This is a genomic window from Streptomyces sp. WAC05374, assembly GCF_004353505.1.
Lineage (GTDB): Bacteria > Actinomycetota > Actinomycetes > Streptomycetales > Streptomycetaceae > Streptomyces.
The window spans coordinates 115,344-171,979 of record NZ_SMNQ01000012.1 but is presented as its reverse complement, the minus strand read 5'-3'; the positions used below and the strand labels follow the sequence as shown (position 1 = coordinate 171,979).

50 protein-coding genes and 1 pseudogene (2 of these 51 cut by a window edge) are annotated in these 56,636 nt (G+C 73.3%); 23 read left to right on the top strand and 28 right to left on the bottom strand.

The features are described from left to right. Positions 1-2,017 carry the 5' portion of a malto-oligosyltrehalose synthase gene (gene treY, locus E2B92_RS22450; protein WP_126884191.1) on the bottom strand. 320 nt of this gene lie to the left of the window's left edge, so 2,017 of the gene's 2,337 nt are visible here — the first part of the coding sequence; its start codon is at positions 2,015-2,017; the stop codon falls past the left edge of the window. A gap of 147 nt (positions 2,018-2,164) precedes the next feature. After that, the gene (gene glgX, locus E2B92_RS22445; protein ID WP_126884190.1) at positions 2,165-4,288 is read right to left on the bottom strand and encodes a glycogen debranching protein GlgX; all 2,124 of its coding nucleotides are present in this window, start codon (positions 4,286-4,288) and stop codon (positions 2,165-2,167) included. Positions 4,289-4,767: 479 nt separating this feature from the next. Here glgX and E2B92_RS22440 point away from each other — a divergent pair, with 479 nt between their 5' ends. Continuing rightward, complete coding sequence (locus E2B92_RS22440; protein ID WP_126884189.1) at positions 4,768-6,009, top strand: SAV2148 family HEPN domain-containing protein; 1,242 nt, start codon at positions 4,768-4,770, stop codon at positions 6,007-6,009. Between the two features lie 101 nt (positions 6,010-6,110). After that, on the top strand, positions 6,111-6,947 hold the full coding sequence (locus E2B92_RS22435; RefSeq protein ID WP_126884188.1) for a 3'-5' exonuclease: 837 nt from the start codon (positions 6,111-6,113) through the stop codon (positions 6,945-6,947). A gap of 23 nt (positions 6,948-6,970) precedes the next feature. Here the strand turns inward: E2B92_RS22435 and E2B92_RS22430 are convergent, their stop codons facing one another. Together E2B92_RS22430 and E2B92_RS22425 are read right to left on the bottom strand one after the other, a co-directional pair. Beyond that, positions 6,971-7,825, bottom strand: coding sequence for an alpha/beta fold hydrolase (locus E2B92_RS22430; protein ID WP_126884187.1), 855 nt, complete (start codon positions 7,823-7,825; stop codon positions 6,971-6,973). A gap of 40 nt (positions 7,826-7,865) precedes the next feature. After that, the gene (locus E2B92_RS22425; protein WP_399431120.1) at positions 7,866-8,819 is read right to left on the bottom strand and encodes a phosphotransferase enzyme family protein; all 954 of its coding nucleotides are present in this window, start codon (positions 8,817-8,819) and stop codon (positions 7,866-7,868) included. A 173-nt stretch (positions 8,820-8,992) separates the two neighbouring features. Between E2B92_RS22425 and E2B92_RS22420 the strand changes: the two genes are divergently transcribed. From E2B92_RS22420 to E2B92_RS22395, 6 genes and pseudogenes are all read left to right on the top strand, one after another. After that, complete coding sequence (locus tag E2B92_RS22420; RefSeq protein WP_399431118.1) at positions 8,993-9,961, top strand: carbohydrate ABC transporter permease; 969 nt, start codon at positions 8,993-8,995, stop codon at positions 9,959-9,961. Next, positions 9,958-10,800: a carbohydrate ABC transporter permease gene (locus tag E2B92_RS22415; protein ID WP_126884186.1), complete on the top strand. Its 843-nt coding sequence runs from the start codon at positions 9,958-9,960 to the stop codon at positions 10,798-10,800. Before E2B92_RS22420 ends, E2B92_RS22415 begins: the two co-directional genes overlap by 4 nt. Beyond that, complete coding sequence (locus E2B92_RS22410) at positions 10,800-12,095, top strand: ABC transporter substrate-binding protein (protein ID WP_126884185.1); 1,296 nt, start codon at positions 10,800-10,802, stop codon at positions 12,093-12,095. The genes E2B92_RS22415 and E2B92_RS22410 overlap by 1 nt, the downstream gene beginning before the upstream one ends. Before the next feature lie 20 nt (positions 12,096-12,115). Next, positions 12,116-13,358: pseudogene (gene mgt / locus E2B92_RS22405) on the top strand (macrolide-inactivating glycosyltransferase). A 237-nt stretch (positions 13,359-13,595) separates the two neighbouring features. Continuing rightward, entirely contained in the window at positions 13,596-14,795 is a 1,200-nt protein-coding gene (locus E2B92_RS22400) for a S8 family peptidase (protein ID WP_126884183.1), read from the top strand. 73 nt (positions 14,796-14,868) lie between these two features. After that, complete coding sequence (locus tag E2B92_RS22395) at positions 14,869-15,420, top strand: DUF1697 domain-containing protein (protein WP_126884182.1); 552 nt, start codon at positions 14,869-14,871, stop codon at positions 15,418-15,420. A 21-nt stretch (positions 15,421-15,441) separates the two neighbouring features. Here E2B92_RS22395 and E2B92_RS22390 read toward each other — a convergent pair whose 3' ends face one another. The 14 genes from E2B92_RS22390 to E2B92_RS22330 all read right to left on the bottom strand — a co-directional run bounded on the left by E2B92_RS22390 (position 15,442) and on the right by E2B92_RS22330 (position 29,013). Next, positions 15,442-16,179, bottom strand: a complete 738-nt coding sequence (locus tag E2B92_RS22390; protein ID WP_126884181.1) for a sirohydrochlorin chelatase — start codon at positions 16,177-16,179, stop codon at positions 15,442-15,444. 9 nt (positions 16,180-16,188) lie between these two features. Beyond that, a complete protein-coding gene (locus E2B92_RS22385) occupies positions 16,189-17,079 on the bottom strand; it encodes an ABC transporter permease (protein ID WP_133087664.1) in 891 nt (296 codons plus the stop codon). Further along, positions 17,066-17,857 carry an ABC transporter ATP-binding protein gene (locus tag E2B92_RS22380; RefSeq protein ID WP_126889645.1) on the bottom strand — a complete coding sequence of 264 codons (792 nt, stop codon included), beginning with the start codon at positions 17,855-17,857 and terminating at the stop codon, positions 17,066-17,068. The genes E2B92_RS22385 and E2B92_RS22380 overlap by 14 nt, the downstream gene beginning before the upstream one ends. 44 nt (positions 17,858-17,901) lie before the next feature. Beyond that, positions 17,902-19,011, bottom strand: coding sequence for an aliphatic sulfonate ABC transporter substrate-binding protein (locus E2B92_RS22375; protein WP_126888961.1), 1,110 nt, complete (start codon positions 19,009-19,011; stop codon positions 17,902-17,904). A gap of 213 nt (positions 19,012-19,224) precedes the next feature. After that, the gene (locus tag E2B92_RS22370) at positions 19,225-20,565 is read right to left on the bottom strand and encodes a sulfate adenylyltransferase subunit 1 (protein ID WP_126888960.1); all 1,341 of its coding nucleotides are present in this window, start codon (positions 20,563-20,565) and stop codon (positions 19,225-19,227) included. Positions 20,566-20,567: 2 nt separating this feature from the next. Continuing rightward, the gene (gene cysD, locus E2B92_RS22365) at positions 20,568-21,503 is read right to left on the bottom strand and encodes a sulfate adenylyltransferase subunit CysD (protein WP_126888959.1); all 936 of its coding nucleotides are present in this window, start codon (positions 21,501-21,503) and stop codon (positions 20,568-20,570) included. Then, positions 21,500-22,057: an adenylyl-sulfate kinase gene (gene cysC / locus E2B92_RS22360; RefSeq protein WP_126888958.1), complete on the bottom strand. Its 558-nt coding sequence runs from the start codon at positions 22,055-22,057 to the stop codon at positions 21,500-21,502. The genes cysD and cysC overlap by 4 nt, the downstream gene beginning before the upstream one ends. After that, a complete protein-coding gene (locus E2B92_RS22355) occupies positions 22,057-22,758 on the bottom strand; it encodes a phosphoadenylyl-sulfate reductase (protein WP_126888957.1) in 702 nt (233 codons plus the stop codon). Before E2B92_RS22355 ends, cysC begins: the two co-directional genes overlap by 1 nt. Beyond that, positions 22,755-22,934, bottom strand: coding sequence for a hypothetical protein (locus E2B92_RS22350; RefSeq protein ID WP_126888956.1), 180 nt, complete (start codon positions 22,932-22,934; stop codon positions 22,755-22,757). Before E2B92_RS22350 ends, E2B92_RS22355 begins: the two co-directional genes overlap by 4 nt. Before the next feature lie 31 nt (positions 22,935-22,965). After that, positions 22,966-24,663 carry a nitrite/sulfite reductase gene (locus E2B92_RS22345; protein WP_126888955.1) on the bottom strand — a complete coding sequence of 566 codons (1,698 nt, stop codon included), beginning with the start codon at positions 24,661-24,663 and terminating at the stop codon, positions 22,966-22,968. Between the two features lie 126 nt (positions 24,664-24,789). Next, positions 24,790-24,873 (bottom strand): putative leader peptide, encoded by an 84-nt coding sequence (locus tag E2B92_RS33995; protein ID WP_312846103.1) that lies wholly within the window; start codon positions 24,871-24,873, stop codon positions 24,790-24,792. A 157-nt stretch (positions 24,874-25,030) separates the two neighbouring features. Further along, positions 25,031-25,600, bottom strand: a complete 570-nt coding sequence (locus E2B92_RS22340; RefSeq protein WP_126888954.1) for a GNAT family N-acetyltransferase — start codon at positions 25,598-25,600, stop codon at positions 25,031-25,033. 41 nt (positions 25,601-25,641) lie between these two features. After that, complete coding sequence (locus tag E2B92_RS22335) at positions 25,642-26,925, bottom strand: helix-turn-helix domain-containing protein (RefSeq protein ID WP_200836955.1); 1,284 nt, start codon at positions 26,923-26,925, stop codon at positions 25,642-25,644. A gap of 450 nt (positions 26,926-27,375) precedes the next feature. Continuing rightward, positions 27,376-29,013: an acyl-CoA dehydrogenase family protein gene (locus tag E2B92_RS22330; protein WP_126886701.1), complete on the bottom strand. Its 1,638-nt coding sequence runs from the start codon at positions 29,011-29,013 to the stop codon at positions 27,376-27,378. Between the two features lie 17 nt (positions 29,014-29,030). On the opposite strand from E2B92_RS22330, the gene E2B92_RS22325 reads away from it, so the two are divergent. Together E2B92_RS22325 and E2B92_RS22320 are read left to right on the top strand one after the other, a co-directional pair. Continuing rightward, the gene (locus tag E2B92_RS22325; protein ID WP_126886700.1) at positions 29,031-30,206 is read left to right on the top strand and encodes a YihY/virulence factor BrkB family protein; all 1,176 of its coding nucleotides are present in this window, start codon (positions 29,031-29,033) and stop codon (positions 30,204-30,206) included. Positions 30,207-30,215: 9 nt separating this feature from the next. Beyond that, positions 30,216-30,944, top strand: a complete 729-nt coding sequence (locus E2B92_RS22320) for a DUF6597 domain-containing transcriptional factor (RefSeq protein WP_126886698.1) — start codon at positions 30,216-30,218, stop codon at positions 30,942-30,944. On the opposite strand, the gene E2B92_RS22315 is transcribed toward E2B92_RS22320, so the two are convergent. Continuing rightward, positions 30,884-31,282 (bottom strand): VOC family protein, encoded by a 399-nt coding sequence (locus tag E2B92_RS22315; protein WP_126886697.1) that lies wholly within the window; start codon positions 31,280-31,282, stop codon positions 30,884-30,886. The two genes, E2B92_RS22320 and E2B92_RS22315, sit on opposite strands and share 61 nt — an antisense overlap. Before the next feature lie 115 nt (positions 31,283-31,397). Between E2B92_RS22315 and E2B92_RS22310 the strand changes: the two genes are divergently transcribed. The 5 genes from E2B92_RS22310 (at position 31,398) to E2B92_RS22290 (ending at position 36,681) form a co-directional block, all read left to right on the top strand. Then, complete coding sequence (locus E2B92_RS22310; RefSeq protein ID WP_126886695.1) at positions 31,398-32,099, top strand: response regulator transcription factor; 702 nt, start codon at positions 31,398-31,400, stop codon at positions 32,097-32,099. Further along, a complete protein-coding gene (locus tag E2B92_RS22305; protein ID WP_126886693.1) occupies positions 32,092-33,201 on the top strand; it encodes a sensor histidine kinase in 1,110 nt (369 codons plus the stop codon). Before E2B92_RS22310 ends, E2B92_RS22305 begins: the two co-directional genes overlap by 8 nt. 133 nt (positions 33,202-33,334) lie before the next feature. Then, on the top strand, positions 33,335-33,883 hold the full coding sequence (locus E2B92_RS22300; protein WP_133087666.1) for a DM13 domain-containing protein: 549 nt from the start codon (positions 33,335-33,337) through the stop codon (positions 33,881-33,883). 233 nt (positions 33,884-34,116) lie between these two features. After that, positions 34,117-35,220, top strand: coding sequence for a ribosome small subunit-dependent GTPase A (gene rsgA / locus E2B92_RS22295; protein WP_126886691.1), 1,104 nt, complete (start codon positions 34,117-34,119; stop codon positions 35,218-35,220). 72 nt (positions 35,221-35,292) lie between these two features. Next, positions 35,293-36,681, top strand: a complete 1,389-nt coding sequence (locus E2B92_RS22290) for a bifunctional transcriptional activator/DNA repair enzyme AdaA (RefSeq protein WP_126886689.1) — start codon at positions 35,293-35,295, stop codon at positions 36,679-36,681. Here the strand turns inward: E2B92_RS22290 and E2B92_RS22285 are convergent. Both E2B92_RS22285 and E2B92_RS22280 read right to left on the bottom strand, forming a co-directional pair. Further along, positions 36,587-37,072: a DUF456 domain-containing protein gene (locus tag E2B92_RS22285; RefSeq protein WP_126886687.1), complete on the bottom strand. Its 486-nt coding sequence runs from the start codon at positions 37,070-37,072 to the stop codon at positions 36,587-36,589. The genes E2B92_RS22290 and E2B92_RS22285 overlap by 95 nt on opposite strands. Positions 37,073-37,130: 58 nt before the next feature. Further along, positions 37,131-38,081 carry a helix-turn-helix transcriptional regulator gene (locus E2B92_RS22280; protein WP_126886685.1) on the bottom strand — a complete coding sequence of 317 codons (951 nt, stop codon included), beginning with the start codon at positions 38,079-38,081 and terminating at the stop codon, positions 37,131-37,133. A 196-nt stretch (positions 38,082-38,277) separates the two neighbouring features. Between E2B92_RS22280 and E2B92_RS22275 the strand changes: the two genes are divergently transcribed. Next, positions 38,278-39,444 (top strand): protein phosphatase 2C domain-containing protein, encoded by a 1,167-nt coding sequence (locus E2B92_RS22275; RefSeq protein ID WP_126886683.1) that lies wholly within the window; start codon positions 38,278-38,280, stop codon positions 39,442-39,444. A gap of 27 nt (positions 39,445-39,471) precedes the next feature. Continuing rightward, entirely contained in the window at positions 39,472-41,214 is a 1,743-nt protein-coding gene (locus tag E2B92_RS22270; RefSeq protein ID WP_126886681.1) for a pyruvate dehydrogenase, read from the top strand. Here E2B92_RS22270 and E2B92_RS22265 read toward each other — a convergent pair. Then, positions 41,204-44,239: an alpha-mannosidase gene (locus E2B92_RS22265; RefSeq protein ID WP_126886679.1), complete on the bottom strand. Its 3,036-nt coding sequence runs from the start codon at positions 44,237-44,239 to the stop codon at positions 41,204-41,206. The two genes, E2B92_RS22270 and E2B92_RS22265, sit on opposite strands and share 11 nt — an antisense overlap. A gap of 189 nt (positions 44,240-44,428) precedes the next feature. On the opposite strand from E2B92_RS22265, the gene E2B92_RS22260 reads away from it, so the two are divergent. Beyond that, positions 44,429-44,887 carry an ATP-binding protein gene (locus E2B92_RS22260; RefSeq protein ID WP_399431842.1) on the top strand — a complete coding sequence of 153 codons (459 nt, stop codon included), beginning with the start codon at positions 44,429-44,431 and terminating at the stop codon, positions 44,885-44,887. A 28-nt stretch (positions 44,888-44,915) separates the two neighbouring features. Here E2B92_RS22260 and E2B92_RS22255 read toward each other — a convergent pair whose 3' ends face one another. Both E2B92_RS22255 and E2B92_RS22250 read right to left on the bottom strand, forming a co-directional pair. Further along, positions 44,916-46,013, bottom strand: coding sequence for a DUF2637 domain-containing protein (locus E2B92_RS22255; protein WP_126886675.1), 1,098 nt, complete (start codon positions 46,011-46,013; stop codon positions 44,916-44,918). Between the two features lie 208 nt (positions 46,014-46,221). Then, complete coding sequence (locus E2B92_RS22250) at positions 46,222-47,073, bottom strand: (2Fe-2S)-binding protein (protein WP_126886673.1); 852 nt, start codon at positions 47,071-47,073, stop codon at positions 46,222-46,224. Between the two features lie 152 nt (positions 47,074-47,225). Here E2B92_RS22250 and E2B92_RS22245 point away from each other — a divergent pair, with 152 nt between their 5' ends. Together E2B92_RS22245 and E2B92_RS22240 are read left to right on the top strand one after the other, a co-directional pair. Further along, complete coding sequence (locus E2B92_RS22245; RefSeq protein WP_126886671.1) at positions 47,226-47,984, top strand: GntR family transcriptional regulator; 759 nt, start codon at positions 47,226-47,228, stop codon at positions 47,982-47,984. Between the two features lie 2 nt (positions 47,985-47,986). Beyond that, the gene (locus E2B92_RS22240; protein WP_133087663.1) at positions 47,987-49,213 is read left to right on the top strand and encodes a hypothetical protein; all 1,227 of its coding nucleotides are present in this window, start codon (positions 47,987-47,989) and stop codon (positions 49,211-49,213) included. Positions 49,214-49,225: 12 nt separating this feature from the next. On the opposite strand, the gene E2B92_RS22235 is transcribed toward E2B92_RS22240, so the two are convergent. Continuing rightward, a complete protein-coding gene (locus E2B92_RS22235) occupies positions 49,226-50,668 on the bottom strand; it encodes a hypothetical protein (protein ID WP_126886668.1) in 1,443 nt (480 codons plus the stop codon). A gap of 47 nt (positions 50,669-50,715) precedes the next feature. Next, entirely contained in the window at positions 50,716-51,477 is a 762-nt protein-coding gene (locus E2B92_RS22230; protein WP_185923631.1) for a hypothetical protein, read from the bottom strand. Between the two features lie 575 nt (positions 51,478-52,052). On the opposite strand from E2B92_RS22230, the gene E2B92_RS22225 reads away from it, so the two are divergent. Next, positions 52,053-52,163: a keywimysin-related RiPP gene (locus E2B92_RS22225; RefSeq protein ID WP_107473153.1), complete on the top strand. Its 111-nt coding sequence runs from the start codon at positions 52,053-52,055 to the stop codon at positions 52,161-52,163. Positions 52,164-52,383: 220 nt separating this feature from the next. On the opposite strand, the gene E2B92_RS22220 is transcribed toward E2B92_RS22225, so the two are convergent. Then, the gene (locus E2B92_RS22220; protein ID WP_133087662.1) at positions 52,384-53,373 is read right to left on the bottom strand and encodes a pentapeptide repeat-containing protein; all 990 of its coding nucleotides are present in this window, start codon (positions 53,371-53,373) and stop codon (positions 52,384-52,386) included. Between the two features lie 41 nt (positions 53,374-53,414). Beyond that, the gene (locus E2B92_RS22215; RefSeq protein ID WP_126889201.1) at positions 53,415-55,127 is read right to left on the bottom strand and encodes a PucR family transcriptional regulator; all 1,713 of its coding nucleotides are present in this window, start codon (positions 55,125-55,127) and stop codon (positions 53,415-53,417) included. A gap of 356 nt (positions 55,128-55,483) precedes the next feature. Here E2B92_RS22215 and E2B92_RS22205 point away from each other — a divergent pair, with 356 nt between their 5' ends. Both E2B92_RS22205 and E2B92_RS22200 read left to right on the top strand, forming a co-directional pair. Next, the gene (locus E2B92_RS22205) at positions 55,484-56,374 is read left to right on the top strand and encodes an FAD binding domain-containing protein (protein ID WP_126889202.1); all 891 of its coding nucleotides are present in this window, start codon (positions 55,484-55,486) and stop codon (positions 56,372-56,374) included. Between the two features lie 2 nt (positions 56,375-56,376). Beyond that, positions 56,377-56,636, top strand: the beginning of a protein-coding gene (locus E2B92_RS22200; protein ID WP_126889203.1) for a (2Fe-2S)-binding protein. 346 nt of this gene lie beyond the right edge of the window; only the first 260 of its 606 coding nucleotides appear in the window; it begins with the start codon at positions 56,377-56,379; the stop codon falls past the right edge of the window.

Here is a 56,636-nt window from a genome sequence, read left to right as displayed (position 1 = left end):
GCCGCAGCCACAGCGCCGCGCGCGTGACGGCCGTTTTCTCGTCCGGTGGCCCCTCGCGGAACGGCCGCCGGTTGTCCGGGTCGACCAGCGCCAGGTACACCCGTTCCGTCTCCTGGTACAGGTCCGGTACGCCCGGCATGGTCAGGTGCAGCAGCGCCGCGCCCAGCGTGTTCGCCCGTGCGTACGGCTCCAGCTCCCGGGCCAGGAGGGAGACCGTGTACAGGCCCGGGCCGGCCGGTCCCGCGTCCACGAAGTCCAGCACCGCCTGCTCGTACGCCGGGTCCGGCTCCGTCCAGCTCGTGTGCAGCCCGGCCTCCCGCACCGACTTCAGCAGCGCCGGCGCCAGCCGGTCCCCGTACGGGTAGCCGAAGCCCAGCGCCGTCTGCCAGGCCGTCCACGCCACCTGCCCGTCGGGCGCCGGCGTCCGCGCCACGTCGTCCAGCAGCTTGGCCCACCGCTGCGGGCACTCCGACAGGACCGCGATCCGGGCCCGCACGTCGGCGCTGCGCTTGGTGTCGTGCGTGGACAGCACCGTGCCGGTGGCCGGCCAGTCACGGGCCAGCCGCTCACAGTAGGCGTGGAACTCCGCCGGGCCCACGGCCGGCCTGCCCGGCTCCCCGCCCACCTCGTTCGCCGACACCAGCGGCGTGTACCGGTAGAACGCCGTGTCCTCGACCGACTTCGCGCGCAGCGCCGACGAGGTCTGCGCGAACCGCGTCCGGAACGCCCGGTGCTCCGGCCCGTCCCCGAGCCGGCCCAGAGCGAGGTCCCGGACGACGTCCACGGCCGCCGCCTCCTCCGGCACCGTGAACGTCGCCCTGGCCTCCTCCGCCGCCTCGGCGGTCAGCACGTCCTCCGCCCCGGTGCCGTACGGGCGGTAGACCGGGACCCGGATCAGCAGCTCCCGCACCGCCGCGCGCAGCGCCCACGGGGCGTGGTCGCGCCGGTCGGGGCCGGCGGCGCAGACGGCCGCCGCCGTCCGGGTCAGGAACGCGACCTCCGAGGCCAGCTCGTGCGTCACCACCTTGTACGCGGCCCGGCGCGCCGTCGCCGCCCAGTGACCGCCCCGGTCCCCGGCGGGGGCCGCGAACCGCCGGTAGTGCTCCGCCAGTTCCGCCGCGCCCGCCTCGTCCACGAACAGCCCGTCCACCCTGCGCAGGGCGTCGTAGCCGGTCGTGCCGGCGACCGGCCACGTCCCGGGCAGCGGTTCCTCGCCGGTGAGGATCTTCTCGACGACGATCCAGCAGTCCCCGCCGGTCGCCCGCTCCAGCTCCCGCAGGTAGCCCTCGGGGTCGGCGAGCCCGTCCGGGTGGTCGATCCGCAGGCCCTCGACCACCCCGTCCCGCACCAGCTCGACGATTTTGGCATGGGTCGCCCTGAACACCTCGGGGTCCTCCACCCGCACCCCGATCAGGTCCGAAATGGTGAAGAACCGCCGGTAGTTCAGCTCGGTGCGGGCCAGCCGCCACCAGCTCAGCCGGTACCACTGGGCGTCCAGCAGCTCCGGCAGCGCCATCCCCTCCGTACCGGGCCGCAGCGGGAAGCGCTGCTCGCCGTAGTGCAGCGCCCCGCCCTCCACCCGCATCCGCGCCAGCTCCTCGCCGATCCGGTCCGCCAGCACCGGCAGCAGCACCTTCCCGCCGCCCGCCGCCCAGTCGATGTCGAACCAGCGGGCGTACGGCGAGGAGGGGCCGTCCCGCAGCACCTCCCACAGCGCCCGGTTGTGGCGCGGGGACGCCGCCATGTGGTTGGGCACGAGGTCCACCACCAGGCCGAGGCCGTGCGCCCGGGCGGTGCGCGCGAGGGCCCGCAGACCGGCCTCGCCGCCCAGCTCCTCGCGCACGCGCGCGTGGTCGGTGACGTCGTACCCGTGCGTGGAGCCGGGGACCGCCTCCAGGACCGGCGACAGATGCAGGTGCGAGACCCCGAGCGAGGCGAGGTACGGCACCGCTTCCCCGGCCGCCGGGAAGGGGAAGTCCGGCTGGATCTGGAGCCGATAGGTCGAGTTGGGCGTCATGCGAACGTACGTACCCGCTTGGGCGGCTTCTGTGTCCTCGGTTCATGCGATTTACGCCCGACGCCACGTTCCTCCCGGGTTCACGGCCCGTCCCGGACGGGCCGTGAACCCCGCCCCGCACCCGGCGCCCGCCCGTCCGGCGGTCTCCTAGGCGGGGCGCCGGAGCACCGTCAGACTGCGGCCGATCAGGGTGAGCCGGTCACCCGCGGCGACCTTCGCGCCCTGCCCCGGCTCGACGCCCTCGGGGACGGCCGTGTCCACCACCACCTGCCACTGGCGGCCGTGATTGACCGGCACCACGAATTCGAGGTCCTCGGCGCTCGCGTTGAACATCAGCAGGAAGGAGTCGTCCGCGATCCGCTCACCCCGCGGCCCCGGCTCGGAGATCGCACTGCCGTTCAGGAACACCGACAGGGCCTTCGCGTGGGCCGCCTGCCAGTCCCGTGCCGTCATCTCATCACCCTCAGGGGTGAACCAGTTGATGTCCGAGAGCTCGTCGTGCGTGCCCTCGACCGGCCGCCCGTGGAAGAAGCGCCGCCGCCGGAAGACCGGGTGGTCCCGCCGCAGCCACACCATCGAACGGGTGAACTCCAGCAGCGACCTGGCCTCCTCGGAGCCCTCCTCCGGCCAGTGCACCCAGGCGAGCTCGTTGTCCTGGCAGTAGGCGTTGTTGTTGCCGTTCTGCGTCCGCCCGAACTCGTCGCCGTGGCTCAGCATCGGCACGCCCTGGGACAGCATCAGCGTGGCGATGAAGTTGCGCATCTGCCGCAGCCGCAGCTCGTTGATCCGCTCGTCCTCGGACTCGCCCTCGGCGCCGCAGTTCCAGGAGCGGTTGTGGCTCTCGCCGTCGCGGTTGCCCTCGCCGTTCGCGTCGTTGTGCTTCTCGTTGTACGAGACCAGGTCGCGCAGCGTGAAGCCGTCGTGGCAGGTGACGAAGTTGACCGAGGCGAGCGGGCGCCGCCCGTCGTCCTGGTAGAGGTCCGAGGAGCCGGTCAGCCGGGAGGCGAACTCGGCGAGCGTGCGCGGCTCGCCCCGCCACAGGTCCCGCACGGTGTCGCGGTACTTGCCGTTCCACTCGGTCCACAGCGGCGGGAAGTTGCCCACCTGGTAGCCGCCCTCGCCCACGTCCCACGGCTCGGCGATCAGCTTCACCTGGCTGACCACCGGGTCCTGCTGGACCAGGTCGAAGAACGACGACAGCCGGTCCACCTCGTGGAACTGGCGCGCCAGCGTCGCCGCCAGGTCGAAGCGGAACCCGTCGACGTGCATCTCCGTCACCCAGTACCGCAACGAGTCCATGATGAGCTGGAGCACGTGCGGCGACCGCATCAGCAGCGAGTTCCCGGTACCGGTGGTGTCCATGTAGTACCGCGGGTTGTTCTCGACGAGCCGGTAGTACGAGGTGTTGTCCAGGCCCCGGAAGGAGAGCGTCGGGCCCAGGTGGTTGCCCTCCGCCGTGTGGTTGTAGACCACGTCCAGGATGACCTCGATGCCCGCCTGGTGCAGGGCGCGCACCGCCGACTTGAACTCCAGGACCTGCTGGCCCCGGTCGCCCCAGGAGGCGTACGCGTTGTGCGGGGCGAAGAACCCGATGGTGTTGTAGCCCCAGTAGTTGGCCATCCCCGCGTCGACGAGCCGGTGGTCGTTGACGAACTGGTGCACCGGCATCAATTCGAGCGCTGTCACCCCCAGTTCGGTCAGGTGCTCGATCACGGCCGGGTGGGCCAGTCCCGCGTACGTGCCGCGCAGCTCGTCCGGCAGGGCCGGGTGGAGCATCGTCAGGCCCTTCACATGGGCTTCGTAGATCACCGTCCGGTGGTAGTCGGTACGCGGCGGGCGGTCGTCGCCCCAGTCGAAGTACGGGTTCACGACGACGGACGTCATCGTGTGCGGCGCCGAGTCGAGGTCGTTGCGGGAGTCCGGCCTGCCGAAGTGGTAGCCGTACACCGCCTCGCCCCAGTCGATGGCGCCGGCGACCGCCCGCGCGTACGGATCGAGCAGCAGTTTCGCGGAGTTGCAGCGCTGTCCGCGCTCCGGCGCGTACGGTCCGTGGACCCGGAACCCGTACCGCTGGCCCGGCATCACGCCGGGCAGGTACGCGTGCCGTACGAACGCGTCGGTCTCGCGCAGCTCCACCGCGGTCTCCGAGCCGTCGTCGTGGAGCAGACACAGCTCGATTCGGTCGGCGGCCTCCGAGAAGACCGCGAAGTTGGTTCCGGCGCCGTCGTACGTGGCACCGAGGGGATACGCCTGTCCCGGCCAGACCTGCATAGATAAGACTCTTCCACTTCTGATCCGGCTGATGGGGGTTACTTGAGCCAGAATCCTCCCCGAAAGTGGTGCCTCCTCCTAGGACTTCGGCCGGTCCTACCGGGTGACCACGCGCCTGGAGGCCCGTAGTGGCCGGAAATCACCCTCTGGACCGGATTCATCCGATCAGCACACCGCCGGTGGCGGACGGTGGCCGTCCGGTTGCCCGGGTCAACCTGGCGTTCCGGGGTGTCGCCCGCGCCGGTGCGGGCGTGCCGGGCCGCCGGCCGGGGGCCCGCCGGAGGGCGGCCGGGCGGCGGCCGGTGGGCCGACCATTATGAATCCGCTCACTCCCGGTGGTCCCCGGCGTCCGGAACGGGCGGAAGAATCATGGCGGTTGGCAAAGGAGCCCGTCCATCGGGCTGCACCGCCTCCCGGTCCCGGAGTACCCTTCCTTGATCGTTGGAGACGGGCGTCCAGGAGCAGAAGGCGGTGCGCGGGTGAGCTCGGGAGGGCTGGAGCTGCCCCCAGGTGACTCAGGTCATGAGGGGGACTCCACTGACCCCGCTGATGTCCCGCCCGGCGCGGTCTCACTCGCCCGGCCGATGGAGATCGGTGCGGAACTGGACTGGGGCGCGGAGGCGTGGAGCGAGGTGCGGACCCGCGCCCAGCGCGCCGGACGCGCCTATATCTGGCTGAATCTGGTCGAGCAGCGGCTGCGTGCCGTGGTGGCCGCCGTCCTGCGGCCCGTGTACGAGCCCGTACACGGCGACGACTGGGTGGTCGCTGCCGCCGGGCCCGCCGGTCAGGAGTGGGTGCAGCGGGCCGTCGCCGTGCGCGAGGTGTCCCGCCGCAAGGGCTACCTCCTGGACCCCGCCGACGACAACGTCCTCAGCTTCCTCACGCTGCCGCAACTGCGCGAGCTGATGGTCCAGCACTGGCCCTGCTTCGAGCCCTACTTCGACGACCGGCGCGAGGTGGAGCTGGCCCTCGACGAGCTGGAGGTCACCCGGAACGTGGTCTCCCGCAACCGTGCCCTGTCGCGCACCGTGCTCGACCAGTCCGAGCGCGCCTCCGCCCGGCTGCTGGAGATCCTCGGCGGCGGGGCGGGCGTCCCGTCCGCGCACCGGCTGCCGGTCGACGCGGTGGAGGACCTCGTCGGCGACCGGTACGCGGACGTCGTCTCCGTCCACCCCGACCGGGTGCGCCTCCAGCGGCAGCTTCCCGCCGAGGACCTCTTCGGCGGGGCGCGGCGCCTCGACGCGATCGGCATAGGCCTGAACCTCCTGGTGCAGAACTTCTCCGGGCGGCGGCTGGTGCGGCTCGCCGAGTCCGGCTGCCGGATACGTCTGCTGTTCCTCAACCCGGCGAGCAGCGCCGTAAAACGGCGTGAAAGGGAACTTGGGATCAAAAAGGGCGAATTGAGCCGCTCGGTGGAGATGAACATCCTCCACATGCGGCGGGTGCGCTCCCGGCTGCGCGACCCGGGCGCCTTCGAGATCCAGGTCTTCGACGAGACGCCGCGCTTCACCGCGTACCTCGTCGACGGCGACGGGCCGGACGGGGTCGGCGTGGTGCAGTCCTACCTGCGCCGGGCCCGGGGCATGGAGGCGCCGGTGCTGGTCCTGCGCGGCGCGCGGCGGCCGGTCGTCACGGCCGCCACGGAGAGCGACCACGGCCTGTTCGCGACCTACCGCGAGGAATTCGAGTCGGTCTGGGCCGACTCCCGTCCGGTCTCCTGAGCATCGCGAGGCCCATTGTCAGTGGTGCGTGCGAGGGTGAAGACCCACAGGGGGAGTGCACCGCACGGGGGGCGCACCACAGCATCGCGAGGAGGAGCAGCATGGGCTGGCACGGGGAGACGCTCGTCGGCTTCGATCTGGAGACGACGGGGACGGAGCCGCTCGAGGCACGCATCGTGACGGCCGCGGTCGTGGAGGTACGGGGCGGGGACGTGCTGGACCGGCGCGACTGGCTGGCCGACCCGGGCATCCGGATTCCCGCCCAGGCGTCGGCGATCCACGGCATCAGCAATGAGCGGGCCACGGCCGAGGGCCGCCCGGTGCGGGAGGTCGCCGACGAGCTCGCCGACACCCTGGTCGGCCACTGGGCGCGCGGCGTGCCCGTCGTGGCGTACAACGCGAGCTTCGATCTCACCCTCCTGACCGCCGAGTTGCGGCGGCACGGACTGCCCGGGCTGAGCGAGCGGCTGGGCGGCGCGCCGATAGGCCCGGTCGTCGACCCCTACACCATCGACCGGGCCGTCGACCCCTACCGCCGGGGGAAGCGGAACCTGGAGGCGGTCTGCGCCGAGTACGGCGTGGTGCTCGACGGCGCCCACCAGGCGGCCGCCGACGCCCTGGCGGCGGTCCTGGTGGCGTGCGCGATAGCCGAGCGGCACGCCTCGGTGGCGGCGCTGACCCCGGGGGAGCTGCACGAGCGGCAGGTGGGGTGGTACGCGCGGTGGGCGGCCGACTTCCAGGGCTTCCTGCGCCGCAAGGGCACCCCGGACGCGGTCATCGACCCGGCCTGGCCCCTGCGCGGGCACGTGCCCGCGGGCACGGCGGGTGCGGCCCCCGCGGGCACGGCACCGGTGGGCGCCGCGGCGGGGGGCGGCGCGGCCCCGGCGGCCGCGATACCGGGCGCGCCGGAGCCGGCCGTCACGCCGGCGGGCGGCTGAGGCCCACGGAGACCCGCGGGTGGTCAGGGCCGTGGCGGGCGGCCGTGCTCGGCGAAGAAGTCGAGCAGCAGCTCGCTCACCCGGTCCGGGGCGTCGAGCTGGAGCCAGTGACCGGCGCCCTCGACCCGCTCGTAACGCCACGAGCCGTCCACGTACTTCTCCGTGCCGGTCATCGACCGCTCGGTGAGGAACCGGTCGCCGGTGCTCCACACGCCCAGCACCGGGCCCCGCAGTGACGGCAGCGGCGGCAGCGGGCCGAACATCGCCTCGGGCGACAGCCCCGCCCGGTACACCGCCAGCGCGGCCGTGAGCGCGCCCGGCTCGCGCAGCCGCTCCACCGCCTCCTCCCGGTCCGGGTGCTCGGCCAGCATCTCGCGGAGGTTGGCGAAGTCGTCCCGGGACAGCCAGTCCTCGGCCAGCCCGTCCATCTGGAACAACTGCATGTACCAGGACGCCTGACGTTGCTCCCAGCCCGCCGCCAGCAGCGAGCCGAGGTTGCCCACGGACAGCAGGGAGAGGGTCGCCACGCGGCCCGGGGCGGCGAGGGAGAGGGCCTGGGCGATGCCCGACCCCCAGTCGTGCCCCACCAGGTGCACGCAGCCGATGTCCAGATGGTCCAGCAGCTCCAGCAGATCGGCCACCGACCGGGCCGGGTCGTACGCCTCGGTGCCCTCCGGCCGGCTGGAGGCGCCGAAGCCGCGCAGGTCGGGCGCGATCGTGCGGTACCCGGCCGCGTTCAGCGCCCGCACCTGGTGGCGCCAGAGGTCATGGGTGTCCGGGAAGCCGTGCACCAGCAGGACGGGGTCCCGGCCGGTCCGGCTGTCCTGGACCGCCAGGGTCACCTCGTTGAGTTCCACCCGGCTGAGTTCCACCCGCATCCCCATGCAATCCTCCCGTCGGACAACGGAGTTCATGATGTCAGAAGGGGTACCAGCGGACCTCGGGGTTTTCCTCCCGCAGCGACGCCACCCTCCGGCGGAACTCGGCGAGCGCCTTCGGGTTCGACGGTGCGTGCTGGGCCACCCAGGCGCAGCTCGCCGTCTCACGGGCCCCGCGCAGCACCGCGCAGCCCTCCCACGCGCGCACGTCCCAGCCGTACGCCTCGGTGAACGCGTCATGGGCCGCCGGGTCGAGCCCGTAGCGGTCCCGGGCGAGCGCGAGGACCACCAGGTCGTGCTCGCGCAGATCCGCCGAGAACGTCTCCAGGTCGACCAGGACCGGGCCGTCCGGCCCGATGTGCACGTTGCGCGGCAGCGCGTCGCCGTGGACGGGGCCGGGGGCGAGGTGCGGGGTGAGCGCGGCCGCCGCCGCGGCGAACCCGTCGCGGCGCTCGCGCAGGTACGCGGCGTCCGCCGGGTCGATCGCGTCGCCCGCGAGCCGCAGCCAGCGCTCCACCCCGCCCAGCAGGTCACGCGGCGGCAGCGCGAACGGCGGCTCCGGGAGCGCGTGGACGCGCCGCAGCAGCGGGGCGAGGTCCCGGGGTTCGGGCGGACGGACGGCCTCGGGCAGCCGGTGCCAGACCGTCACGGGGTGCCCCTCCACCAGGCGGGGCTTGGGCTCGGCGGCCCGTACGGCGGGGACGTCGCACTCCGCCAGCCAGGACGCGACGGCGACCTCGCGCTCGGCGCGCTCCAGCAGCTCCGCGTCCCGGCCGACCTTCACCACCAGGTCCCCGACCGCGAAGACGGCGTTCTCGCCCAGCGCCAGCAGCTCCGCGCCGGGCACCGGACCGCGAGCACTTCCGGACGCCGCGGCACGGGCGGAACCCGCCATCGCCCCGCCGGCCGCCCCTTGCGCCGTCCCGGGCGCGCTGCCGGGGGACGGCGTCACCCCGGCGGCGGCCAGGATCTCCCGTGCCCGCACCTCGTCCATCGCGTCCGTTCCTCCCGTCCCTGTGCGCCCGGCGGCGACGACGCACGCGCCACCCCGGCCGCGGTACCACCACGCCGGCCAAAGTCTCGCATCCGTGCGGACACGCTTGACGAACCGACGACCCGTCAGGACGATGACGCCAGGCCGGCCCGACCTCACAAAGGGGACTGACCGTGACATTGGTGACGGCGCCGGAGCGGCCCGGCGGGGGAAGCGGGAAAGGCGGGAAAGGCGGGCGACCCGCACGGCAGGCGCCCCGGCCGGCGCGGCGGCCGGTGGAGTACGGGGCCTGGTTCCTCGTCCTGCCCGCGCTGCTCCCGATCCTCGTGCTCAGCGTCGGCCCGCTGCTCTACGGCATCGCCCTGGCCTTCACCGACGCCCAGTCCGGGCGCACCCGCGCCACCCAGTGGGTCGGCACCCTGAACTTCCAGGACCTGCTGCACGACACCCTGTTCTGGGAGTCGTTCCGGATCGGTCTGCTCTGGGCGGTCGGGGTCACCGTTCCCCAGTTCCTGCTGGCGCTCGGACTGGCCCTGCTCCTCAGCCAGAACCTCCGCCTGCGCTGGCTCGCGCGCGCCCTGGCGATCATCCCGTGGGCGATGCCCGAGGTGGTCGTCGGCATCATGTGGCGGCTCGTCTACCACCCCGACGCGGGCGTCCTCAACGAGACCGTCCGGGACCTGGGGCTGGGTGACGGGCGGGACTGGCTGACGGGGCCGGCCACCGCCCTGCCCGCCGTGGTCCTCGTCGGCATCTGGGCCGGCATGCCCCAGACCACGGTCGCCCTGCTCGCCGGGCTCCAGAACACGCCGCAGGAGCTCCACGAGGCGGCGGCCCTGGACGGTGCCGGGGCGTGGCGCCGGTTCCGTACCGTCACCTGGCCGGCCCTCAAGCCGGTCGCGCTGGCCATCACGGCGCTCAACCTCATCTGGAACTTCAACGCGTTCGCCCTGGTCTACGTGCTCACCAGCGGCGGACCGGGCGGCCGTACCCGCCTGCCGATGCTCTTCGCCTACGAGGAGGCGTTCCGGTACGGGCAGTTCGGCTACGCGGCGGCCATGGGCTGTGTGATGGTCGCCGTCGTCTCCGTGCTCCTCGCCCTCCACCTCGTGGCCCGGCTGAAGGGAGGCGAGGACCGGTGAGCGGCCTTCGCACCGGGGCCCCCGCGCGGGCCTGCCAGTACCTCGCACTCGTCGCCTACCTGGCGTTCCTCGCCCTGCCCTTCCTGTGGCTGGTCTCCACCGCCTTCAAACCGGCCCGTGAGCTGGGCTCCCTGCACCCCACCTGGATTCCCGAGGACCCCACCCTGGGCAACTTCCGGCAGGCGTTCGCCGAGCAGCCGCTGCTCCGGGCCGCCGCCAACAGCCTGGCCGCCGCCCTCGGCGCCGCCCTGACGGCCGTCGCCGTCGCCACCCCCATGGCCTATGTGATGGCCCGTCACCGGGGCAGGCTGCGGGCCGCCGCGACCGGCTGGGTGGTGGTCAGCCAGGCGTTCCCGTTCGTCCTGGTGATCATCCCGCTCTTCCTCGTCCTGAAGAACCTGCACCTGATCAACAGTCTTTCCGGCCTGGTCCTGGTGTACCTCGTGTGGTCGCTGCCGTTCGCGCTGTGGATGCTCACCGGTTACGTACGGGCCGTGCCGGCCGAGCTGGAGGAGGCCGCCGCCGTGGACGGCGCGGGCCGGCTGCGTACGCTCGTCTCGGTGACGGCGCCGCTGCTCGCGCCCGGCATCGTGGCCACCGCGCTGTTCGCGTTCATCACGGCGTGGAACGAGTTCTTCTTCGCGCTCGTCCTGCTCAAGACCCCCGAGAAGCAGACCCTGCCGGTCGTCCTCACCCACTTCCTGGGCGCGGAGGGCGCCGCGGACCTCGGGCCGCTCGCCGCGGCGGCGTTCCTCGCCACCCTCCCCTCCCTGGTCGTCTTCGCGGTCATCCAGAAGCGGATCACGGGCGGCATGGTCGCCGGGGCGGTGAAGTCCTGATGCGTACGCGCCCGTTCCGTGCGCTGCTCCTCGTCCTCGCCCTGCTGCTGGCCGGGTGCACCGGTGACGGCGGTGGGCGGGACACCGGGAAGGTCGTGCTCCGGTTCCAGTCCCTGGCGTGGCAGAAGGAGTCGGTGGACGCCACCAAGGAGCTGGTCGCGGAGTGGAACGCCGCGCACCCGGACGTCCGGGTCGACTACGTCCAGGGAAGCTGGGACAGCGTCCACGACCAGCTCCTCACCTCCTTCGAGGGCGGTGAGGCGCCGGACGTCATCCATGACGCCTCGGACGACCTCGCCGACTTCGCGTACGGCGGCTACCTCGCCGACCTGCGCCCGCTGCTGCCCGCCCGGCTCAAGGCCGGCATCCCGGCGGAGAGCTGGCGGACGACGACCTTCGGCGACGGCGTGTACGGCGTGCCGTTCCTCCAGGAACCGCGCGTGATCATCGCGAACAAGAAGATCCTGGAGGCGTCGCGGGTACGCGTCCCGACCCCCGAACGGCCCTGGACATGGCCGGAGTTCCGGCAGGTGGCGCGCGAGCTGACGGCGACGATGGGGGAGGGGCGGTACGCCGTCGCCTGGCCGTTGAAGGAGCCGGTCTCCGTCTCGCTCAACCTCGGCCTCTCGGCCGGGGGGCGGCTCTTCCACCGCGGCGGCGACGACAGGGTCGAGGTCCGGTTCACCGGCGGCGACGCCGTGATGCCCGCGACCGTCCGCGCCCAGGTCACCACCGACCGCACCGCGCCGCGCACCACGCTGGGCATGGGCGGTTCCGACACGCTCCCCGGGTTCTTCGGCGGCAAGTACGCGATGGTCCCGCTCGGCTTCTCCTACCGCCAGCAGATCGCGCAGCAGGCTCCGGAGGGGTTCGCGTGGACGGTGCTGCCCGCGCCCGCGGGGGACGGCGGCCTGGCGCAGGGCGTGAGCCCGCAGACGCTGTCGATCGCCCAGGACAGCCCGCACAAGGAGGAGGCCGCCCGGTTCATCGACTTCCTGCTCCGGCCGCCCAACATGGTGCGCCTCGCACGCGGCGACTGGATGCTCCCGACCGGCACGGAGGCGCTGAAGGACCCCTCGCTGCGCACCGCGAAGGACGGCTGGGCGACAGGCGTCGCGCTGGCCGGGCACCTCCGCCCGGCCCCGGCCCAGTCGGTGCGCGGGTACCCGGAGTGGAAGGACAAGGTCGCCACGCCCGCCTTCCAGGAGTACTACAGCGGCGCCATCGACACCGCCGAGCTGGAAAGACGCCTCGTCGGCGACGGGAACCTGGTGCTGGCGAGGTATCAGCGCTGATCGCCCGGACGCCCTTGTAGTTGCACGAGACGTCTCGTCTCGTTTAGTCTCATGTGCATGACCTCACCGAAGCGTGCCCACATCGCCATGTTCTCCATCGCCGCTCACGGGCACGTCAATCCGAGCATCGAGGTGATCCGTGAGCTCGTCGCCCGCGGGCACCGCGTCAGCTACGCGATACCCGCCTCCTTCGCGGACAAGGTCGCCGCCACCGGCGCGGAGCCCGTGATCTACACCTCGACCCTCCCGACCGACGAGGACCCGGAGGCGTGGGGGACCGAGCTGATCGACAACATCGAACCGTTCCTCGACGACGCCATCCAGGCACTGCCGCAGCTCGCCGCGGCCTTCGAGGGCGACGAGCCGGACCTCGTCCTGCACGACATCACCGCCTACCCGGCCCCCGTGCTCGCCCACCGGTGGGGCGCACCCGCCGTCTCCCTGTGGCCCAACCTCGTGCCCTGGGAGGGGTACGAGGAGGAGGTCGCCGAGCCGATGTTCGCCGACCTCAAGGCGTCCGAGCGCGGCAGGGCGTACTACGCCCGCTTCGAGGCATGGCTCGCCGAGCACGGCGTCGACACCCACCCCGACCGGCTGATCGCGCGTCCCCGCAAGGCCGTCGTGCTGATCCCCCGGGCCCTCCAGCCGAACGCCGACCGGGTCGACGAGTCCGTCTACGCCTTCGTCGGCGCCTGCCACGGAGACCGGAGCGACCAGGGGGAGTGGCGGCGGCCGGTCGGGGCGGAGAAGGTCCTGCTGGTCTCGCTGGGCTCGGCGTTCACCAAGCAGCCGGAGTTCTACCGGGCCTGCGTCGATGCCTTCGGCGACCTGCCCGGCTGGCACATGGTGCTCCAGATCGGCGCGCACGTCGATCCCGCCGAGCTCGGCGATCTGCCCGCCAACGTCGAAGTGCACGCATGGGTGCCGCAGTTGGCGATCCTCCGCGAGGCGGACGCGTTCATCACGCACGCCGGTGCGGGCGGCAGCCAGGAGGGCCTCGCCACCGCCACGCCGATGGTCGCCGTGCCCCAGGCCGTCGACCAGTTCGGCAACGCCGACATGCTGGCCTCGCTCGGTGTCGCCCGCCACCTCCCCATGGCCGACGCCACGGCCGGCGCCCTCCGCGCGGCCGTGCTCGAACTGGCCGGCGACCCGGAGGTGGCCCGGCGGGCGCAGGAGATCCGGCGGAGCATGGCGGCCGAGGGCGGAACGCGGCGGGCGGCCGACCTCATCGAGGCCGAACTCCCGCCGCACCGACGGTGAAACGACTCCTCCCGCAACGAGGCGTGGCGGGCCCTTTTGGGCCACGCCACGCCTCATTGCCTGGTGAGTGACGCCATGGGCGATTTGTTATTAAGAAAGTTTGTTGAGTAAGTCACAGCTATGTGAAGACCTTGATCTGCGCGCATCAATCGACAAGGGTTTCGAACGAGCGCCGGAAGATCTTGCGTCCGGCGGTCATTCCCCCCACACAATTTGATGACGAGGAGACCCCTCTTCATGGCAACTCACAAGCGCGCACGCCGGGTTCAGCTCGTCGCCGCCACGGCCGCCGTCGTCGGCCTCACCGCCTTCGGTGCGGCCCACGCGGGCGCCGCACCCGCCCCCGCGCCCGCCCAGGGCACCGTCTACGGCCTCGGTGCCGAGGGCGCCGTCTCCGGCAGCTTCATCGTGCTGCTGGACGAGAAGGCGGACAAGGAGAAGCTCGCCGAGCAGTACGGCGGCACGCTCCGGCGCAGCTACACCTCGGCCGTCAACGGCTTCTCGGCGAACGGGCTTTCCCAGGACGAGGCCAAGCGGCTGGCGGCCGACCCGGCCGTCGCCAAGGTGGTCCAGAACAAGAAGTTCAGCATCAGCGCCACCCAGGACAACCCGCCGTCCTGGGGCCTCGACCGCGTCGACCAGGCCGACACCGCCGGCGACAGCAAGTACACCTACCCCGACAACGCGGGCGAGGGCGTCACCGCGTACGTCATCGACACCGGCGTCCGCGTCGGCCACAAGGACTTCGAGGGCCGGGCCGTCTCCGGCTTCGACGCCATCGACAACGACAACGATGCCTCCGACGGCAACGGCCACGGCACCCACGTGGCCGGCACCATCGCCGGCGCCGCGCACGGCGTCGCCAAGAAGGCGAAGATCGTCGCCGTCCGCGTCCTCGACGACAACGGCTCCGGCACCACCGAGCAGGTCGTCGCGGGCATCGACTGGGTCACCAAGAACCACCAGGGGCCCTCCGTCGCCAACATGAGCCTGGGCGGCGGCGCCGACCCCGCGCTCGACGAGGCCGTCAAGAAGGCCATCGCCTCCGGTGTCACCTTCGGTGTCGCCGCCGGCAACGAGTCGAGCGACGCCGGACAGGGCTCCCCGTCCCGCGTCCCGGAGGCCATCACCGTCGCCTCCTCCACCAAGGACGACCAGCAGTCCGACTTCTCCAACTTCGGCTCGGTCGTGGACATCTACGCCCCCGGCTCGGACATCACCTCGGCGTGGAACGACAGCGACGAGGGCACCAAGACCATATCCGGGACGTCCATGGCCACGCCCCACGTCGTCGGCGCCGCCGCCGTCTACCTGGCGGGCCACAAGGACGCCACCCCGGAGCAGGTCGCCAAGGCCCTCACCGACGGCGCCACCCCCGACAAGATCTCCAACCCCACCCAGGGCACGGCCAACAAGCTGCTGAAGATCGTCGAGTAGCCCACCGGGCCCTCTGACCGGCGGCCGCCGTGCCCTCCCCCACGGGGCGCGGCGGCCGTCCTATGGTGTGACCATGACGACGAGGTACGCCGCCCTGCTGCGCGGGATCAATGTCAGCGGCCACAAGAAGGTGCCGATGGCCGACCTGCGCGCCCTGCTGACCGGACTCGGGCACCGCGACGTCACCACCTACCTCCAGAGCGGCAACGCCGCCTTCACCAGCGCCACCGGCGCCGACGAGGACACCCTGGCGACCGAGCTCGAAGCGGCGATCGAGAAGCACTTCGGCTTCCGCGTCGACTGCCTGGTCCGCGGCGGACCGTACCTGCGCGCCGTCGCCGACGCGTGCTCCTTCCCGGCGGCCGGGCTGCAACCCAAGCAGCTCCACGTCACCTACTTCTCCGGCCCCGTCACCCCGGACAGGTTCGCCGGCCTCGACCAGGCCGCGTTCCTCCCCGAGGAGTTCCGGCTCGGCGACCGCGCCCTCTACCTGTACGCCCCCGACGGCCTCGGCCGCTCCAAGCTCGCCGAAGCCCTCGCGCGCCCCGCCCTGCTCAAGGGGGTCACCGCCACCACCCGCAACTGGAACACGGTGCTGAAACTGGTGGAGCTGACCGGTGAGTGATCACACCTCACGCCCCAGGAACTAGGCCGCCGCCGAGCGCTCCCGGGCGGCGCACGTCTCGTCGTACCGTGCCAGAAGCAGCCGGGCCAGTTCCGGGGAAGGGCCGAGTACGTCGGCGAGGACGTCCGCACCGGCCGCGCCCTCGGCGATGCGGTCCGGGAGCCGGCCGGGAGCGATGACGTACGGCGCGACCGCCACCCGGCGCACCCCGTCCTCCCGCAGCGCCCGCACCGCGTCCTGGGTGCGGGGAAGAGATGCGGAGGCGAACGCAGGCCGCACGGCGCACCAACCGGTGTGCCGCAGCTCCCGCGCCATTTCAGCGATCACTGCGATCGCCTCCGGGTCGGTGGAGCCCGCCGAGGCCAGGACGACCCCGGTCGAGCGCTTGTCGGCGGGCGTGAGACCCGCCTCGTACAGCCGCCGCTCCAGCGCCGCGATCAGCAGCGGCGACGGTCCCAGGACCGGAGCCTGCCGCACGCGCAGCGAGCGCGGGGCCTCCCGCAGCACGGCCGGGATGTCGGCCTTGGCGTGGAAGGCGCGGGTCAGCAGCAGCGGCAGGGCCACGACGTCACGGACGCCGTCGGACGCCAGCCGCTCCAGCACGCCCGCCACCGACGGCACATTGAAGTCCAGGAACGCCGTCTCCACCCGTACGCCCGGACGCAGCGCGCCCGCCCGCCGCACCAGGGCGTGCACGGTCGCGGCGTGCCGCGGGTCGCGGCTGCCGTGGGCGACGACGAGGAGGACGGGACGGTTCATGGCGGGCTCTCAGCTCTTGACGAGGAGGCCGCGGCGGCGGAGCACCGCGCGTTCCAGGGGGCTGAAGATCAGCAGGTCGATGGCGATGCCGACGAGCAGGATCAGCAGGATCGCCAGGAAGATGCCGGGCATGTCGATGTTGTTGCGGCCGTTCTCCAGCAACTGGCCGAGTCCCAGGCCCAGTTCGGGCGAGGAGGCGATGATCTCGGCGGCCATGAGGGAGCGCCAGGAGAACGCCCAGCCCTGCTTCAGGCCGGCCAGGTAACCGGGAAGTGCGGCCGGCATCACGATGTGCCAGGCGCCCCGCAGCCCGGTGGCGCCCAGCGTCCGTCCGGCGCGCAGGAACAGCGGTGGGACCTGGTCCACACCCGCCACCAGGCCGTTGGCGATGGAGGGCACCGCGCCCAGCAGGATCACCGCGTACATCATCGAGTCGTTCAGGCCCAGCCAGAGCACGGCCGGTGCCACCCACGCCACCGAGGGCAGCGACTGGAGCCCGGACAGGATCGGGCCGATCGCCGCCCGCACGAACCTCACCCGCGCCACCAGCAGACCCAGCGGCGTACCGATGGCCAGCGCCATCAGGAAGCCGAGCAGCGCCCGGGACACGCTCGTCCACAGCACGTCCAGCAGCGTGCCCTCGAGCCACATGGTGCGCAGGCTGTCCCACACCGCCGCCGGCGGCGGCAGCTTGAACTCGTCCGTGACCTTCGCCGTCACCAGAAGCTGCCACACCACCAGCACCAGGGCGACGGCCACCACCGGCGGCAGCACCTTCTGGACCAGGACGTCACGCACCGGCGTCCGGGTCACCTGTACGGTGTCGAGGGCGTCGAGGCCCGCCTCCAGACCGGCGAGGTCGTCGGTCTTTTGGGTGGTGGTCGTGTCAGTGCTGGCCATGACGGCGGATCTCCCCACGCAGTTCTTCGGTGATCTCGACGGACAGCTCCGCCACCGCGGCGTCCTCGATGCGGCGCGGCTGCGGGATGCCGATCTCCCACTGGCGGGCGATCCGGCCCGGCCGGGACGACAGCAGGACCACACGCTGGGCCAGCCGCACGGCCTCGCGCACGTTGTGCGTGACGAACAGGACCGACAGGCGCGTCTCGCGCCAGATGCGGGTCAGCTCGTCGTGCAGCACGTCGCGGGTGATGGCGTCCAGTGCCGCGAACGGCTCGTCCATCAGCAGCAGGTCGCTGTCCTGGGCCAGCGCGCGGGCCAGCGCCACGCGCTGGCGCATGCCGCCGGACAGCTCGTGCACCCGCTTGCCGTAGGAGCCGTTCAGCCGGACCAGTTCCAGCAGCCGCTCCGCCTCCCCGCGCCGCTCGTTCTTCGGCACGCCGCGCAGCCGCAGTGCCAGCTCGATGTTCTTGCCGGCGGTCAGCCAGGGGAACAGGGCGTGTTCCTGGAACATCAGGGCCGGCCGGCCGCCCGGGGTGTCGATGGATCCCGCGGTCGGCCGGTCGAGTCCGGCGACGAGGTTGAGCAGCGTGGACTTGCCGCAGCCCGACGCACCCAGGAGGGTGACGAACTCGCCCGGTGCGACATCGAGCGAGATGTCGTCGAGCACGAGCTGCCGCCCGGCCGGGGTGGCGAAGGACTTCGAGACGTGCTCGAGACGGGCGGCGTGCGTGGAGAGGGCCGCACGGTCCTCGGCCTTGGCGATCGTGGTGGCCATGGTCGTCACCTCCTGGGAGCTTGCGGATGGAATGGTTGCCGGCGTCACTCGGCGCCGAGACCGGCGTCGGCGGCCTTCGCCCTGCCCTCGGCCGCGAGGACCCGGTTGAGCGGCCCGAGGTCGTAGATGCCCTTCAGGTCCGGCTCCGGCAGGAGACCGGCGGCCACCGCGTGGTCGGCCTGCGCCCGCAGCGTGGCGGCCAGCGGGTCGTCGGTGAACCGGATGGACGGCCACGCCGCGTCGATGACCTCGTCACCGAGCGGCTTGCCGGTGAGCGCCTTCAGCCGGGCGTTGGCGGAGTCCTTCGCCTTCTCCGGGTTGGCGTTGATCCACGCGTTGGTCTTCGACGAGCCGCGCAGGACCGCCTCCACGACGTCCGGGTGCTCCTTCACGAACCTCTGCGACACGATGATGTTGGTGATGACGAACTTGTTGCCCGGCCACAGGGACGACTCGTCGAGCAGGACCTTCGCGCCCTCGCTCACCAGCTTCGACGCGGTCGGCTCCGGCACCCACGCCCCGTCGATGGAACCGGACTTGTAGGCGTCCGGGGCGATCTTGTTGTCCGTACGGACCACGGAGACGTCGCCCTTGCCGGACTGCGGGTCGACCTTCCAGCCCTGCTCGGCCGCCCAGTGCAGGAACGCCACGTCCTGGGTGTTGCCGTGCTGCGGGGTGGCGATCCGCTTGCCCCTGACGTCCGCCACCGAGGTGATCCTGTCGGGGTTGACGACCAGCTTCACCCCGCCCGACGCCGCGCCGCCGACGATCCGGAGGTTCTCGCCCTTGGACTTGACGAAGCCGTTGATCGCGGGGGAGGGGCCGATGAAGCCGATGTCGATCGAGTCGGCGTTCAGCGCCTCGATCTCGGACGGGCCGGCGTTGAAGGTGGACACCTCGAGCTGGGTGCCGCCCAGCTCCTTCTGGATGATGCCCTCCTGGTCACCGACCAGGGCGGTGGCGTGGGTGAGGTTCGGGAAGTACCCGAGCCGCACCCGGTCGGCCGAGAGCTTCTCGCCCTTGGCCTGCGCCCGGGTCTCCTTGGGGGCCTGGGAGCCGTAGCCGCACGATGCCAGAACGCCGATCACCAACGGCAGGGCGGCGACGGCGGCGAGGCCGCGCCGCAGGGCGGGGGTGAGGGACGTGGCAGGCACGGGAGGGTGTTCCTCTCGTCGGCCCGGCGCTCACATCCCCCTGATGGTCAGGGACGCGGCGGCCGGGAAGTCGGCGGATGTCGGTCTTCGGCGGTGCGGGCGGGAGCGGGCGTCAGCGCACACATCGCGCGACACCCCCGGTTCCCGCGCCGAGGGCGCCGCTGCCGACCCGTCCGCCCTCCTTCGCGAAGGTGGCGTAGGCGTCCGTCGTCATCAGAAGTCCCAGCCGTCCTCGTCGTCCTGCACCACGACGGCCCTGGCCGAGGCGAACGAGTCGCCCGCCATGCCCGCGGCGAGGGTGGTGCCGTCCGACGGGTCGATGAGCAGGAACGACCCGGTACGGCGCGAGTCGGCGTACGTGTCGAGCGCCAGCGGCTCGGCGGTGCGCACCACGACCCGGCCGATGTCGTTGGCGACGAGCTGCCCGGGCGCCGGGTGCTGGGACAGGTCGTCCAGCGTCAGGCGGGACGGGATGTCCTTGACGATCGCCTTGACCGTACGGGTGGTGTGCTTCAGCAGCACCCGCTGCCCCACGCTCAGCGGCTGGTCGGCGACGTGGCACACCGTCGCCACGACGTCCTGCGTGGTGGCCGGGGCGTCGGCGGCCGGGGCGATCAGGTCGCCGCGCGAGATGTCGATGTCGTCGGCGAGCCGGATCGTCACCGACTGCGGCGCCCAGGCGATGTCCACGGACTCGCCGAGCGCGTCGATCGCGCTGATGGTGCTGGTCCGCCCGGACGGCAGCACGGTGACCCGCTCGCCGACCCGGAAGGCTCCGGCCGCGATCTGGCCCGCGTAGCCCCGGTAGTCCGGGTGCTCGGCGGTCTGCGGACGGATCACGTACTGCACCGGGAAGCGGGCGTGGCAGGCGGTCAGGTCGTGGCTGACCGGAACGGTCTCCAGGTGCTCCAGGACCGTCGGGCCGCCGTACCAGTCCATGTTCGCGGACGGCTCCACCACGTTGTCGCCGGCCAGCGCCGAGATCGGGATCGCGGTGATCTCCGGGACGCCCAGCTCGGAGGCGTACGTGGTGAACTCCTCGGCGATCTTCGCGAAGACGGACTCCTGGTAGTCGACCAGGTCCATCTTGTTCACCGCGAGCACCACGTGGGGGACGCGCAGCAGCGCGGCCACGGCGGCGTGCCGGCGGGTCTGCTCGACGACGCCGTTGCGGGCGTCGACCAGCACCACGGCCAGCTCGGCGGTGGACGCGCCGGTGACCATGTTGCGGGTGTACTGCACATGGCCGGGCGTGTCCGCCAGGATGAACCGGCGCCGGGGCGTGGCGAAGTAGCGGTAGGCCACGTCGATGGTGATGCCCTGTTCCCGCTCGGCCCGCAGGCCGTCGGTGAGCAGCGCCAGGTCGGGCGTGTCCTGGCCGCGGCTGAGGGACGCGGCCTCGACGGCCTCGAGCTGGTCGGCCAGGACCGACTTGGAGTCGTGCAGCAGCCGCCCGACGAGGGTGGACTTGCCGTCGTCGACGGAGCCGGCGGTCGCGAAACGCAGCAGGGTGGTGGCCGACAGGTCGGCGAGCTGCTCGCTCGTGGTGCTCATCTCTAGAAGTACCCTTCGCGCTTGCGGTCTTCCATCGCGGCCTCGGACAGCTTGTCGTCGGCGCGGGTGGCGCCCCGCTCGGTGAGCCGGGACGCGGCGATCTCGGCGATCACGGCCTGGAGGGTGGTGGCGTCGGAGTCGACGGCACCGGTGCAGGACATGTCGCCGACGGTGCGGTAGCGGATCAGCCGCTTCTCCACCGGCTCGGTGTCCTTGGGGCCGCCCCACTCCCCGGCCGTCAGCCACATGCCGTTGCGGGAGAACACCTCACGCTCGTGGGCGAAGTAGATCTGCGGAAGCTCGATGCCCTCGCGCTCGATGTACTGCCACACGTCCAGCTCGGTCCAGTTGGACAGCGGGAACACCCGCACGTGCTCACCGGGCGCGTGCCGGCCGTTGTAGAGCTGCCACAGCTCGGGCCGCTGCCGGCGCGGGTCCCACTGCGAGAACTCGTCACGCAGCGAGAACACCCGCTCCTTGGCGCGGGCCTTCTCCTCGTCGCGCCGCCCGCCGCCGAACACGGCGTCGAAGCGGTGCTGCTGGATGGCCTCGGTCAGCGGCACCGTCTGGAGCGGGTTGCGGGTGCCGTCGGGGCGCTCCTTGAGGACACCGCGGTCGATGTAGTCCTGCACGGACGCCACGTGCAGGCGCAGCCCGTACTTCTCGACCGTGCGGTCGCGGTACTCGATGACCTCGGGGAAGTTGTGCCCGGTGTCGACGTGCAGCAGCGAGAAGGGGATCGCGGCGGGGGCGAACGCCTTCAGCGCCAGGTGCAGCATGACGATCGAGTCCTTGCCGCCGGAGAACAGGATCACCGGCCGCTCGAACTCGCCCGCGACCTCGCGGAAGATGTGCACCGCCTCGGACTCCAGGGAGTCCAGGTGCGACAGCGCGAACGGGCTGTCGGTCTCCGTCAGGCTGTTGAGGCTGGTGGTCACAGCAGTCCCCTCTCGGTCAGCAGGGCGTGGACCGCCGCGGCGGACTCCCGCACGGTCTGGTTCTGGGACTCGATCCGCAAATCCGGGCTCACGGGCTCCTCGTACGGGTCGTCCACGCCGGTCAGCCCGCTGATCTCGCCCGCGGCCTGCTTGGCGTACAGCCCCTTCACATCGCGTACGGAGCACACCTCCACCGGGGTGGCGACGTGCACCTCGACGTACGCGGTGCCCTGCTGCTGGTGGCGCTTGCGCACCGCCTCGCGGCTGTCCGCGTACGGGGCGATCACCGGCACCAGGACGTGCACGCCGTTGGACGCCAGCAGCTCGGCGACGAAGCCGATCCGCTGCACGTTGGTGTGCCGGTCCTCCCGGCTGAAGCCGAGGCCCGCCGAGAGGAACTCGCGGATCTCGTCGCCGTCGAGCACCTCGACCCGGCGGCCCTCGGCGCGCAGCCGGTCCGCCAGCTCGTAGGCGATCGTGGTCTTGCCGGCGCTCGGCAGCCCGGTGAGCCAGATGGTGGCCCCAGTCACGTTCTCTTCTCCCACAGTCGTCATCAGCCGTGCAGCCCGCACTCGGTCTTCGCCCGGCCCGCCCAGCGGCCGGCGCGCGCGTCCTCGCCCTCCAGCACGCGGCGCGTGCAGGGCGCGCAGCCGACGGAGGCGTACCCGTCCATCAGCAGCGGGTTGGTCAGGACGCCGTGCTCGGCGACGTACGTGTCGACGTCGTCCTGCGTCCAGCGGGCGATCGGCGAGATCTTGACCTTCTGCCGCTTCTCGTCCCAGCCGACGACCGGGGTGTTCGCCCGGGTCGGGGACTCGTCGCGGCGCAGCCCGGTCGCCCACGCGTCGTACGCGGTCAGGCCCTCCTCCAGCGGCTTGACCTTGCGCAGCGCGCAGCACAGGTCCGGGTTGCGGTCGTGCAGCTTCGGGCCGTACTCGGCGTCCTGCTCCGCCACCGTCTGACGCGGGGTCAGCGTGATGACGTTGACGTCCATCACCGCCTCGACCGCGTCCCGGGTCCCGATGGTCTCGGGGAAGTGGTAGCCGGTGTCGAGGAAGACGACGTCCACGCCCGGGAAGGCCCGGGAGGCGAGGTGGGCCACGACCGCGTCCTCCATGGAGGAGGTGACGCAGAAGCGCGGGCCGAAGGTGTCGGCCGCCCACGTCAGGATCTCCAGGGGCGAAGCCTCCTCGAGGTCCCGGCCCGCCCGCTCGGCGAGCGCCTTGAGCTGTTCCTTGCTCTGAACCGCCGTCATATCCCTTCCCCTCCACCGTCGTCGCGCCGAAGCCCCCGGGACAGCAGCCCCAGGAACTTCAACTGGAAGGCCCGGTTGCACGCCGCGCACTCCCAGGCGCCGTGCCCCTGCTCGCTCGGGCGCAGGTCCTCGTCACCGCAGTACGGGCAGAAGAACGGAGCCGCACGCTCGCTCATGACCCCTCCCGCCGCTGCCGCCGGCTCACGCTCACGACAGCGCCTCCTCCGACGCGCGCGCCGCCCAGGTGGCGAAGCGCTCGCCGTCCTCGCGCTGCTCCCGGAAGCGCGTGAGGACCCGCTCGATGTAGTCGGGCAGCTCGGCGGAGGTGACCTTCAGGCCGCGCACCTTGCGGCCGAAGCCCGCCTCCAGGCCGAGCGCGCCGCCCAGGTGGACCTGGTAGCCCTCGACCTGGTTGCCCTCGTCGTCGAGGACGAGCTGGCCCTTGAGACCGATGTCCGCCACCTGGATGCGCGCGCAGGCGTTGGGGCAGCCGTTGATGTTGATGGTGATCGGCTCGTCGAAGTCCGGGATGCGGCGCTCCAGCTCGTCGATGAGCGACGCGCCGCGCGCCTTGGTCTCGACGATCGCCAGCTTGCAGAACTCGATGCCGGTGCAGGCCATCGTGCCGCGCCGGAACGGCGACGGCTTCACCTGCAGGTCCAGGGCCTCGAGGTCCGCCACCAGAGACTCGACCTGCGACTCCTCGACGTCCAGGACCAGCATCTTCTGCTCGGCCGTGGTCCGCAGCCGGCCGGAGCCGTGCGCCTGGGCCACGTCGGCGATCTTGGTGAGCGTGGCGCCGTCGACCCGGCCGACGCGCGGCGCGAAGCCGACGTAGAACCGGCCGTCCTTCTGCCGGTGCACGCCCACGTGGTCACGCCACTGCTGCACGGGCTGCTCGGGCGCCGGGCCGTCGACCAGCGGGCGCCCCAGGTACTCGTCCTCCAGCACCGTACGGAACTTCTCGGCGCCCCAGTCGGCGACCAGGAACTTCAGGCGGGCGCGGTTGCGCAGCCGGCGGTAGCCGTAGTCGCGGAAGATCGAGATGACGCCCTCGTACACGTCGGGGACCTCGTCGAGCGGGACCCAGGCGCCGAGGCGCACACCGATCTTGGGGTTGGTGGACAGCCCGCCGCCGACCCATAGGTCGAAGCCGGGGCCGTGCTCGGGGTGGTTCACGCCGACGAACGCGATGTCGTTGATCTCGTGCGCCACGTCCAGCAGCGGGGAGCCGGAGATCGCCGACTTGAACTTGCGGGGCAGGTTGGAGAAGTCCTTGTTGCCCACGATCCGGCGCTGGATCTCGTCGATGGCGGGCGTGCCGTCGATGATCTCGTCCTCGGCGATCCCGGCCACCGGCGAGCCGAGGATGACGCGCGGGGTGTCACCGCACGCCTCGGTCGTCGACAGGCCCACGGCCTCCAGCCGGTTCCAGATCTCGGGGACGTCCTCGATGCGGATCCAGTGGTACTGGACGTTCTGCCGGTCCGTGATGTCCGCGGTCCCGCGCGCGAACTCCTGCGAGATCTCGCCGATGACCCGGAGCTGCTCGGTCGTCAGCCGGCCGCCGTCGATGCGGACGCGCAGCATGAAGTACTCGTCGTCCAGCTCCTCCGGCTCCAGGATCGCGGTCTTGCCGCCGTCGATCCCGGGCTTGCGCTGGGTGTACAGGCCCCACCAGCGCATCCGGCCCCTCAGGTCGTTGGGGTCGATGGAGTCGAAGCCGGCCTTGGAGTAGATCGTCTCAATGCGTGTCCGTACGTTGAGACCGTCGTCGTCCTTCTTGAACTGCTCGTTGCCGTTGAGGGGCGTGAAGTGGCCCACGGCCCACTGACCCTCGCCACGGTGGCGCCCGGTCTTGCGACGGGCGGTGGCGGAGGCGGGCTTTTCCGGGGTGGCGGCCATGACGATACGTCCTTCGGGACAGCAGGAGGGCGGCTCTGACCTGCACACTCGCGCGCTGAGCAGGGGATGGCGCGGCGGTGCGCTGGGGGTTCAGAAATTCGGGGGATCGCGGTGGTGCTGGCTTGCTCAGCTCACCGGACAGATGGCGCTGGACATGCGGCCGAGGTCGACGTGCCGCCGACTCACCAAGGCAATTCCAGCTCGAGACATGACGGAAGCGTGCCATGGGACTTTGGACCCAGTCCAGGTTCGTCCGCAATATGGACATCACTGTCCCGCATCGTGGACAGGTGTGCCGTGGGTCACTCGGTGGGCCGGCGGCCCGGACGCCGCCGGCGAGTATCACCGTCACACGGGAGCCGCTGCGTCAGATCGTGCCCGCACCCGGCCACGGGCCCGGCGACGGCGCCTCGGGCTCCTCCGTCACCTTCGTGTCGAACAGCCGGAACCCCCGGCGCAGATAGTTGTCCATCGCGTGCTCCCCGTCCAGGGAGCAGGTGTGCAGCCACACCCGCTTCGTCGGCGGCCGCTCCGGCCAGCGCTCCGCCAGATCCCAGGCGCGCGCCACACCGTACGACAACAGGTGCCCGCCGATCCGCCGCCCGCGGAACGCCGGTATCAGCCCGAAGTACATGATCTCCACGACCCCGTCGTCCTGCGGGTCCAGCTCCACGTACCCGGCCGGCGTGCCCCTGTCGTACGCCACCCACGTCTCCACGCCCGGCCGCCCCAGGATCTCCTGCCACTGCGCGTACGTCAGGCCCAGCCGGTCCGTCCAGCGGATGTCGCCGCCGACCGCGCTGTACAGGAACCGGCTGAACTCGGGAGAGGGCACCTCGGCCCGCACGATCCGGATGTCCCCCGACGGCTCGGCGGCCGGCCGCAGATCGCCGGGGGAAGTCTGCTCGAGGGACCAGGTGGTCACGGTGATGCTCATGCCCGTAAGGGAACCACGGCCCCGGCGGGAGGGGCGATCGGCTACCCCGCCCCCGCCTCCCCCCGGACGGCGCACACAGCAGGCGCCGTCGAATGGGGCAGCAGATCGGCCGGCTCCTCCGGAGCGACCACCTCCACCTCCACCTCCTCCCGGAAGCGGTACGGACGGTGATCCAGCACACCCGCCAGCGTCCGGCGCACCCGGGACATCTCCGCCCGCACCGTCACCGTACGGGTACGGTCGCCGAACACGTCCTCCGCCAGCTCAGCCGCCGTACGGCCCTCCCGGTGCCGGGCCAGCACGTACAGCAGCTCCGCATGGCGCGGGCTCAGCTCCTGCGACCAGCTCCCCGCCGCCCCCGACACCTCCAGCGACCAGCGGCGCGGCCGGCTCACATCCAGCACCACCCGGCCCGGCACCCCCGCCGCCCGCGCCTCCCCGTCCTCCGGCCGCACCAGCCACCCACCCGGCAACGGCTCCACCGCGCACATGCCCAGCGACGGCAGCCACACCCGGCCCACCCGGAACGACGCCGGCAACGCCAACCGGTCCACCGGCGGCATCCCCGTCACCCCCGCCAGCCAGCCGTGCGCGTCCACCGCCAGCGCCCTGCCCCCCACCCGGCACAGAATCGGCGCCGCCACCGCCCGCAACCGCGCCAGATCCGCGAAGTGCCGGTTGCGCAGCTCCGCCTCCGCCAGCCGCGCGACCGAACCGACCAGCAACAGCGTCGCCGGGTGCATCGTCGCCAGCGGACCGCTCACATCCACCGCGCCCAGCAGCGTCCCGTCCCGCGGATCGGTGATCGGAGCACCCGCGCACGTCCACGCATGATGGCTCGACACGAAATGCTCCGCCGAATGCACCTGCACCGGCCGGCGGGTCACCAACGCGGTACCCACCCCGTTCGTCCCCACCGTCGTCTCCGCCCAGTCGGCCCCCGGCGCGAACCCGTGCCCGTCCGCCTTCCGCAGCACGGCCGCACTGCCCTCCCGCCACAGCACCCGGCCCTCCGCGTCCGCCACGACCATGATGTGCTGCACCGCGTCCGCCCCCGCCGAACGGGACACCAGCCCCTCCCGCAGCACCGGCAGCAACTCCGCCAGCGGCGACGCCGCACGACGCCGCTCGATCTCCCCCGGCGACAGCAGCCCCGAACGGTGATCCTTGTCCGGATCCACCCCCTTGCGGAGCATCCGCTGCCACGACTCACGTATATCGGCACGCGGCGCCAGCGGCGACCGCCCGCCCTTCAGCGTCGCCTCCCGCACGCCCTTGAGCAGCAACGCCGCCTCACGCGTGTCCATGGCGGCGAGCCGTGTCATGTCGACTGTGGTCTGGCGCACCGGTCCTCCCCGCTGCCGCCCCGCCTCGTGGCTGGTACGTGTCACCCCATCCTCCTCCGCCCCACGGTGGCGCGCTCCCCTATCCCCCACAACGCTGCAACCCTTTGCAACTCTCGCGAACGGCCGCGAGCCCGTACGACAGTGGTAGGGCGACGGGATGGTGCCGTGTCGGCGCAGCACCATCCCAGCCGCTCTCCGGGCGCGGGCCGAACGGACACACGGCCCGCGCCCTCTTTTTCTTTTTGGGGCTCGGTTCGCCTCCGGGGCGCTCCAGCGTGTGTCGACGGTCGATCGTGCTCGGTTCCTCGTTCCTCGGAACCTCCGCGCTCCCCCTGCCTCCGGCGGGGGGACCCCCATCCCTTTCGACACCCGCCGCGCCCCTTCGCCTCACTCGCCGACCCGCCCAGGCCCTTTCGGAAGGGAGCCGGGTCAGACCACTGCCCGCGCCCGCTCCACGATGCTCGCCAGGTCCAGGGTGTGCGGCAGGGTGCCGAACGCCGTACCCCAGTCGCCGCCCAGCCGGGAGGCGCAGAACGCGTCCGCCACGGCCGGCGGGGCCCAGCGCACCAGCAGCGAGCCCTGGAGCACCAGCGCCATCCGCTCCACCAGCCGCCGTGCCCGGGCCTCGATGCCGTCCAGGTCCGCCAGCTCGGCCAGCAGGTCCTTGATCGCGGCGTCCAGCCGGTGGTCCGCGCCGCGCGCCCGGCCGACCTCCTCGAGGAAGGCGTTCAGCGCCAGTGGCTCCCGCTGGAGCGCCCGCAGCACGTCCAGCGCCTGGACGTTGCCCGAGCCCTCCCAGATCGAGTTCAGCGGCGACTCGCGCAGCAGCCGCGGCATGCCCGACTCCTCCACGTACCCGTTGCCGCCCAGGCACTCCAGCGCCTCCGCCGTCACCGGCGTACACCGCTTCGTCACCCAGTACTTGGCCGCCGGCACCGCCAGGCGCAGGAACGCCTTCTCCTGCTCGCCGTCCGCGTCATAGGCGGCCGCCAGCCGCATCGCCAGCGCCGTCGCCGCCTCCGACTCCAGCGCCATGTCGGCCAGGACGTTGCGCATCAGCGGCTTCTCGATCAGGACGCCGCCGAACGCTTCACGGTACGCGGCGTGGTGCACCGCCTGTGCCACCGCCTGCCGCATCAGGGCGGCCGAGCCGACCACACAGTCCAGCCGGGTCGCCGCCACCATCTCGATGATGGTGCGCACCCCGCGCCCCTCCTCGCCGACCCGGCGCGCCCACGTCCCGTCGAACTCCACCTCGCTCGACGCGTTCGACCGGTTGCCGAGCTTGTCCTTGAGGCGCTGGATACGGAACACGTTCCGGTCGCCGTCCTCCAGCACCCGCGGCACCAGGAAGCAGGTCAGCCCCCCGGGAGCCTGGGCGAGCACCAGGAAGGCGTCCGACATGGGGGCCGAGCAGAACCACTTGTGACCCGTCAGGACGTACTCGCCGTCCGCCTCCAGGGGGGTCGCGGAGGTGGTGTTCGCCCGGACGTCACTGCCGCCCTGCTTCTCCGTCATGCCCATCCCGAACAGCACACCGGACTTGTCGGCGGGCGGCCGCAGCTCCTCGCCCTCGTAGATCTGGGACGTCAGCTTCGGCTCCCAGAGGGCGGCGAGCGCGGGATCGGTGCGCAGCGCCGGGACGGCGGCGTGCGTCATGGACAGCGGGCAGCCGTGCCCCGCCTCGGTCTGCGTCCACACCAGGAAGCCGGCGGCGCGCCGCACATGGCCGCCCGGCCGGCCCCAGGCGTTGGTGAGCCCGTTCGTCACCGCGTGGCCCAGCAGCCGGTGCCAGGCGGGGTGGAAGTCGACGTGGTCGATCCGGTGGCCGTACCGGTCGTGCGTGCGCAGCTTGGGCGGGTTCTCGTTGGCCAGGAACCCCCACTCCTGCGCCTGGGCGGACCCGGCGGTGGTGCCCAGCTTGGAGAGCTCCTGGCGGGCCTCGTCGACGAGCTCGAGCGGAAGATGACGTTCCACGGCCTCGTTCAGGGCCCGGTCGGCGGTGAAGACGTCGTACCCGACCAGGGGCGGAGGCTGGTTGGTCACTGTGTGGGTGGTGGTCGCCATGCGGATACGGTAAGGAGGTGCAGGCAGCAAATGAAACACCCCCGGGGCCTCCTCGGTCCCAGGGCAGACTCCACCGGGCCCGGGCCCTCTACCGCAACGTCTCGAAGCGGAGGATGGCCTGGCTGCTCCTGAAGGACACCGTCAATTCGTGCATCGAGTACCGGATCCTCGGCCTCGCGGCCGAGGCGGCGTTCTTCACCCTCCTGTCGCTGCCGCCCCTGATGCTCGGCCTGCTGGGCCTCCTCGGTTACATCGACGAGTGGACCGACACCACCACCGTCGCCTCCATCGAGCGCAACATCCTCGGGGCCGTCGGCACGGTCCTGTCCGACCGGGGCGTCAACGAGATCGCCAAACCGCTGCTGGCCGACGTCACCCACGGCGGCCGCCCGGACATCATCTCGATCGGTTTCGCCATCGCGCTGTGGTCCGGCTCGCGGGCGGTGAACGTCTTCATCGACACCATCACCGTGATGTACGGCCTGGACGGCCACCGCGGCATCGTCGCCACCCGGCTGCTGGCCTTCCTGCTCTACATCGTCGCCCTGATAATCGGAGCCGTCGTCCTGCCGCTCGCGGTGGTCGGGCCCGACCGGGTGGTGGAGCTCGTCCCCTGGGGCACCGAGGTCGTCTCCGTCCTGTACTGGCCGGTCGTCATCCTGCTGTCCATCGCCTTCCTGACGACCCTGTACCACGTGTCCGTGCCCGTGCGCTCGCCGTGGATCGAGGACGTCCCCGGCGCGCTCGTGGCCCTCGCCATGTGGGTGCTCGGCAGCTTCCTGCTGCGCATCTACCTCACCAGCACCGTCGAGGGCCCGACGATCTACGGTTCGCTCGCCGCGCCGATCGCGGTGCTGCTGTGGATCGGCATCTCCGCCTTCGCGGTCCTCGTCGGCGCGGCGGTGAACGCGGCGATCGACCGCGTCTGGCCGTCGGTCGCCACGGCCGCCGCCCGTGCCGAGAACGAGCGCGCCCGCACCGCCGAGGCCGCGGCGCTGGTCGCCCGGGCCAAGGCGGCGGTCGAGGGGCTGGACGACGAGGACCCGGACATGCCGTCGGAGTTCCCCGAGCGCTGGTCCCGGTTCCTGCCGCCGGACGACGTCAAGTCCCGGCTGCACACCCCGAAGGAGAAGGACAAGGAGCGCGACAAGGGCCGGGACCGCGACGGCGACCAGGGCGGTGCTTCCGACTAGCCTGGACGGGTGTACGAGGAACGGCCCTCCCGGCTCGACGGCGCGGTCGTCTGGACCCGTGCGGCCGGTCCGGCGGCACCCTTCTCCGTGCTGCCCGACGGCTGCATGGACCTGCTGTGGAGCGACGGCCGGCTGTACGTCGCCGGGCCCGACACGCGCGCGTACGTCCCCGAGAACCCCTGCGCCCGGTACGCGGGCGTCCGGTTCGCCCCCGGGGACGCCCCCGTACTGCTCGGCGTGCCCGCGCACGAGCTGCGCGACCGGCGGGTGGACCTGGCCGCGCTGTGGCCCGGTGACCGGGTGCGGCGGCTCGCCGAACGCGTGGGGGAGGCCGCCGACCCGGCCGCCGCGCTGGAGGACCTGGCCCTGCGGCACGCCGCCGGTGCCCCGCGCCCCGATCCCGTGATCCGGGCCGTCGCCGCCCGGCTCGGCGCCGGGTGGCCGGTCGCCCGGGCCGCCGACGCCGTCGGGCTCGGCGCCCGGCAGCTCCACCGCCGGTCGCTGGACGCCTTCGGCTACGGGCCCAAGACGCTGGCGCGGGTGCTCCGCCTGCAACGCGCCCTGGCGCTGGTCCGGGCGGGCGCGCCCCACGCGCGGGCGGCCGCCGAGGCGGGCTGCGCCGACCAGGCCCACCTCGCCCGCGAGATGCGCGCCCTGGGCGGCACGACGCTCAGTGCCTACGCCGCGTCGGCGAAGAGCGACACCCCGCAGCCGTCCGGGTCGAGCACCACCGCGTAGCGCTGGCCCCACACCGCGTCCCAGGGCTTCAGGTGGCCCCGGTGCCCCGCCGCGACCAGGTCGTCGTACGTCGCGTCGACCTCCGCCGGGCTCGCGCAGCGGAACGCGAGGCCCAGCCGGTCCCCGCCGCGCGGGCGCGTCCAGTCCGGGTCGAAGGAACGGATCACCTCCTCGGTGTCCCACAGCAGCCGCGTCCCGCCGGGCAGGATCACCTCGACGTGCGGGGCCGACTCGGCCCCGGCCGGGACGTCCAGCCCGAGCCGGCGGTAGAAGGCGAGGGAGGCGGCCATGTCGGAGACGACGAGGCCGATGGCGTCGAATCGGGGTGCGGTGGTCATGGCGCGACGGTAGGCAGCGGCGGACGGCCCGGTCTTGAACGAATCGGACGTCACCGGAGCGGACGTCACCGGATCGTCATGGGTCGTTGTCGGTGCCGTGCGTGACACTGGCGGCATGCGGAACATCCTCGTCGTGGACGACGACCCCACCGTCTCGGAAGTCGTCACGGGCTACCTGGAGCGGGCCGGATTCGCCGTGGCACGGGCGGCCGACGGGCCCGAGGCGCTGCGACTCGCCGCGGACCGGTGGCCCGACCTGGTCGTCCTCGACCTGATGCTGCCCGGCATGGACGGCCTGGAGGTGTGCCGCACCCTGCGCGAGCGGGGCCCGGTGCCGGTCATCATGCTCACCGCGCGCGGCGACGAGGAGGACCGCGTCCTGGGCCTGGAGATCGGCGCCGACGACTACGTGACCAAGCCGTTCAGCCCGCGCGAACTGGTGCTGCGCGTCGAGTCCGTGCTGCGCCGCGGCGCCGCGCCCCCGGCGCCCGCACCCGCGCGGGCGGCGGGCATCACGCTCGACCCGGCCGCCCGCAGGGCCACCAGGGACGGCCGCGAGCTGTCGCTGACCGTGCGCGAGTTCGACCTGCTCAGCCACCTGATGCGCCACCCCGGCCGGGCGCACGGCAGGGAATCGCTGATGCGCGAGGTGTGGGGCTGGGAGTTCGGCGACCTGTCGACCGTCACCGTCCATGTGCGCCGGCTGCGCGGGAAGGTCGAGGACGACCCGGCGAACCCCCGGCTGATCCGCACGGTGTGGGGCGTGGGGTACCGCTTCGAGCCGGGGGACGCCGAGGAGGGAGATCCGGATGCGTGACCTGCTGCTCATCGCGGGGCACGCCATGGCGGGGGCGGCCGCCGCGGGGCTCCTCGGCGCCCTGGCCCTGCGCGTCCTGCGCCACCGGTCGGTCGTGGTCTCGCTGACGGTCGTCGCGGCCGTCACGGTGAGCGCCATGCTGGCGGGCACCCTGACCGTCTGCAAGGCGATGTTCCTCGACCCGCACGACTTCTCCGTCGTCACCACGGTCGTCGCCATGGCCGCGGTCGTCTCGCTCGTGACCGCGCTGATACTGGGCCGCTGGGTCGTCGCCCGCAGCCGGGAACTGACGCTGGCCGCCCGCTCGTTCGGCGAGGGCGGCCGCTTCGCCGCCCCGGACGGCGCCTCCACCGCCGAACTGGCGGAGCTCAGCCGCGAACTGGCCGCCACCAGCGCGAAACTGTCCGCGTCGCGCGAGCGCGAGCAGGCGCTGGAAGCCTCCCGGCGCGACCTCGTCGCCTGGATGTCGCACGACCTGCGCACCCCGCTCGCCGGCGTGCGGGCCATGTCGGAGGCCCTGGAGGACGGCGTGGCGCCGGACCCTCAGCGCTACTTCCGGCAGATCCGCACCGAGGTGGACCGGCTCAACGCCATGGTGGGCGACCTCTTCGACCTGTCCCGCATCCACGCCGGCAGCCTGGCGCTCACGCCGGCCCGGATGTCCGTGTACGACCTGGTCGGCGAGGCCCTCGCGGGTGCCGACCCGCTCGCCAGGGAGCTGGGCGTCCGGCTGGTCGGCGAGCGGGTCGACGCCGTGCCGGTCGAGGTGGACGGCCGGGAGATGACCCGGGTGCTGGCCAACCTGCTGGTCAACGCCATCCGGCGGACGCCCCCCGACGGCACGGTCGCCGTCGCCGCCGAGCGCCGCGCCGGCGAGGTGGTCCTCTCCGTCACCGACGGCTGCGGCGGCATCCCGGACGACGACCTGCCCCGGGTCTTCGACACCGGCTGGCGCGGCACGGCCGCCCGCACCCCGCCCGCCGGCGCCGGGCTGGGCCTCGCCATCGTGCGCGGCATCGTCGAGGCGCACGAGGGCCACGCGGGCGTGCGCAACGTCCGGGGCGGCTGCCGTTTCGAGGTGACGCTCCCGGCGGCGGAGTGACGCTCCCGACGGCACCGGGGGCGTAAGACTTTCGTCATCGGATCACCGGCCCCGGCAGGGCCTTTCGCGCGTTGAATGGGAGGCGGAACCCGCGCGACCCGAGGAGGCGGCTGTGACACGCGTACGACGTCTGATGACCAGTCCGGTGGCGATCGGAGCCCTGGTGCTCGTCCTGGCGGCGGTGGGCTTCGGGCTCTACTGGTTCCAGCCGTGGAAGCTGTGGGCGGACCAGACGGTGAACGAGGCGGTACCGCCGGCCACCCCCTCCACCCCACCCGCCGACCCCTCGGCGCCGCCGCCGGCCAAGCCCTCCCGGCAGGCCGGGCCCGAGACGCTCGCCACCGGCACCCTGATCAGCCACGAGCACGCCACCACCGGAACCGTACGCGTGGTGAAGCTGGCCGACGGGTCCCGCATCCTGCGGCTCGAGAACCTCGACACCAGCAACGGCCCCGACCTCAAGGTCTGGGTCACCGACGCCCCCGTCCGCGAGGGCAAGGCCGGCTGGCACGTCTTCGACGACGGCGCCTATGTGAGCCTCGGCGACCTGAAGGGCAACAAGGGCGACCAGAACTACGAACTCCCCGACGCGTTCGACCCGAACACGTACACCAGCGTGACCATCTGGTGCGACCGCTTCGACGTCTCCTTCGGCGCCGCCACACTGACCGCGGCGTCATGACGACCGAAAAAACCTTGGCGCGCCGTGCGGTCCACTGACTAAGGTGAGCGTCGTTCCGCACCACCGCGGAACGAGGAATCCAGGCGTGCTCGACCAGGAGGTGTGAACGATGGCTGTCGTTGCGACGGGCGCTGCCCGCATCCGGACGTTCCCTCACTTCACCTCCGTGGTCACCGGCTGACACATCGCCCGCAGCGGGCGCGGCCCGGGGCCACCCTTCGAAGGGTCACCCCTTGTCTCTCGCTTCCGTTCCGTCCTCCTCGCACGCCCTCACCCCCTACGGCTGGGACAGCCACTGGGAGTCCGCCTTCGCCCCGTACGCCGGCCAGGGGCTCGTGCCCGGCCGGGTCGTACGGGTGGACCGCGGCCAGTGCGACATCGCCACCGCGGACGGCGTCGTCCGCGCGGACACCGCGTTCGTCACCCCGCACGATCCCCTCCGGGTCATCTGCACCGGCGACTGGGCCGCCGTCGACACCGACGGCAACCCCCGCTACGTGCGCGCCTGTCTGCCGCGCCGCACCGCCTTCGTACGCTCCACGTCCTCCCAGCGGTCCGAGGGGCAGATCCTCGCCGCCAACGTCGACCACGCGATCATCGCCGTGCCGCTCTCCGTCGAGCTGGACCTCGGCCGGATCGAACGGTTCCTCGCCCTGGCGTGGGAGTCGGGCGCCCAGCCGCTCGTCGTCCTCACCAAGGCGGACCTGGTCCCCGACCCGGTCGGCCTGTCGTACCTCGTCGAGGACGTCGAGACGACCGCGCCCGGTGTGCAGGTGCTGCCGGTGAGCTCCGCCACCGGAGAGGGCGTCGACGTGCTCGCCGCCGTCATCGCCGGCGGCACCAGCGTGCTGCTCGGCACGTCCGGCGCCGGCAAGTCGACCCTCGCCAACGCCCTGCTCGGCGAGGACGTCATGGCCGTGCAGGCCACGCGTGACGTCGACGGCAAGGGACGCCACACCACGACCACCCGCAACCTCCTCGCCCTGCCCGGCGGGGGTGTCCTCATCGACACACCGGGGCTGCGGGGCGTCGGCCTCTGGGACGCCGGAACCGGTGTCGGCCAGGTCTTCTCGGAGATCGAGGAACTCGGCCGCGAGTGCCGCTTCCACGACTGCGCCCACGAGGCGGAACCCGGCTGCGCCGTGCTCGCCGCCATGGAGGACGGCTCCCTGCCCGAGCGCCGCCTCGACAGCTACCGCAAGCTGCTGCGCGAGAACCAGCGGATCGTCGCCAAGACCGACGCCCGCCTGCGCACCGAGATCCTCAAGGACTGGAAGCGCAAGAGCGCCGCGGGCCGCGCCGCCCTCCAGGCGAAGCGCGGCGGCCGCGCGCGCTGACCGGAGGCGCCCCGGGGCGCGGTGTCCGAAAACCGCCAGCGGGCGGGGGTGGCGGCACGGAGACTGGGTGTCATGGAGGACGACACCCGGTACGAGGCGGTCAGCAGCCGCGACGCACGGTTCGACGGCGAGTTCTTCTTCGCCGTCGAGACCACCGGCATCTACTGCCGGCCCAGTTGCCCGGCCGTCACCCCCAAGCGGTGCAATGTGCGGTTCTTCCCGACCGCGGCGGCCGCGCAGCGGCACGGTTTCCGGGCCTGCCGGCGCTGCCGGCCGGACGCCGTGCCCGGGTCGGCTGCCTGGAACGTACGCGCCGACGTCGTCGGCCGGGCCATGCGGATGATCGGCGACGGGGTGGTGGACCGGGAGGGGGTGCCGGGGCTCGCCCACCGGCTCGGGTACAGCGCCCGGCAGGTCCAGCGGCAGCTCACCGCCGAGCTGGGCGCCGGTCCCGTCGCGCTGGCCCGTGCGCAGCGCGCCCACACCGCCCGGGTGCTGCTCCAGACGACCCGGCTGCCCGTGACGGACGTCGCGTTCGCCGCCGGTTTCAGCAGCGTGCGCCAGTTCAACGACACCGTGCGGCAGATCTACGCCCGCACGCCGAGCGCGCTGCGGACCGAGGCACGGGCGCGCGCCACGGGCCCGGGCACCGGGGGCGTCCCCCTGCGGCTCGCCCACCGCGGGACGTATGCGGCGCGCGAGGTGTTCGACCTGCTGGAGGGCGAGGCCGTCGCGGGGGTGGAGGACGTCGTGGGACCCGCGGGCGACCGGACCTACCGGCGTACGCTGCGGCTGCCGCACGGCCACGGGATCGTCGCCGTCGGCGAACGGTCGGGCGGCCCGTGGCTGGACGCCCGCATCCACCTGGCCGACCTGCGGGACCTCACCACCGCCGTGCAGCGGCTGCGGCGCCTGTTCGACCTGGACGCCGACCCGTACGCGGTGGCCGAGCGCCTCGGCGTCGACCCCGGGCTCGCACCGCGCTCGCCCGGCGCCGCCGAACCGGAGGAGTTCGCCGTACGGGCCCTGGTGGACCGTGCCGAGGCCGGGCGCCTGGTCACGGCGTACGGCACGGAGCTGGACGTGCCGTGCGGCGGGCTCACGCACCTGTTCCCCGAGCCGGCCGCGCTCACCGGCCACCCGGTGGCCGGGCCGCTCGCCGCCGCGCTTGCGGCCGGCCGGCTGCGGCTGGACCCGGGCGCCGACCGGGACGAGGCCGAGCGGGCGCTGCGCGCCGTGCCCGGGGTGAGCGCCGGGGCCGCCGCACACATCCGGATGCGGGCGCTCGGGGACCCCGACGTGGCGCCCGACGCCGCCGCGGACCGTGCCGAGTGGCGGCCCTGGCGCTCCTACGCCGCACGGCTGCTCAGCTCGCGGCCAGCACCGCGCCCATCCACGCGCCGACGATCAGCAGGCACGAGAACAGCTCCACCAGCACACTCGTCCCGATCGCCCGCATGACCGTCCGGGTCGACGTCATGGCCTGGCCGTGCCCGCCCAGCCGGAGCCGCTCGCACAGGTAGATCCCGCCGACGTACCCGGGCACGGCGCCCACCACCGGCACCAGGATGAACCCCAGCAGCGCGCCGACCCCGGCGTACGCCACCATCCGCCGCGTCACCCCGACGCCCCGCACCCGGCGGGCCGGGAGCTGCCAGACGACCACCTGCGTCAGCAGCAGCAGCGCGGTGGAGCCCACCAGCAGCCACCAGGCCATGCCGGTCTGCACGTGCAGCGACCACCACATCACCGCCGACCACACCAGCCACACCCCCGGCACGCCCGGGACGAGCACGCCGAACAGGCCGAGCAGCATCACCAGACCGACCAGGAGCTGCTGCCACGCACCCATGGGGCCAGCCTGCCGGACCACCCCGCCTCCCGCAGGTCGGACGCGGAGGGGACGCCCGTCAGGAGCGGGTCACCCAGCCGCGTTCATGGGCGTGCCAGCCCAGTTGGAGCCGGGTCGTCACACCCGCCAGTTCCATCAGGCCCCGCACCCGGCGCTGGACCGTTCGGAGGCCCAGGTCGAGCTGCTTGGCGATGCTCGCGTCCGTGAGCCCCGCCAGCAGCAGCGACAGGATCTCCAGGTCCGTCGCGTCCGGCCCGGGCGCCGCCTCCACCCCGAGCGTGCCGTCCGCGCCCAGCCGCAGCGGCAGCGCCTCCCGCCACACCGCCTCGAACAGCGCCACCAGCGACTCCAGCAGCAGACTCGGGTGCACCACCAGCGCCGCCGGTTCCGCGTCCCGGCCCGTCAGCTCCACCATCGCGAGCGCCCCGTCCACGACGACCAGCCCCGCCGGCACCCGGTCGGCCACCCGCGCCGGCCGCCCCTCACCGAGCGCCGCCGACAGCGCACCGGTACCGCCCGGCAGCGACAGCGCCTCCCGCTCCACCACCGTCCGGTACGCCACCCCGGCCACCGGCTCCCCGACCGGCACGCCCCTGACCAGCGCGCAGACCTCCGCGGCCGCGCCCAGCCGGAGCTGGCGCGACCGGTGCGCCACCGCACTCGCCCCGAGCACCACCTCCACCAGGTCGTGCACGGCCGGCTCCGCCGCCTCAGCCCGGTACGTGGCCGCGAGCGCCGCCGCCACCAGCTCCGCCCGCTCCAGCTCACCGCGCTGCCGCGTCAGCAGCGCACCCAGCGCCACCGACGGCTCCGCCGCCACCCACCGCCCCGGGCGGGACGAGGAACGGGCGGCCAGCCCGTGCGACTCCAGCCGCCGCAACGCCCGTTCGGCCTCCGCCTCCGGCAGCGCCAGCCGGTGGGCGAGGTCCGCGACCTCCGCCGCGCCCAGCGCCACCAGCACCCGGTACGCCGCCTCCTGCCGTTCGTCCAGCCCTATCGCCGCCAGCACCCCTGCGCACCCCCTCGTCGACCCCGCGCCCATCATCCCTGACCACTGGGTGGACAGGCGGCCCACCATGCGGCACAAGCGGCTACTCTCCGACCGGTTCCGCCGGACGTCCTTCCCGTGGGGGGTGGGGTCGCCCGGCGGACCACTTTTCCCGACGGCCGTTTTCACGCACCCCGCACGGTCGACAATGAAGGGCATGAGCCCACAGGGGGAGACGCCCACCCACGGCGAGGACGCGTGGTGGGACAAGCTGTACGACCACTCCGCACCGGACACGGCGTCCGGCACGGTCGCCGGCGGGCCGGCCCACCGCCCCCGCGCGCCCTGGCAGCCCGACGATCCGGCCGGCTCCCGCGCCGCGCCGCGCACCTTCCGCCTGCCGCGCCCGCGCCCCGAGCACGTCGGGGACGGGCCGCCCACCTACGAGCCCGAGCCGGCCGCCCTGCCCGAGGCACGGGCGCACCAACTGGACGAGCTGGTCGCCGACACCGTGCTCGACGGCGCCCGGTACGGCACGTACACGCTGCGGGCCGCGTCCGTGCGGGGCGACTCCGCGCGCTACCGGGGCGAACCGCGCCGCGACGCGCTGCTCACCGCCCGGTTCGGCTCCGGCGAGGGCGCGCTCGTGCTCGTCGCCATCGCCACCGGGGCGCGCGGCACCGAGGGCGCGCACCTGGCCGCCGCCGACGCGTGCCGCTGGATCGGCGAGGCCGTCGGCCGCAGCCACGCACGGCTCGCCGGGGACATCCGGGCCGGGCGCCGCGGTGACCTCAAGTCCGGCCTGCACCGGCTGACCGACCGCTCCTACGGCAGGCTCCGCGCCCGCGCCGCCGATCTGGGCGTGGCGCCCGGGGAGTACACCGCGGGGCTGCGCTGCCTGCTGCTGTGCGCCGACCCCGGCTGCCGCACCCGGGTCTTCTTCGGCATCGGTGACGGAGGGCTCTTCCGCCTGCGCGACGGGGTCTGGCAGGACATCGAGCCGGCCGTCCCGGACCCGTCCGCCCTCACCGGCGAGCCCGTGATCGGCTACGGCTCGCCGCCGGCCGAGACCGCGGAGGGCGACCGGCTGACCATGGACCTCGGCATCACGACGCCCCCGGCCCCGTACATCGAGGGCCCCCTCCCGCCGCCCGCCGAACCGTTCCGGTTCCGCGCCTCCGTCGCCCGGCCCGGCGACACCCTGCTGCTGGCCGGCCCGGGCATGGCCGAGCCGCTGCGCGGCGAGCCGGCCCTCGCCAAGGAGCTGGCCGAGCGGTGGGCGACGGGGGAACCGCCCGGTCTGGCCCAGTTCCTGGCGGACGTCCAGCTCAGGGTGAAGGGGTACGCCGATGACCGTACGAGTGCGGCGATCTGGGAGGCGTAACCGCGCGGGCCGTGCGTGGATGGAGCCATGGCCAAACTGAATGTCGCAGAACAGTTCGTCGACATCCTCGTCCGCGCCGGTGTGCGGCGGCTGTACGGGGTCGTCGGGGACAGCCTGAACCCCGTCGTCGACGCCATCCGCCGTACGGACGGCATCGAGTGGATCCAGGTCCGGCACGAGGAGACCGCCGCCTTCGCGGCCGGCGCCGAGGCCCAGATCACCGGCACGCTCGCCGCCTGCGCCGGCTCCTGCGGCCCCGGCAACCTCCACCTCATCAACGGCCTCTACGACGCCCACCGCTCGATGGCCCCGGTCCTCGCCCTCGCCTCCCACATCCCGTCGAGCGAGATCGGGCTCAGCTACTTCCAGGAGACCCACCCCGACCGGCTGTTCCAGGAGTGCAGCCACTACAGCGAACTGATCTCCAGCCCCCGGCAGATGCCCCGCCTGCTGCAGACGGCCATCCAGCACGCCGTCGGCCGCGGCGGGGTCAGCGTGGTGTCCCTGCCCGGCGACATCGCCTCCGAGCAGGCCCCGGAGAAGGCCGCCGAGCAGGCGCTCGTCACCTCGCGCCCCACCGTCCGCCCCGGCGACGCGGAGATCGACGCCCTGGTCCGGCTCGTCGACGACGCCGACCGGGTCACGCTGTTCTGCGGCAGCGGCACGAAGGGCGCCCACCCGGAGGTGATGCAGTTCGCCGAGCGGATCAAGGCGCCGGTCGGGCACGCCCTGCGCGGCAAGGAGTGGATCCAGTACGACAACCCGTTCGACGTGGGGATGAGCGGGCTCCTCGGGTACGGCGCCGCCTACGAGGCCACCCACGAGTGCGACCTGCTGATCCTGCTGGGCACCGACTTCCCGTACAACGCCTTTCTCCCCGGCGACGTGCGGATCGTGCAGGTGGACGTCCGGCCCGAGCACCTCGGCCGGCGCTCCCGGCTCGACCTGGCCGTGTGGGGCGACGTGCGCGAGACGCTGCGCTGCCTCACCCCGCGCGTGCGCGCCAAGACGGACCGCCGCTTCCTCGACAAGATGCTGAAGAAGCACGCCGACGCCCTGGAGGGGGTCGTCAAGGCGTACACGCGGAAGGTCGAGAAGCACACCCCGATCCACCCCGAGTACGTGGCGGCGGTGCTCGACGAGATCGCCGACGACGACGCGGTCTTCACCGTCGACACCGGCATGTGCAACGTGTGGGCGGCCCGCTACCTCACTCCCAACGGACGGCGCCGGATCATCGGCTCCTTCAGCCACGGGTCCATGGCCAACGCGCTGCCCCAGGCGATCGGCGCGCAGTTCACCGACCGCAAGCGGCAGGTCGTCTCCATGTCGGGCGACGGCGGCTTCTCCATGCTCATGGGGGACTTCCTCAGCCTCGTCCAGCACGACCTGCCGGTGAAGGTCGTGCTGTTCAACAACTCCTCGCTGGGCATGGTCGAGCTGGAGATGCTCGTGGCGGGCATGCCGTCGTACGGCACCGCCAACCACAACCCCGACTTCGCGGCCATCGCCCGTGCCGCCGGGGCGTACGGCGTGCGCGTGGAGAAGCCCAAGCAGCTCGCGGGCGCGCTCAAGGACGCCTTCCGGCACAAGGGCCCGGCGCTCGTCGACGTCGTCACCGACCCCAACGCGCTCTCCATCCCGCCGAAGATCAAGGCGGAGATGGTGACGGGCTTCGCCCTGTCCGCCAGCAAGATCGTGCTGGACGGGGGAGTGGGCCGGATGCTCCAGATGGCCCGCTCCAACCTGCGCAACGTCCCTAGGCCCTGACGAGCCGCAGCGTCACGATCTGGAACGGCCGCAGGACGAGCTCCTCCGGGGCCTCGTGCAGCGGCCGCTCCAGCAGGTCGGTGACGACCGCGCGGGCGACGGGGAACGCGGTCCGCGGCCTCGCCCGCGTGCGCGTCCCGCACGACTCGTAGAGCCGGACGACCACGTCCCCGCTCCGGTCGTCCGCGAGCTTGACCGACTCGACCGTGACGGCCGGGTTCCCCGTGTCGACCAGCGGCGCGAGCTCCGGGGCGGGCGCGACCCGCAGCGGCAGGTTCAGCGCCAGGCCCCCGCGCACCGCGTCGGCGGTGGAACAGCCCGGCAGCAGCGCGTACCGGAACCGGTGGCGGCCCACGTCGGTCCGGGGGTCCGGACAGTGCGGGGCGCGCAGCAGCGTCAGCCGCACGGTGGTGCCCAGGCCCTCGTCGTGCGGGTCCCTGGTCACGTCGTGCCCGTACGTCGAGTCGTTGAGGACGGCCACCCCGTACCCCGGCTCGGCCACCCGCAGCCAGCGGTGGGCGCAGATCTCGAACCGGGCCGCGTCCCAGCCCGTGTTGGTGTGCGTCGGCCGGTGGACGTGCCCGAACTGGATCTCGGCCGCCGACCGTTCCGCCTGGACGTCCAGCGGGAAGGCGGCCTTGAGCACCTTCTCCGACTCCCGCCAGTCCGCGTCGGTGAGGACGTCGACCCGGCCGCTGCCCGCGTCCAGCCGGACCTCCTGGACGACGCGGGACGCGCCGAAGACCCGTACCACCCGGACCGCCGCCCGCAGCGGACCCTCCGCGACCAGCTCCACCGACTCGGCGGCCGTCAGGTCCGTGTGCGTCCGCCGGTAGTGCCGGTCGATGTCCCACGCGTCCCACTGGTTGGGGTGGTCCGGGTGGAGCTGGAGCAGGTTCCCCCTGGCGCCCGGGGCGAGCACCTCCCGCCCGGCCGCCACGTCGTACACCGAGCCCAGCGTCCCCTCCGCGTCCACCACGACCCGCAGCACACCGTTGTCCAGGACGAAGCCCCCGCCGACGGGACGGGCCGACACCGGCGCGACGTCGATCGCGTCACCGAGCGCCACGGAGCCCGAGGGCGGCACCCGCACCGCCACCGGCCCGGCGTCCGTCTCCACCACCTCCCGGCGCGCGTACGGCGAGGCGTTGAGCACCGCCGTCCGCGAACCGCCCAGCGCCGCCACCGCGCCCGCGATCAGCCCCTCCAGCTCCTCGCGCACGCGCGCGTACGTCTCCCGCGCCTCCCGGTGCACCCACGCGATCGACGAGCCGGGCAGGATGTCGTGGAACTGATGCAGCAGTACCGTCTTCCAGATCCGGTCCAGCTCCTCGTACGGATAGGCGTACGCGGGTGAGCGCAGCGCCGCCGCCGTCGCCCACAACTCCGCCTCCCGCAGCAGGTGTTCGCTGCGCCGGTTGCCCCGCTTGGTCTCCGCCTGCGTGGTGTACGTGGCCCGGTGCAGCTCCAGGTACAGCTCGCCCGACCACACCGGGGCCCGCTCCCCGTACTCCGCCTCCGCCGCCGCGAAGAACGCGGCCGGCCGCTCCACCACCACCCGGGGCGAGCCCTCCAGGTCCCGCACCCGGCGCGCCTTCTCCAGCATCTCCCGGGTGGGACCACCGCCGCCGTCGCCCCACCCGAACGGGACCAGGGAGCGGGTGGAGCGCCCCTTGTCGGCGAAGTTCCGTTCCGCCCGCGCCAGTTCCCGGCCGTGGATCTGCGCGTTGTACGTGTCGACCGGCGGGAAGTGCGTGAACACGCGGGTCCCGTCGATACCCTCCCACCAGAACGAGTGGTGCGGCATCCGGTTGGACTGGTTCCACGACAGCTTCTGCGTCAGGAACCACCGCACCCCCGCCAGCTTCGCGAGCTGCGGGAAGGCCGCCGTGTAGCCGAAGGAGTCCGGCAGCCACACCTCCTCGGTCTCCACCCCCAGCTCCGTGAGGAAGAACCGCTTGCCGTGCACGAGCTGCCGCGCCAGCGCCTCACCGCCCGGCATGTTGGCGTCCGACTCCACCCACATGGACCCCACCGGCGCCCACGTGCCGTCCCGCACCGCCTGCCCGATCCGCTCCCAGATGTGCGGCTGGTGGTCGCGCACCCAGGCGTACTGCTGCGCCTGCGAACAGGCGAACACCAGCTCCGGGTAGTCCCGCGCGAGCGCCGTGACGTTGGCGAAGGTCCGCGACGCCTTGCGCACCGTCTCGCGCAGCGGCCACAGCCACGCCGAGTCGATGTGCGCGTGCCCGCAGGCCGAGATCCGGTGGGCGCTCGGCGAGGCGGGCCGCGCCAGCACGTCCGCCAACCGGGCGCGGGCGGCCGCCGCCGTACCGGCCACGTCGTGCAGGTCCAGGGCGTCGAGCATGTCCTCCAGGGCGCGGAGGATCTCGTGCCGCCGGGACCGGTCCTCCGGCAGCTCGTGCATCAGCTCGGTGAGGACCTCGACGTCCAGGACCAGGTGCCACACCTCCTCGTCCAGCACGGCCAGTTCGGCGGAGGTGAACCGGTACAGCGGCCGGTCCCCGGCGGTGAGCACGTCGCCGAGGCGGGTGGGACGGAAGTCGCGCAGCACGGCGGGGTTCGCCGCCGCCTCCAGCAGCAGGTGCACCGGCTCGCCCCCGCGCGCCGGTGCGGCCACCGGGACGTGGCGGTTGCGGGGATGGACGCCCTTGAGCGGCACGCCCCCGGCGTCGTACACCATGCCCTCCACCTGGAAGCCCGGCCCGTCGCCCGTGAAACCCGGGTCGATCACCGCCTCCACCCGGCGCCCCGCCCACTCCTCGGGCACGGTGCCGCGCAGCCGGAACCAGGTGGTGGACCAGGGCGGGCCCCAGGCGGTGCCGGGCGCGAACGGTTCGTAGACGGCCTGCAACGCCTCGGTGACGGGCACGGGCTCGCCGTCGCGGGGGGCGTGCCAGGCGGTCAGGGCGAGCGGGACCCGGGCCGCGTACCGCGCGGGGCGCACGAACTGGCGCACGGCCCGTTCGAGGCGCCCTTCCACCAGGTGGCGGTCGTCATGCATGGCGGCTCCTCCTCCGCTCGGTCGCCGCGCGGACTCCGCTCCGTGCGGCCTGCCGGAGACTTACCCCGATGCGCCCCCCGGGCGCCCCCCGGACCGGCGATTCCCAGGCGTGACGGCGCGTAGGCGGGGGCATGCATCCCGTGAACCTGTTCGAGGGGAAGGGCCGACGACGTGCGGGTGGGGGACATGATGGGACGTCAGAGAGGGGCTGGACCCGTAGCCGACGGGCGGCTTCCCGCGAGGGAACGACATGGTCACGGTCAGCCGGCGCAGTGGCGGCGGCACGTGGGGGCCGCGGACCTGGCGGCGGTGCCGGAGGTCCGGCGCGCCCTGCGTGAACTGCTGCGGCACTGGGGCGCACCGGGCGGGGCGGACGTCGCGGAGCTGCTCACCAGCGAGCTGCTCACCAACGCGCTGATACACACCGAGCACGGCGCGGTCGTCACGGCCGCCATGAACCCGGCGGGGTTACGGGTGGAGGTGCGGGACTTCACCACGGCCCTGCCCTCCCCGTACGCCCCGTCCGTGGACGACGGCACGCACGGCAGGGGCCTGGTCCTGGTGCAGGCGCTCGCCGACGCGTGGGGGGTGCACGCCCACGGCGTGGGGAAGGTCGTCTGGTTCGAGCTGGCCGGAGGGCCCGCCTGAGCGGCGGGCCCGGTCACCACGACAGCGGTCAGCCGAACTGCTGCTCCAGGTCCTTGAGCTTCCGCTCCAGCGAGTCGAGCCGGGGCAGCGTCTGGGTGTCGTCCTCCGCGGTGAGGTCGACCGTACGGGGAGACTCAGTCCCCTTCACGGCCTGGAGGGAGGGCCGGGACCGGGCCGGCAGGTGTCCCCGGTCCGATATGGCGGGCTCCGCGACGGACGCCCCCACGGCGGCCGGGGCGGAGCCTTGCAGGGAGCCGGAGCTCATCGACGGGACGTCCACCTGTGCGGCGCTCATGGCCGGGACGTCGACCTGGCGGCCGCCGCGCCCGAGCCCAAGGTTGCGGTGCTGGCGGTTGAACGCCTTCAGGCGGGCCCGCTCCATCTTCTGGTGCTCCCGGCGGCGCTGCCGGGCCTGCTCCTTCTGGCGCCGGTCCTCCCGCACCTCGTCGACCGCCTCGTCCAGGGTGCGCACGCCCTCCAGGAGCATCAGCGACCAGGCGCCGAAGGTCTCGCGGGGAGCCCTCAGCCACCGGACGATCCGGATCTGGGGCAGCGGGCGCGGCACCAGGCCCTGCTCGCGCAGTGCGGAGCGCCGGGTCTGCTTCAGCGCCCGGTCGAACAGCACGGCCGCCGACAGCGACATGCCCGCGAAGAAGTGCGGCGCGCCCGCGTGGCCGATGCCGCGCGGCGCGTGGACCCAGTTGAACCAGGCGGCCGCGCCCGCGAACGTCCACACCAGCAGGCGGGAGCCGAGCGCCGCGTCACCGTGGCTGGCCTCGCGCACCGCGAGGACCGAGCAGAACATGGCGGCCCCGTCGAGGCCGAAGGGGACCAGGTACTCCCAGCCCCCGGAGAGGCTGAGGTTTTGCCGGCCGAAGCCGACCAGGCCGTGGAAGGAGAGTGCGGCGGCGACCGCCGCGCAGCAGAAGAGCAGCAGGTAGGAAGCGGTGCCATAGACAGCTTCCTTGCGGCGGCGGCGCTCCTCGCTGCGTTCCCAGGAGTCGTCGGCCGCGGCCTTCTCGCCGGCGCGCCTGCCGCGTGTGAGCACCGCCACCGCCGCCAGGACTCCCACCAGCATCACGCCGCCCGGAAGCAGCCAGTCCAGCGATATGTCGGTCAGTCTCATGCGGTGTCCCTTGCATCGCTCGCGGTAGGGCGTTTCGGCGCCATATTGGCCGAAGGCCGCGGAGCCCCACGGGGTTTCGTGGCAAGAAGACGCCATTGGGGCCGCCGAGCATACGAATAGGTGCGATTGGCTCGAACGGCCTTGCGTCGCAAGGGAGTTGTGTTCGACCGACGCCACCCGGGCGGGTGGCATGGACGTCAGGCGGAGGTCACGCGGATGCGCTCAACCTGGCGACACGGTCGGCGTCACAGGTACGCGGACAGGTGACACAGGTGTCCTCGGGGCGCAGCGTGTAGAAGAAGCAGCAGCTCGCCCGGTCGCGGGTCGGCAGCGGCGTGCCGTCCGGCCCGGTCAGCTCACGGAAGCCGGCCGTCCCGACGTACGGCTTCGCCGCACCGGACCCGGGGAGCAGCAGCGCCAGCTCCGCCATGGCCCGGGACTCCTCGCCCAGCAGGTGCCCGATGTACCACAGGCCCTCGACGATCTCGTCGGTCGCCATGCCCCACAGGGCCCGCTTGCCCCGCCGCATCCGGGGCCCGAAGCCCTCCAGCACCGGCCCCAGGTGCTCGGCCGCCGCCGCCCGCACCTCGCCCCGCAGCGCCTCCTCGTCCGGCACGACCCGGGCGCCCGGCAGCGCGGCGGCCGGGTCGCCGGGCAGGCAGGCGAACTCGCGCACCCGTACCGTCATCCGGCCGAGCGCCCGCTGGAAGGCCACGTCCTCCACGGGCAGGCGCGGCACCCGGCGGTGCAGGAACCACGGCACGGTGATCAGCAGGCACGCGGGCCAGGCGTACCGGTGCAGCCCGAAGCTCGCGACGACGTCCGGGCGGGCCTGCTGCCCGTAGTCGCGCAGCACCTGCGCGTTGTCCCAGGCGAGGAACGCCTCCAGGGCCGCGCCGCCGGCCGCCAGCTCGTCCGCGCCCACCCAGCCGGCGCCCCGGGGTACCGGCTCACCTTCTGTGAGCTCCCGCACCAGCAGCCCCGGGAAGACCTCGGTCAGCCGGGCATAGGCATCCGCGACGGGCGAGGTCAGGGCGGGGGTCAGAGCGGGAGTGGACATGTGGGGGACCACCGAATCGCGATCGTTAGCAGGTAAGCCTTACCTTACCCGATCTGATCGATGTGTGAACTCCCACTCGGTGCGCCTATCGTGCACGGGGGCCCACTCCACCGCGAGCCGGGGCCGCGGTACGAACGGCCAGGAGGACCCGAGTGGAGCAGGGCAGAACGCGCGGCACCACGCCGCCGCACCCGGCGCCGTCGCACCCGGCACCCGAGGCGGACGCCGGGCCCCGGGTACCCGAGCAGTCCCGCGGCGAACACACCCACAGCGAGCCCCCCGCCCCCCGCCTCGTTCAGCGCCACTCCGTGCGCGGCCAGGTGCTCGACGCGCTGCGCACCGCCCTCGTCAGCGGCGAGCTGGTCCCCGGCGAGGTCTACTCGGCGCCCGCCCTCGGCACCCGCCTCGGCGTCTCCGCCACCCCGGTGCGCGAGGCCATGCAGCAACTCGCGACCGAGGGCGCCGTCGAGGTCGTACCCAACCGCGGCTTCCGCGTCACCCGGCGCACCCCGCGCGAGCTGGCCGAGCTCGCCGAGGTCCGCGCGCTGATCGAGGTCCCGGTCATGCTCCGCCTGGCCCGCACCGTGCCGGCCGACCGCTGGAGCGAGCTGCGCCCCCTCGCCGAGGCCACCTCCGCCGCGGCCGCGCTCGGCGACCGCGCGCACTACGCCGAGTCGGACCGCGCCTTCCACCGCGCCGTCCTCGCCCTGGCCGGCAACGAACAGCTCGTCGCCATCGCCGAGGACCTGCACCGCCGCTCCCAGTGGCCCCTGGTGGCCGGCCCCGCGACCCGGCGCGCCGACCTCGTCGCCGACGCGGCCGAGCACTCCGCCCTCCTCGACGCGCTGATCGCCCAGGACCTCACCGTCGTCCAGGCACTGGTGCGCGAGCACTTCACCGGCGGGAGATGAGCGTGCGCGACGCCGTGTGGCAGGTGGCGAACCACCTGGGCGTCGTGGCGGGCACGCCGGGCGAGCTGCTGACCGCGCTGCTGGCCGGGCCGCGCCGGACGGTACGGGTGCCCCTCCCGCCGGACCACGACCTGGTGCGCACCCTGCGCCCCCTCATCGACGTCGTCGCCGAGGGAACGCCACCGCCGACCGACGCGGCCCACGTCGACCTGGCCGCGACCCCGCTCGACCCGGCCGAGCCCGCCCCCGTCGACCTGACCGTCCCCGCCCCTGTCGACCTCTCCGCCCCGGCCGCTGACGACCTGGTCGCCCCCGCCCCGGTCGACCTGGCCGACCCGGCCACCGTCTGCGCCGCCCACCCCTTCCAGGTCACGCGGGCCTACGAGGCCGACCCCGACCCGCGCGGCGGGCTGCGCGCCGCCTGGCTGCGCGCCGGTCAGTCCCTCGTCCGCGACCAGGCCCCCGCCGACCGTGCCCTGGTGCTGCTCGCCGCCCTGGACGACGCGGCGGACCCGCGGCTGGGTCCGGCGCTCGCGGCACTGGCCGCCTCGGCGCCCTGGAGCCTTCAGTGGACGGCCCGTGGCGGGTGCACCGCCCTGACGATCGCGCCGGACGGCCGGCTGGTGAAGCGGGAGCACCGCGTCCCGGCGGTCGCGTGCCTCCCGGACGGCACGGAGCTGGCCCTGGACGAGCGGGGCCGCCTGTACCCCGGGCCCGCCCCGGCCACCCGCCTGACCCACGCCGTGGCGGCCACCCTCGCCGGCCATCCCGCCACCGCCCTCGCGGCCATGGGCGACACCGTGCTGACCGGCGACCGGATGGGCACCGTCCACGCGCTCAGCCTGGCGGGGGTGGACCAGGCCGCCCTCCACACGGGCCGCGTCACCGCCCTGACGGCGACCACCACGGTGGCGTACAGCGGCGGAACGGACGGCACGGTGCGCGCCTGGCGTCCCGGCCGAGCCCCGGGCCGGGCGGCCACGGTCACCAGCCGCCCCTGCCCGGTCGTCGCCCTGCACACCACGGCCCGCCTGCTGGCCGTCGCCTGGGCGGACGGCCTGGCCGAGCTCCACCACCTCGCGGACGGCCGGACCGTCCCCTTCCGCCCGGGTCCCCGCATCCGCGCGGTGGCCGTCACGGACGACGGTTCCCTGGTCGTCGGAATGGACGACGCGCTGGTGTGCCTGGCGAGCGACCGGTCGTGCGGCGCGGCGACTGCCTCCCCGTAAGGACCGGCCCCGTTACGCGGGGCTCTTCGGTATCGCCGCGACCAGGCGCCCGGCCGCCGTGAAGTGCAACCGGTCCAGGGTGTCCTTGCCGTAGGGCCAGACACGGGAGCGGTGGAAGCACAGGTCGGTCGGTATGGGGGAGTCCCGCAGGTCCGCGACGTGCGTGCCGGGCGGCAGGCCGGTCAGGGCGGCGCGCAGGGGGTCGGACGTGCCGGACCACTCCTCGACCGGGACGGGACGGGTCCAGGGCTCGCCCGTGTTCGGCATGAACCAGGAGGTGACGCCGCGGGCGTGGCGGGCGAAGTCGTCCGTGGCGGCCGCCTCACGGCCGACGCGCGCGACCGTCAGCAGCAGGTGCGGCAACGACTCGGCGAGCAGCACCAGTTCGGGATCGCTGGAGAGCTGGTGGTCGGTGGGGACGGAGACGGCGTACCCCCACTCGCCGGTGTCCGGGTCGATACGGATCTGCGCGAGCGCCCTGCTGTGCGGGTGCTCCACGAGGGCCACCGGCCAGTACGTGCCGTCCCCGCCCATCATGCGGTGCACCTCGGGGTCCACCGCGTGCTCCGGCGCGCCCGGCAGCAGCCGCAGCGGCGGCAGGCCCGCCATCCGCACCCCGCCGATCTCGCGCAGCACGGTGCGGACGTCCTCCGGGACGGGCACCGGCCAGGTGTCCATCACGGCGTCGTCGCAACCCGGATCGAGCGTCACATGGTGCGGGTGCGCGCCGGCCAGGGCGCGCAGCTCGGCGACGGCCAGCCGCGCCGCGTCGGCCGGGACGCGGTGGCGCCGCACCGGGCGGTCCAGGTAGTCCCCGCTGGGCAGGCTGCGCAGCAGCAGCGCCCGGCCGCCCCCGACGAGCTCCCACTCCGTGTCGCTGCCGCCGGTGTCGGCGGTGTCGTCATCCAGCGAGTGGTACGCCTCCCACACGACCCGGCACGGATAGCCCGGCAGCTCGCGCAGGTCGACCACGTCGGTCAGCGAGTCACCCCCGGCGACCAGGGCCGCGAGCTCCTCGTCCGGGCCCTCGGCGGCCTCGATCGACGGGACCGCCGTGACGGACGCCTTTGGTGCGGACGGTTCGGCGCCCAGGCCCAGCAGCCAGGAGGTGAAGGAGGGGGCCTCCACCACGAACTCCGTCTCCTCGCCCCACCCCTGGGAGCGCAGCACCGGCCCCCACGCGTCGCCGCCCACCCCGACGGTCAGGGACGTCCCGTCGTCCGCGACATCACCTATCCACCACTGCCCGTCGGCGAGGTGGTCCGGCCCGAACTCGTACCGGGCGTCGCCGTCCCGCACGCCGCCGATCTCGCGCAGCACGGCGCGCACGGCCTCGGGAACGGCGACCGGCCACTGGTCGAGCTCGCTGTCGGGGATGCCGCCGAGGACGTCGAGTCCCCTGGCACGGAGGGTCGCTGACGCCGCGCGTGCCTGGTCAGGAGTGGTGTCGCTCATGGATCCGATGATGGCAGAGCCCACTGACAACGCCCCCGGCGAGCGCCTCAGGCCGCCGCCGTGGGCGCCAGCCGCGCCGCCAGCCACGTCGGTACCCCGCCGAGCAGGTGGAACAGCCGCCGCGCCTCGGCACGCAACCGCGTGGCCTCCGGCTCCGGTTCGGCGTCCGCCAGCGCCGCCAGCGCCGGCGCGGTGCCCACCAGGAAGCCGAGCTCCTCGCGCAGCCGCAGCGACTCGGCGAACCCGTGCCGCGCCTCCGCCAACTCCCCGTCGCGCAGCGCCAGTCCGCTCAGGTACCGCCAGGTGGAGGAGAGCAGCAGGGCGTCCCCCTGCGCGGCGGCGCCCGCGTGGGCGCGGTGGTACGCGGCACGGGCGGCCTGCGGGGAGTCGCCGAGGTTCTGGGCGAGCAGGCCGCGCCGGAAGTCCAGCAGCGGGCGGCCCGGCGCCGAGGGGGCGATCAGCGCCGCCGCCCGGCCGAGCGCCGCCCGTGCCTCGTCGGCCCGGTCCCGCGCGCCCAGCAGCGTCGACGCGTAGGCGAGGTAGCCGCGTTCGCAGGCGGCCGCGCCGCGCTGCTCGTCCTCCTGGGCGATCGCCTCCGCCGAACGCAGGGCGTCCTCCGCCTCGGCCCAGCCCTGCTCGGTGTAGAGGCACCGCTCGATCAGCAGGGACGCGCGCTGGAGGGCGACCGCGGGGTCGTCCGCGCCGGGCGCGAGGAGGGCGGCCGCGTCGGTCCAACAGCCGCGCGAGCGCAGCCGCCATACCGCGGTCTGGAGGGGATCGTCGCTTGCGGTCGTTCCGGAACCAGACATGGCGGTATGCGCCACATTGCCCTCCCCGAGCACGCCATTGAGCTGTTGAGTGTGAAGAATCTCAGCACGGAACGGCACACGCGGCCAAGAGGGTCAGGTGAATTGATTCACAATCAGTGGGCGCGGAATCGCCCGCAGTACGGGCCCGGGGCGGTTCCCGTGGCCGCCACCGTTCCACACAAAGGGGTGACACGGCGAACGGGGCCGTGCCGGGGGCGCGTTCACGCCGGAGCGTCTCCGCGCAGGTGAAGCAGGTGCCGGGCGCACGCACACGATGCTTCGCGCCGGGCGGCGGCCCCCGGGGGGAGCGGGTGGGCGGGCGGGGGACACCGCGACGGACCGGAAAACGTGCCGGTGAGAAGGTTTTGCCCGGACGGGGTGCGCGGGCGCCCCCGCCGGCGCCTCCGACGGTCACGGACGTGGAAATTCCGTTTTCGGCTGACGCCAGCCAGCAATTCATACGATATGAGCAAACGGGGGCCTGTTGCGGCACCCCCGTGACCGGCGTCTACCTTCCGTTGCAAGGCCCCCCGCCCGTGCGGGGCGGGTGGGTGAACCCAACAGAAGGAGACGTCATGAAGAAGGCCTACGAGGCGCCGACGCTCGTCCGGCTGGGCACGTTCCGCAAGAAGACCGGGCTCCTCCAGCGCTCGGGCAACGACCGTCTGATCCTGAGCAAGAACTGACGGCCGCCGGCTCGCTCCGTTCGACGTCATGACGCCCCGCACGTGAGTGCGGGCCCGGGCCCCGGTGACGCGCGCCCCACGGTCGCCCGCGACCATGAGGACGCGCTCGCCGGGGTCCGGTTCTTCGCCCGCCCGCCCCAGGGCCCCGGCCGGCCACGGCTCGCCCGCCGGGCGGGGACCGAGGCGGACGGGCGGCCCGTGCGGGGCCGGCGCCCGACGGCTACGTGGCGCGACCGCCCCCGGCGGGCCCGGTCGTCAGGGGCTGGGCCCAGTGCGAAGGGCGGGTGAGCCGCCCGGGCACCACCGTCCGGGCATCGCCCACCGCGGCGTTGAGCTGGGGCTGGGTGAGGAACAGCGCGCCGGTCAGGTCGGCACCCCCGAGGCGGGCCCCGCGCAGGTCGGCGCCGAGGAGGTCGGCCCGGCGGAGGTCGGCACCGGTGAGGTCGGCACCGATGAGATAGGCACCCCTCAGGCTCGCGCCGTGCAGGTCCGCCCCCCTGAGCCGGGCCCCCATGAGGTCGGCCCCGCGCCGGTTCTTCTTCCGCCCCAGGGCGCCGGGGACGCCGGACCGCGCCAGCTCGCTGGTGCGCTGCAGCAGGTCACCGACGACCGCGCGGTGGGCGGCCACGTCCAGCGCGCCCAGCTCGTCGGGGGACAGGAGCGTGAGGCGCTCGGTCTCACCGAGGACGCGCCGCAGCTCGCCGTGCAGGGAACGGGCGGGCTTCACGGCCAGCGCCTCGGTCAGGTACCAGAGCAGTTCGTGGAGCTGGCGGACGACGGGGAACACGGCGAACATCCGCCTCCCCGCCTCCCGGTCCGCCCGCCAGTCGCGCCCGCCGAAGGTGACCTGCGAGACCTTCTGGCCGGCGCCGAAGCAGTCGTACACCGTGCAGCCGGAGTAGCCCTCGCCGCGCAGCCGTTCGTGGATGCCGCACCGGAAGTCGGCGGCGAGGTTGCCGCACGGCGTGCCGGCCGGCTTGTCCACGGGGAAGTCCGCCGAGGCCGAGAAGGGCAGCGCCACGCAGCACAGGCCGAAGCAGTTGGCGCAGTCGCCGCGCAGGGCGTCCGCCGGGGCGGTGCCTTCGCGGGCCGCCGGGGCGGCACCTTCGGGGGCGGGCGGGGTTGTTCCTCCCGAGGCCGCCGGGGCGGCACCTGCGGGGGCGGGCGGGGCATCCGGGGTGGCCGCCCGGGTGTCCGATCGTCCGGACATCACGTTCTGTGTCGCTCTCTGTCGGTGGTGGTGACGCCGGATCAGGACATCCGCAGCGCCAGGAAGAAGTCCAGCTTGTCCTCGAGCCGCGACAGGTCGCGCCCCGTGAGCTGTTCGATGCGGCCGACCCGGTACCGCAGCGTGTTCACGTGCAGGTGCAGCCTGCCGGCGCAGCGGGTCCAGGAACCGTCGCAGTCGAGGAAGGCCTCCAGGGTCGGGATCAGCTCCGCGCGGTGGCGCCGGTCGTAGTCGCGCAGCGGGTCCAGCAGCCGTGCAGTGAACGCCCGCCGCACGTCGTCCGGGACGAACGGCAGCAGCAGCACGTGCGAGGCCAGCTCGTGGTGGCCCGCGGCGCACACCCGCCCCGGCCGCGCCGCCGCCACGCGCCGGGCGTGCCGGGCCTCCTCCAGGGCGCCGCGCAGTCCCTCGGCCGAGTGCACGGCGGCGCTCACGCCCAGGGTGAGGCGCCCGTCGCCGTCCAGGCCCGCCGACAGGGGGCCGCGCACGGTGGCGAGCAGGGCGTCGGCGTGCAGTCCGCCACCGTCGACGGCCGGGCCCGCCTCGCCGTCCTCCTCCGTCTCGGACGGGGCGGGCACCGCGGGCAGCGGCACCAGGGCGATGGCCTCGTCCCCGGTGTGGGCCACCGCGATGCGGTCGGCCGAGTCGGGGCCCACCGTCGCGGGGTCGACCAGGATCTCCTCCAGCAGTGACTGGGCGACCGGCCCGGGCTCGATGCCCGGCGCGCCCGTGCCGCCCTCGCCCCACTCGACCCGGGCCACCACGACCTGCCAGTGCGGCGCGGTCCCGAGGCCCGGCAGCAGCACCGGCGCGGCCACCCGCAGCCGTGCGGCGATCTCGGCCGGGGCGGCACCCGTCTGGACGAGTTCCAGCACCTCCTGGGCCAGCCGGCGCCGTACCGTACGGGCCGCGTCCCGCCGGTCGCGCTCCACGGCGATGAGCTGGGTGACGCCCTGGAGCAGGTCCAGCCGGGCGGCCGGCCAGTCGCCGGCGTCAGCCTCGACGGCCAGCAGCCAGTCCGAGAGCACCGTCTCGCGCACGTCCCGGGAGGCGGGGGCGGCGCCGCGCCCCGTGTTACGGATCGGGAAGAGCGAGTACGTCGTTCCGCCCGCCACCGCCCGGTGCGGACCGCGCCGCCCGGTGCGCGTGGCGGACAGGTGCTCGCCGGCGAGCAGGGCGCCCGTCGCCGGGGGCAACGGTGTGCCGGCGCCCGCGATCTGACGTCCGGTCGGCGACAGCACATAGGCGCGAAGGTCCAGGTCGGAGCCGAGCAGGTCGAGGACGACCTCCGGACCGCCGCCCGCCGGGCCGGAGGTCATCAGCCTTCTGTGGCGATCGACGACAGCCGCGAGGTCACCCGCCCGCTCGCCCGACACCTGTCGAACAACATGCTCAGTGATCGTTGCGAACGCAACGGATTCGTTCACTGCGAACAGGGGGAGCCGGTGGCGCAAACACGCCTGAACCAGATCGTCGGGGATCGCGCCGAGTTCCGCCTCGCCGGCCGCCAGGCCCGCCACCCCGGCGCTCGCCAGGATGCGCACGAAGGGCTCGGAATCCGCCTCGTCCCGCCGCCAGGCGAGCCCGGTGAGCACCAGCTCGCCGCCGGAGAGGTACCTACTGGGATCCCTGAGGTCCGTGGTCATCACGCCGCGGACCGTGCGGTCCAGCTCGTCCTCGCCGCCGAGCAGCCGCAGCCCCAGCGCATCGGTTTCCAGCAGTGCGCGCAGCCGCATGTGATCGCCGCCGATCTGTCTCGTGGGTGTCTCGTTGTTGCCGGTGAGCCGTGGCCACCGTTTCCGGGGGGAAACGGAGAGGTTACTGCTCCTCGCCTTTCGTTCGAATCTACAAGACGGAGAGGGCGACCAGCCAACTCCTTCATGGTTTCGGTGACTGCACCGGGCGGAGCACCGCTGGGTGTACTTGGGCCACAACGCGTTAACAGCACATGAACGTGCAGACGAAAACGTGGGCCGGCCGTCCCCCGCGCCCCAGCGAACCAACTGATCACACGGAACCCGGACCACGTCGATCATCAGGATCACGGACCGCCGGGCCTCTGATCACCGGATCACGTAGAAGAGAGCCACTCATGGACTTCCTTCGCCCCGCAAGCTGGGAGGAGGCGCTCGCCGCGAAGGCCGAGCACCCCACGGCTGTGCCCATCGCGGGTGGCACCGATGTCATGGTCGAGATCAATTTCGACCACCGGCGGCCCGAGTACCTGCTGGACCTGAACCGCATCGAGCTGCTCAGCGAGTGGGAGGTCGGCGAGGAGAACGTCCGGCTGGGCGCCTCCGTCCCGTACACCCAGATCATGGAGCACCTGCGGGCCGAGCTGCCCGGCCTGGCGCTCGCCTCGCACACCGTGGCCTCGCCGCAGATCCGCAACCGCGGCGGTGTCGGCGGCAACCTGGGCACGGCGTCCCCGGCCGGCGACGCGCACCCCGCCCTGCTGGCGGCGGGTGCCGAGGTGGAGGTGGAGTCGGTGCGCGGCTCCCGCTTCATCCCGATCGACGAGTTCTACACGGGCGTGAAGCGCAACGCGCTCGCCCCGGACGAGCTCATCAAGACCGTCCACATCAAGAAGGCCGACGGGCCGCAGCAGTACTCCAAGGTGGGTACCCGCAACGCGATGGTGATCGCGGTGTGTGCGTTCGGTCTGGCGCTGCACCCCGAGAGCCGGACCGTGCGGACCGGTATCGGCTCGGCCGCCCCTACGCCCGTCCGGGCGAAGGAGGCCGAGGAGTTCCTGAACGCCGCGCTCGAGGAGGGCGGCTTCTGGGACAGCGGCAGGATCATCACTCCCTCGATCGCCAAGCAGTTCGCGGAGCTCGCCTCCGGGGCCTGCAACCCGATCGACGACGTCCGTGGCACGGCCAAGTACCGCCGTCACGCCGTCGGCATCATGGCCCGGCGCACGCTCGGCTGGACCTGGGAGCAGTACCGCGGCACCGGCCGCACCCTTGAAGGAGCTGCATAACCATGCGCGTGAATTTCACGGTCAACGGACGTCCGCAGGAAGCCGACGACGTCTGGGAGGGCGAGTCCCTCCTCTACGTACTGCGTGAGCGCCTGGGCCTGCCCGGTTCGAAGAACGCCTGCGAGCAGGGCGAGTGCGGCTCCTGCACGGTCCGCCTGGACGGCGTCCCGGTCTGCTCCTGCCTCGTGGCCGCCGGCCAGGTCGAGGGCCGCGAGGTCGTCACCGTCGAGGGTCTCGCCGACTACGCCAAGCAGCGTGCCGA

Bases quoted from the DNA above. Each gene is read 5' to 3' on its own strand.
- glgX (WP_126884190.1), bottom strand. From the start codon at position 4,288: ATGCAGGTCTGGCCGGGACAGGCGTATCCCCTCGGTGCCACGTACGAC.
- E2B92_RS22435 (WP_126884188.1), top strand. From the start codon at position 6,111: ATGGGCTGGCACGGGGAGACGCTCGTCGGCTTCGATCTGGAGACGACG.
- E2B92_RS22430 (WP_126884187.1), bottom strand. From the start codon at position 7,825: ATGCGGGTGGAACTCAGCCGGGTGGAACTCAACGAGGTGACCCTGGCG.
- E2B92_RS22425 (WP_399431120.1), bottom strand. From the start codon at position 8,819: ATGGACGAGGTGCGGGCACGGGAGATCCTGGCCGCCGCCGGGGTGACG.
- E2B92_RS22410 (WP_126884185.1), top strand. From the start codon at position 10,800: ATGCGTACGCGCCCGTTCCGTGCGCTGCTCCTCGTCCTCGCCCTGCTG.
- E2B92_RS22400 (WP_126884183.1), top strand. From the start codon at position 13,596: ATGGCAACTCACAAGCGCGCACGCCGGGTTCAGCTCGTCGCCGCCACG.
- E2B92_RS22395 (WP_126884182.1), top strand. From the start codon at position 14,869: ATGACGACGAGGTACGCCGCCCTGCTGCGCGGGATCAATGTCAGCGGC.
- E2B92_RS22390 (WP_126884181.1), bottom strand. From the start codon at position 16,179: ATGAACCGTCCCGTCCTCCTCGTCGTCGCCCACGGCAGCCGCGACCCG.
- E2B92_RS22385 (WP_133087664.1), bottom strand. From the start codon at position 17,079: ATGGCCAGCACTGACACGACCACCACCCAAAAGACCGACGACCTCGCC.
- E2B92_RS22380 (WP_126889645.1), bottom strand. From the start codon at position 17,857: ATGGCCACCACGATCGCCAAGGCCGAGGACCGTGCGGCCCTCTCCACG.
- E2B92_RS22370 (WP_126888960.1), bottom strand. From the start codon at position 20,565: ATGAGCACCACGAGCGAGCAGCTCGCCGACCTGTCGGCCACCACCCTG.
- cysC (WP_126888958.1), bottom strand. From the start codon at position 22,057: ATGACGACTGTGGGAGAAGAGAACGTGACTGGGGCCACCATCTGGCTC.
- E2B92_RS22355 (WP_126888957.1), bottom strand. From the start codon at position 22,758: ATGACGGCGGTTCAGAGCAAGGAACAGCTCAAGGCGCTCGCCGAGCGG.
- E2B92_RS22350 (WP_126888956.1), bottom strand. From the start codon at position 22,934: ATGAGCGAGCGTGCGGCTCCGTTCTTCTGCCCGTACTGCGGTGACGAG.
- E2B92_RS22345 (WP_126888955.1), bottom strand. From the start codon at position 24,663: ATGGCCGCCACCCCGGAAAAGCCCGCCTCCGCCACCGCCCGTCGCAAG.
- E2B92_RS33995 (WP_312846103.1), bottom strand. From the start codon at position 24,873: ATGTCTCGAGCTGGAATTGCCTTGGTGAGTCGGCGGCACGTCGACCTC.
- E2B92_RS22340 (WP_126888954.1), bottom strand. From the start codon at position 25,600: ATGAGCATCACCGTGACCACCTGGTCCCTCGAGCAGACTTCCCCCGGC.
- E2B92_RS22335 (WP_200836955.1), bottom strand. From the start codon at position 26,925: ATGACACGGCTCGCCGCCATGGACACGCGTGAGGCGGCGTTGCTGCTC.
- E2B92_RS22330 (WP_126886701.1), bottom strand. From the start codon at position 29,013: ATGGCGACCACCACCCACACAGTGACCAACCAGCCTCCGCCCCTGGTC.
- E2B92_RS22315 (WP_126886697.1), bottom strand. From the start codon at position 31,282: ATGACCACCGCACCCCGATTCGACGCCATCGGCCTCGTCGTCTCCGAC.
- E2B92_RS22310 (WP_126886695.1), top strand. From the start codon at position 31,398: ATGCGGAACATCCTCGTCGTGGACGACGACCCCACCGTCTCGGAAGTC.
- E2B92_RS22305 (WP_126886693.1), top strand. From the start codon at position 32,092: ATGCGTGACCTGCTGCTCATCGCGGGGCACGCCATGGCGGGGGCGGCC.
- E2B92_RS22300 (WP_133087666.1), top strand. From the start codon at position 33,335: ATGACCAGTCCGGTGGCGATCGGAGCCCTGGTGCTCGTCCTGGCGGCG.
- E2B92_RS22290 (WP_126886689.1), top strand. From the start codon at position 35,293: ATGGAGGACGACACCCGGTACGAGGCGGTCAGCAGCCGCGACGCACGG.
- E2B92_RS22285 (WP_126886687.1), bottom strand. From the start codon at position 37,072: ATGGGTGCGTGGCAGCAGCTCCTGGTCGGTCTGGTGATGCTGCTCGGC.
- E2B92_RS22275 (WP_126886683.1), top strand. From the start codon at position 38,278: ATGAGCCCACAGGGGGAGACGCCCACCCACGGCGAGGACGCGTGGTGG.
- E2B92_RS22270 (WP_126886681.1), top strand. From the start codon at position 39,472: ATGGCCAAACTGAATGTCGCAGAACAGTTCGTCGACATCCTCGTCCGC.
- E2B92_RS22265 (WP_126886679.1), bottom strand. From the start codon at position 44,239: ATGCATGACGACCGCCACCTGGTGGAAGGGCGCCTCGAACGGGCCGTG.
- E2B92_RS22260 (WP_399431842.1), top strand. From the start codon at position 44,429: ATGGGACGTCAGAGAGGGGCTGGACCCGTAGCCGACGGGCGGCTTCCC.
- E2B92_RS22255 (WP_126886675.1), bottom strand. From the start codon at position 46,013: ATGAGACTGACCGACATATCGCTGGACTGGCTGCTTCCGGGCGGCGTG.
- E2B92_RS22250 (WP_126886673.1), bottom strand. From the start codon at position 47,073: ATGTCCACTCCCGCTCTGACCCCCGCCCTGACCTCGCCCGTCGCGGAT.
- E2B92_RS22235 (WP_126886668.1), bottom strand. From the start codon at position 50,668: ATGAGCGACACCACTCCTGACCAGGCACGCGCGGCGTCAGCGACCCTC.
- E2B92_RS22230 (WP_185923631.1), bottom strand. From the start codon at position 51,477: ATGTCTGGTTCCGGAACGACCGCAAGCGACGATCCCCTCCAGACCGCG.
- E2B92_RS22225 (WP_107473153.1), top strand. From the start codon at position 52,053: ATGAAGAAGGCCTACGAGGCGCCGACGCTCGTCCGGCTGGGCACGTTC.
- E2B92_RS22220 (WP_133087662.1), bottom strand. From the start codon at position 53,373: ATGTCCGGACGATCGGACACCCGGGCGGCCACCCCGGATGCCCCGCCC.
- E2B92_RS22215 (WP_126889201.1), bottom strand. From the start codon at position 55,127: ATGCGGCTGCGCGCACTGCTGGAAACCGATGCGCTGGGGCTGCGGCTG.
- E2B92_RS22205 (WP_126889202.1), top strand. From the start codon at position 55,484: ATGGACTTCCTTCGCCCCGCAAGCTGGGAGGAGGCGCTCGCCGCGAAG.